37 protein-coding genes, 1 tRNA gene, 1 other RNA gene, 1 riboswitch and 1 other annotated feature are annotated in these 43,786 nt (G+C 40.0%); of the genes, 7 read left to right on the forward strand and 32 right to left on the reverse strand.

The features are described 5' to 3' along the window. Positions 1–281 precede the first annotated feature (281 nt). The 14 genes from CD33_RS01480 to ffs form a co-directional block, all read right to left on the reverse strand. Positions 282–551, reverse strand: coding sequence for a pro-sigmaK processing inhibitor BofA family protein (locus tag CD33_RS01480; protein ID WP_052129887.1), 270 nt, complete (start codon positions 549–551; stop codon positions 282–284). 65 nt (positions 552–616) lie between these two features. Then, on the reverse strand, positions 617–832 hold the full coding sequence (locus CD33_RS01485) for a YaaL family protein (protein ID WP_036197487.1): 216 nt from the start codon (positions 830–832) through the stop codon (positions 617–619). 169 nt (positions 833–1,001) lie between these two features. Further along, positions 1,002–1,598 carry a recombination mediator RecR gene (gene recR / locus CD33_RS01490; protein ID WP_036197489.1) on the reverse strand — a complete coding sequence of 199 codons (597 nt, stop codon included), beginning with the start codon at positions 1,596–1,598 and terminating at the stop codon, positions 1,002–1,004. An 11-nt stretch (positions 1,599–1,609) separates the two neighbouring features. Beyond that, a complete protein-coding gene (locus CD33_RS01495; RefSeq protein ID WP_036197490.1) occupies positions 1,610–1,924 on the reverse strand; it encodes a YbaB/EbfC family nucleoid-associated protein in 315 nt (104 codons plus the stop codon). A gap of 95 nt (positions 1,925–2,019) precedes the next feature. Then, complete coding sequence (dnaX, locus tag CD33_RS01500; RefSeq protein ID WP_036197491.1) at positions 2,020–3,789, reverse strand: DNA polymerase III subunit gamma/tau; 1,770 nt, start codon at positions 3,787–3,789, stop codon at positions 2,020–2,022. Positions 3,790–3,965: 176 nt separating this feature from the next. Next, positions 3,966–6,560 carry a VWA domain-containing protein gene (locus CD33_RS01505; protein ID WP_036197493.1) on the reverse strand — a complete coding sequence of 865 codons (2,595 nt, stop codon included), beginning with the start codon at positions 6,558–6,560 and terminating at the stop codon, positions 3,966–3,968. Continuing rightward, positions 6,544–8,295, reverse strand: a complete 1,752-nt coding sequence (locus CD33_RS01510; protein ID WP_036197494.1) for a vWA domain-containing protein — start codon at positions 8,293–8,295, stop codon at positions 6,544–6,546. The genes CD33_RS01505 and CD33_RS01510 overlap by 17 nt, the downstream gene beginning before the upstream one ends. Before the next feature lie 11 nt (positions 8,296–8,306). After that, on the reverse strand, positions 8,307–9,185 hold the full coding sequence (locus CD33_RS01515) for a DUF58 domain-containing protein (protein ID WP_036197496.1): 879 nt from the start codon (positions 9,183–9,185) through the stop codon (positions 8,307–8,309). Beyond that, positions 9,182–10,177, reverse strand: a complete 996-nt coding sequence (locus CD33_RS01520; protein ID WP_036197498.1) for an AAA family ATPase — start codon at positions 10,175–10,177, stop codon at positions 9,182–9,184. The genes CD33_RS01515 and CD33_RS01520 overlap by 4 nt, the downstream gene beginning before the upstream one ends. Before the next feature lie 13 nt (positions 10,178–10,190). Then, positions 10,191–11,633: a DUF8809 domain-containing protein gene (locus tag CD33_RS01525; protein WP_036197501.1), complete on the reverse strand. Its 1,443-nt coding sequence runs from the start codon at positions 11,631–11,633 to the stop codon at positions 10,191–10,193. A gap of 13 nt (positions 11,634–11,646) precedes the next feature. After that, the gene (locus CD33_RS01530) at positions 11,647–12,510 is read right to left on the reverse strand and encodes an ABC transporter permease (protein ID WP_036197503.1); all 864 of its coding nucleotides are present in this window, start codon (positions 12,508–12,510) and stop codon (positions 11,647–11,649) included. Further along, the gene (locus tag CD33_RS01535; RefSeq protein ID WP_036197543.1) at positions 12,507–13,442 is read right to left on the reverse strand and encodes an ABC transporter ATP-binding protein; all 936 of its coding nucleotides are present in this window, start codon (positions 13,440–13,442) and stop codon (positions 12,507–12,509) included. Before CD33_RS01535 ends, CD33_RS01530 begins: the two co-directional genes overlap by 4 nt. Positions 13,443–13,444: 2 nt before the next feature. Further along, positions 13,445–15,835, reverse strand: coding sequence for a DUF8725 domain-containing protein (locus tag CD33_RS01540; RefSeq protein ID WP_052129888.1), 2,391 nt, complete (start codon positions 15,833–15,835; stop codon positions 13,445–13,447). A 306-nt stretch (positions 15,836–16,141) separates the two neighbouring features. After that, positions 16,142–16,408: signal recognition particle sRNA large type (ffs, locus tag CD33_RS01545), an RNA gene on the reverse strand. Positions 16,409–16,668: 260 nt separating this feature from the next. Here ffs and CD33_RS01550 point away from each other — a divergent pair. Further along, positions 16,669–16,761: transfer RNA gene (locus CD33_RS01550), tRNA-Ser, on the forward strand. A 370-nt stretch (positions 16,762–17,131) separates the two neighbouring features. On the opposite strand, the gene CD33_RS01555 is transcribed toward CD33_RS01550, so the two are convergent. Together CD33_RS01555 and CD33_RS01560 are read right to left on the reverse strand one after the other, a co-directional pair. Further along, positions 17,132–18,388, reverse strand: a complete 1,257-nt coding sequence (locus tag CD33_RS01555; RefSeq protein WP_036197506.1) for a cation:dicarboxylate symporter family transporter — start codon at positions 18,386–18,388, stop codon at positions 17,132–17,134. 129 nt (positions 18,389–18,517) lie between these two features. Continuing rightward, positions 18,518–18,669: riboswitch (cyclic di-AMP (ydaO/yuaA leader) on the reverse strand. Between the two features lie 252 nt (positions 18,670–18,921). Beyond that, complete coding sequence (locus tag CD33_RS01560) at positions 18,922–19,548, reverse strand: RraA family protein (protein WP_052129890.1); 627 nt, start codon at positions 19,546–19,548, stop codon at positions 18,922–18,924. 203 nt (positions 19,549–19,751) lie between these two features. Here CD33_RS01560 and CD33_RS01565 point away from each other — a divergent pair, with 203 nt between their 5' ends. After that, positions 19,752–20,132, forward strand: a complete 381-nt coding sequence (locus CD33_RS01565) for a hypothetical protein (protein WP_052129891.1) — start codon at positions 19,752–19,754, stop codon at positions 20,130–20,132. A gap of 45 nt (positions 20,133–20,177) precedes the next feature. On the opposite strand, the gene CD33_RS01570 is transcribed toward CD33_RS01565, so the two are convergent. The 6 genes from CD33_RS01570 to CD33_RS01595 form a co-directional block, all read right to left on the reverse strand. After that, complete coding sequence (locus CD33_RS01570) at positions 20,178–21,059, reverse strand: cysteine ABC transporter substrate-binding protein (protein WP_036197507.1); 882 nt, start codon at positions 21,057–21,059, stop codon at positions 20,178–20,180. Between the two features lie 12 nt (positions 21,060–21,071). After that, positions 21,072–21,815, reverse strand: coding sequence for an amino acid ABC transporter ATP-binding protein (locus CD33_RS01575; RefSeq protein ID WP_036197509.1), 744 nt, complete (start codon positions 21,813–21,815; stop codon positions 21,072–21,074). Between the two features lie 14 nt (positions 21,816–21,829). Next, a complete protein-coding gene (locus tag CD33_RS01580) occupies positions 21,830–22,507 on the reverse strand; it encodes an amino acid ABC transporter permease (protein WP_036197511.1) in 678 nt (225 codons plus the stop codon). Then, positions 22,488–23,153, reverse strand: a complete 666-nt coding sequence (locus tag CD33_RS01585; RefSeq protein WP_088291784.1) for an amino acid ABC transporter permease — start codon at positions 23,151–23,153, stop codon at positions 22,488–22,490. The genes CD33_RS01580 and CD33_RS01585 overlap by 20 nt, the downstream gene beginning before the upstream one ends. A gap of 19 nt (positions 23,154–23,172) precedes the next feature. Continuing rightward, entirely contained in the window at positions 23,173–24,399 is a 1,227-nt protein-coding gene (locus tag CD33_RS01590; RefSeq protein WP_036197514.1) for a threonine synthase, read from the reverse strand. A 261-nt stretch (positions 24,400–24,660) separates the two neighbouring features. Next, complete coding sequence (locus CD33_RS01595) at positions 24,661–25,224, reverse strand: LOG family protein (protein ID WP_036197515.1); 564 nt, start codon at positions 25,222–25,224, stop codon at positions 24,661–24,663. An 83-nt stretch (positions 25,225–25,307) separates the two neighbouring features. Between CD33_RS01595 and CD33_RS01600 the strand changes: the two genes are divergently transcribed. Next, positions 25,308–26,069 (forward strand): MBL fold metallo-hydrolase, encoded by a 762-nt coding sequence (locus CD33_RS01600; protein ID WP_036197516.1) that lies wholly within the window; start codon positions 25,308–25,310, stop codon positions 26,067–26,069. Positions 26,070–26,352: 283 nt separating this feature from the next. On the opposite strand, the gene CD33_RS01605 is transcribed toward CD33_RS01600, so the two are convergent. The 3 genes from CD33_RS01605 to CD33_RS01615 form a co-directional block, all read right to left on the reverse strand. Beyond that, positions 26,353–27,141, reverse strand: coding sequence for an ABC transporter ATP-binding protein (locus CD33_RS01605; RefSeq protein ID WP_036197518.1), 789 nt, complete (start codon positions 27,139–27,141; stop codon positions 26,353–26,355). A gap of 306 nt (positions 27,142–27,447) precedes the next feature. Beyond that, positions 27,448–28,116: a deoxynucleoside kinase gene (locus CD33_RS01610; protein WP_036197521.1), complete on the reverse strand. Its 669-nt coding sequence runs from the start codon at positions 28,114–28,116 to the stop codon at positions 27,448–27,450. Beyond that, the gene (locus tag CD33_RS01615) at positions 28,113–28,754 is read right to left on the reverse strand and encodes a deoxynucleoside kinase (RefSeq protein ID WP_036197524.1); all 642 of its coding nucleotides are present in this window, start codon (positions 28,752–28,754) and stop codon (positions 28,113–28,115) included. The genes CD33_RS01610 and CD33_RS01615 overlap by 4 nt, the downstream gene beginning before the upstream one ends. Before the next feature lie 218 nt (positions 28,755–28,972). Between CD33_RS01615 and tadA the strand changes: the two genes are divergently transcribed. Further along, positions 28,973–29,497: a tRNA adenosine(34) deaminase TadA gene (gene tadA, locus CD33_RS01620; RefSeq protein ID WP_176400145.1), complete on the forward strand. Its 525-nt coding sequence runs from the start codon at positions 28,973–28,975 to the stop codon at positions 29,495–29,497. Beyond that, the gene (locus tag CD33_RS01625) at positions 29,487–30,035 is read left to right on the forward strand and encodes an SF0329 family protein (RefSeq protein WP_036197529.1); all 549 of its coding nucleotides are present in this window, start codon (positions 29,487–29,489) and stop codon (positions 30,033–30,035) included. Before tadA ends, CD33_RS01625 begins: the two co-directional genes overlap by 11 nt. A 304-nt stretch (positions 30,036–30,339) precedes the next feature. On the opposite strand, the gene CD33_RS01630 is transcribed toward CD33_RS01625, so the two are convergent. Then, a complete protein-coding gene (locus tag CD33_RS01630; RefSeq protein WP_036197532.1) occupies positions 30,340–31,497 on the reverse strand; it encodes an aminotransferase A in 1,158 nt (385 codons plus the stop codon). Between the two features lie 323 nt (positions 31,498–31,820). Between CD33_RS01630 and CD33_RS01635 the strand changes: the two genes are divergently transcribed. Next, positions 31,821–33,134, forward strand: coding sequence for a short-chain fatty acid transporter (locus tag CD33_RS01635; protein WP_036197533.1), 1,314 nt, complete (start codon positions 31,821–31,823; stop codon positions 33,132–33,134). 41 nt (positions 33,135–33,175) lie between these two features. On the opposite strand, the gene serS is transcribed toward CD33_RS01635, so the two are convergent. From serS to pdxS, 3 genes are all read right to left on the reverse strand, one after another. After that, positions 33,176–34,456, reverse strand: coding sequence for a serine--tRNA ligase (gene serS / locus CD33_RS01640; RefSeq protein WP_036197535.1), 1,281 nt, complete (start codon positions 34,454–34,456; stop codon positions 33,176–33,178). Positions 34,457–34,553: 97 nt separating this feature from the next. Then, positions 34,554–34,767, reverse strand: a binding site (T-box leader). A 44-nt stretch (positions 34,768–34,811) separates the two neighbouring features. Beyond that, the gene (gene pdxT / locus CD33_RS01645) at positions 34,812–35,414 is read right to left on the reverse strand and encodes a pyridoxal 5'-phosphate synthase glutaminase subunit PdxT (protein WP_036197537.1); all 603 of its coding nucleotides are present in this window, start codon (positions 35,412–35,414) and stop codon (positions 34,812–34,814) included. Position 35,415: 1 nt separating this feature from the next. Next, complete coding sequence (gene pdxS, locus CD33_RS01650; protein ID WP_036197538.1) at positions 35,416–36,300, reverse strand: pyridoxal 5'-phosphate synthase lyase subunit PdxS; 885 nt, start codon at positions 36,298–36,300, stop codon at positions 35,416–35,418. A 109-nt stretch (positions 36,301–36,409) separates the two neighbouring features. On the opposite strand from pdxS, the gene pdxR reads away from it, so the two are divergent. Beyond that, positions 36,410–37,810: a MocR-like pyridoxine biosynthesis transcription factor PdxR gene (gene pdxR, locus CD33_RS01655; protein WP_176400146.1), complete on the forward strand. Its 1,401-nt coding sequence runs from the start codon at positions 36,410–36,412 to the stop codon at positions 37,808–37,810. Positions 37,811–37,858: 48 nt separating this feature from the next. Here pdxR and asnB read toward each other — a convergent pair whose 3' ends face one another. The 3 genes from asnB to guaB all read right to left on the reverse strand — a co-directional run bounded on the left by asnB (position 37,859) and on the right by guaB (position 42,942). Then, the gene (gene asnB, locus CD33_RS01660; RefSeq protein ID WP_036197555.1) at positions 37,859–39,694 is read right to left on the reverse strand and encodes an asparagine synthase (glutamine-hydrolyzing); all 1,836 of its coding nucleotides are present in this window, start codon (positions 39,692–39,694) and stop codon (positions 37,859–37,861) included. A gap of 185 nt (positions 39,695–39,879) precedes the next feature. Further along, positions 39,880–41,178, reverse strand: coding sequence for a D-alanyl-D-alanine carboxypeptidase family protein (locus CD33_RS01665; protein ID WP_235863419.1), 1,299 nt, complete (start codon positions 41,176–41,178; stop codon positions 39,880–39,882). 300 nt (positions 41,179–41,478) lie between these two features. After that, entirely contained in the window at positions 41,479–42,942 is a 1,464-nt protein-coding gene (guaB, locus tag CD33_RS01670; RefSeq protein ID WP_036197541.1) for an IMP dehydrogenase, read from the reverse strand. Between the last annotated feature and the right edge of the window lie 844 nt (positions 42,943–43,786).

Genomic DNA, 43,786 nt, shown 5'->3' on the forward strand with positions numbered 1-43,786 from the left:
AAACGATTTCATTAACGTTTTGTTGTTCAGTTTTCAAGGTTCATTTCAATCGTTATGTCTATTTCTCGACAACTTTTATATTGTATCACTTCATTAAAAAAATATCAACAACCTTATTAAATTTATGCTAGAGATATTATTTAACTGACAGTTACCGAATTTATCAAATAAACAAAAAGAATTAACTTCTTTATGTGTATGATATTTTTTTGATACGTCTTAGTGACTTTTAACAATATATCACCATATCATTCCAATTGCAAGCGATTTGAGCAAAAAAATTATTGGAGTACTGTCAATACCCCAATGCAAAGGATGCCTGGTATCCCCAAAATTGTTATCGTTAGTGCGGAAAACAAATTGACAGGAACAACAATATCATATCCGTCTACAATAATGTGAGCTATGTACAATAACGCAAAGGAACAAGCAAGCTTAAACCAAAGAATAGCCAACTTTTCAAAAATCACTCCAAACCCTACTTTTTTACCTATTACTAAAATTAAAAAAAGTAGCGCACATACAACACCTATTGTTATGTATGTTGTCAATCATATCTCCCCTTTAGAAAACCTATTCATAGGAGGATATGCTCTAGTGGCTACCCTTAGTATGATTATTTAATTAATATTTTTCGAATTCTTGCTTCTTTAAATAAATAGAAATGAATACTTTCCGCGATTTTCCGATGGGCGATTACCTCTAAATCATAATCGTCCACAAGTTCTTCAATCACTTTGGCATTGTTCCAGTCATCTTTTGTCTCTTTAATAAGATTGACCAGCTTTTCATCAAATTCCCTCTTCAGTTTCCCTCTACGACTAAATATCACACTACTCCACTCACCTTATACTAATATCACGGGACAACAACACCTAGATCAATTATTTGTCCAGAACAAACTATGTGCGAAAACATGTTATTAAAACTAATACAAAAGAGTGGATAAACACATACAACAAACTCATTGTTGAAAGCTTTATAAAAGTGAAGAAGAATTATTATAATTCACGGCGTCCTTCTAATGCTTTTGATAAGGTAACTTCATCCGCATACTCTAAATCGCCGCCCACCGGCAAACCATGGGCAATCCGTGTTGTGCGAATTCCGGACGGTTTTACAAGACGTGATATATACATGGCTGTTGCCTCACCTTCAATTGTCGGGTTTGTCGCCAGTATTAACTCTTGTATCCGTTCATCTTGCAGACGCGTAATTAGCGATGCTACATTAATATCTTCCGGTCCTACTCCATCCATCGGCGAGATGGCACCATGCAAGACATGGTAGAGTCCTTGATAGTCGCGCATTTTCTCCATTGCAATCACATCTTTAGGGTCCTGAACAACACAAATCGTTGATATGTCACGCTGTTTATCAGAACAAATTTGACAAGGGTCTACATCTGTAATATGCCCACACACAGAGCAATACATTAAATTTCTTTTTGCATCAATCAATGCCTTAGCGAAGGTTGATACCGTATCTTCTTTCATGGTTAAAACGAAAAATGCCAGTCGAGCCGCAGTTTTCGGGCCGATACCTGGCAATTTCATAAAGCTATCGATTAGCTTTGATATTGGTTCAGGGTAATACATTTATGTTCCTCCTAAAATGGAAGGTTTAATCCTTGAGTGAATTTACCCATTGTTGATGAAGTCGTTTCTTCTACTTTCTTTAACGCCTCATTTGTAGCCACAACAATTAAGTCTTCTAACATTTCCACATCTTCTGGATCCACTACAGATGGATCTAATTTTACACCAAGCACTTCACGTTGACCGTTTAGCGTGATTGTTACCATACCGCCTCCAGCAGCACCTTCAAACTCTTTTGCATTCAGCTCTTCTTGAGCTTGCATCATTTCCTTTTGCATTTTTTGCATTTTCTTCATCATGCCTTGCATATTTCCCATACCGCGCATTTTATTATTCCTCCTAATAGTGTTATAAGTTTTTTAGATTACACAGTAAAGTGCACAAATTGCCCACTTTTCTTGCATACAATAAGGTCTTAAAATTAATCATCAACTACCTCAACAAAATCTTTACCAAACATTTTCTCCGCTTCTACAATCAATGGATCTTCCGAAGCAATTTCTTGTGCATCATCAATGAATGGCTCCTCAAATTCATCACTGCCTATATCCGCTCCATCATCCGAAGTTTCCTTCTTCTGGTTGAGACCGTTCTCTTTAATAAAGTTTTGACGCAGTGCCATCCAGTCATTTTCAGGAATACACAGTACTTCATACATGGTTCCTGTCGATTGAGATAAACTTTGAGCGAAAAGGCTTGTAAACTCCCTATTTTCGGCAACCATTCGACAATGTATATCATACTTGAATTTTATCACAAATGCACTACTTGAAGCAGCAACAGGTTCTGCTTCCGCCAATAGGGCAGCTTGCGATTTTTGGAGCTGGGCCAAAGACTGTGCCCAGGCATTTTTTATGTTATGAATATCTTGTTTTGTGGCACCTTTCAGTACTTCACGAATACGTCCTATAGGTGCGTTGAAATTATTTGACTTAGCCCGGGGACGTGCTGCTTCTTTCTGCTGGGTACCGCTATTTCCTTGTACCTTGACGCCATTTTGGAGCTGCACTGTTAGCTGTTGCACTATTCTTTCAAGATTCGCTACCTTTTCACTCATGGCAGGATCGACTGCCGTACTCGCTGCTTGGGCACTTATAGCACTATTATTCGGAACATGCACCATTTTCAGAAGCGCCGTTTCCAAGTAGATTTTTGTATGATGTGAGAAGCGCATTTCTTGCTGTGTTTTAGATAGTATATCGATATAGCCATAAAGTGTATCGGCACTAAATTCATGCGCCAATTGAATAAACTTGTCCTCGGGAGTTACAAGCTCCAACAATTCCGTTAAATCACTGCTTGTTTGCAACAATAATAGGTCTCGGAAGAATGTAATTAAATCCTCCGCCAAGCGCAGCGGATCCTTCCCATCGGCAATCAGTTCCTCAATGGAAGTTAAGACTTTGGCTATTTCTTTCGCTTTTAGTGATTCTATTACCTCATAGAAGATATCTTGACTGATGGAACCACTTACGAGTAAAGCATTTTCCAATGTCACCATTTCGCCGCTGAATGATACAACTTGATCTAATAAACTTAAAGCATCACGCATCCCGCCAGCCGCTGCTTGCGCAATCACCTTCAAAGCCTGCTCCTCATATGGCAAATCAATATCTTCCAATACGACTTTCATTCGTTCCAATATATCGTTTGAGGATAACCGTTTGAAATCAAACCGTTGACAGCGTGAAATAATTGTTGCGGGTAACTTATGAGGCTCTGTTGTTGCCAAAATAAATACCGCATGTGGAGGGGGTTCTTCCAATGTTTTTAGTAGGGCATTAAAAGCGCTTGTTGAAAGCATATGCACCTCGTCGATAATGTACACTTTAAAACGTGCATTTGCAGGTGCGAACCTTACCTTTTCAATGATGTCACGCATTTCCTCCACACGTGAATTGGAGGCAGCATCAAATTCAATTACATCCGGATGGGAACCTTCCGTAATGCTCAAGCAAGTTGGACATTCATTACAAGGCTCACCGGACGGGGCTTTTTCACAGTTTAATGCTTTCGCGAAAATTTTGGCCGTACTTGTTTTCCCAGTTCCCCGCGGACCTGAAAAAAGGTAAGCATGTGTTGTTTTATTTGCTAACAAAGCATTTTGAAGGGTTCTTTTTACGTGTGTTTGCCCAGACATTTCACGAAAACTTTGCGGCCTGTACACACGGTAAAATGCTTGATAAGTCAACTTTTGTCACCCCTTCTACTTCCCTTTAGTCTATTAGCTATATTATATCATAGCGTTCTTCCCTTTTCCCATCCAACGGTTAAATTGCCATTCAATTGTTTAAAATCGAGCTAAATTTAAGGAGCTGCCTCCATATGAAAGCAGCCCCTAATTTTGTATTTACTCACATAAATTATTTACTTTTTCTTCATTTCCTTAAGCAACTGCGAAACATTTGTCTCACCAGGAGTTTTTTGTTCATTCGATATCTTTTTCGTCCGCCCGACAGTTTGCAGGAAGCCCCATCCAAATCTCCGTACTGTAATATCAATGAAAAATAGCAGCATACTTGCGAAGGCAAGCCACAGAGTAATGCTTTGTCTTTCTGCACCCTTCATTGCAAATTCGCGAAATGCTTGCTCAGGCTCCTCAAGAATGGCGCCCCCAGTTTGCTCCGTCAATTGTGTTAATAAGGTTGCATTAGGGGGATGAAGTTCATATTCTTTGCTATAAGGTATTGTTTGGCCAGCTTGATAGATCGTGCCATCCCCACTTGTAATTCGGAAGAATACCAGACCTGGATCCGCCTCAACCAAAGCACGTACTTTACTTGCCGAGATTGGCTCCAAATGTGTTTCCAGCTCTTCTCCAAATTCATTTACTATCGCTATATCCAAAAAGGCAGCCTGATTGGTTGGGTCTGTAATGACAAAAGACCCTTGCGCGTCCAATTGAATATCATAGGCTATCTCATTGTAGTTTGGCAGCATTCTTGAAATAGCGGTTTGCCAGAAGTTGGGCCACTCTCCCCAGCGCGCCCAGTCGCCCGTCCACGCCCCTGTAGAATCCGAGGTAAAGGCAATTGTTCGACCCAATCCGTACTGCCATTCAGCCAATACGGGATCCTCCTTCTCACTTTCTGCAACTACCATGGCTGTTTGCTTTGCTGTTGTCCCGATATAAGCATTCATTTGTGGAACTCCCGCTTCAAAGAGCGCATTCCATCCTTCCGCGTTATAAATAATCGGATAGAAAGGATTATCTTCAATATAAGTCCTCGATATCATGGCTGTTTCCCTTGAAAGTATTGAGGGAATGGTTGTTTCATCGAGCACGCTATAGAACCGTCCACTTCCCCATTCGCTCAAATCCTCCAATAAAGAAGCATCCGCATCGGCCCCAATGGCTACAGTGGATAAAGTAATATTACTTTCATTTCCGGCCTCTATCAAATCCTCATAACTGTTTGCAGTATAAGATTGACCATCCGTAAGTAAAATTATATGTTTACGTTGCAACTGTAGATCCGCCAAGTTCTCATATGCCATCTCCAGCGAAGAATAAATTTCCGTCCCGCCGCCTGGTGGAATGGATAGCACCGTATTTACCGCCTTTTCTTTATCTGTTAAAGGAGCAGTTTCGATAATTTCCCACGGTCGGTCATCAAAAGCAATAAAGTTGAGAGTATCCCCTTCACGCAATAATTCTATAGAACGTGCAGCGGCTTCTTTCGCCAATTCGATTTTGGGACCCATCATACTGCCTGACCGATCAAGTACAATAGCCAATCCAAGGGAAGGTAATTGTTGTTTTCCCTTCACTTCCATCTCAACAGGTAAAAGTGCTTCGATCGGTGTTTTAAAGTATCCTCCGAGTCCGAAGCTGTTTTCACCGCCGACCATCATAAAACCGACACCAAAATTTTTTACAGCTTGCTCGATTACCGCCATTTTGTCCTCGCCAACGAGATGTCCTGGAATATTATCAAAAATTATAGCATTGTAATGCAAAAAGCTTGATAATGAGCTCGGCAATTCACCGGAGGACTTCACATCATAATGCACCGAATTCTCTCCAATTGCTGCCGCAATGGACGACCCCTCTTCCCGGTCACTGACAATCAAAATCCTTGGCGTACTTTGCACCATCGTGACACTTGTTAGTTTATTATTTTCTAGTATGGCATCCTCCCCAACTTGAATGAGGGCCTCATATTTCACCAATCCTTCTGCTGCCCCGCTATGTCGATGGGTAAATACATTTGTCCCTTCTTCAAGTTGGACCTCTTCCTGATAGATGAGTTGATCATTTTCATATAATAATAGTTCTGCTGGTGTGGCAGTTGTTGATTCAATTTCCGTTACTAGTTGTTGTTGCTCTCCTGCATAGGCTACTTGTGGCGTTGTAAAACTTTGAACCGATACATCCCCCGCTATATTTCGACCCAGCGACACAACATCGATTGAAACATTCGAGTCAGTCAGCTTTGTTAGTTGCTCCGCTGCTTCACCTTTTGTTTCCAGACCATCTGTCAACAGGACAATACGGGTAGCTTTCTTTAAGTCTACAATGCCTGTAGCCAATTGGATTGCCTGGGCAATATTGGTTTCACCTCTATTTGCCATTTCACCTAGCTCGGGAAGATGCTCTAATGTATCAGTTAACATCGACTCTGTTTGGAGGTTGGATGCAAAGGAGTATACCCCCACAAGATGTGTATCTTTCTTCGATTGCAAACTTTCTTCTATAAAGGATACTGCTCGTTCTTCTACTCCTTCCAACGAAGCAGAACGATCAATCAAGAACACGACCTGTTCCTCTTTTACCGGCATCAAAAGGTAAGGAGAACAAATCGCAAATACTAAGAGGACAACTGCAACAATTCTTATACCGAAAACAATTTGCTGATTCCTCTTTAAATGTTTTCGAGGTTGCCACCAGGTCCAAAGAAAATACCCCATTAAAGGGATGAGCATCAATAGTGCAAGTGGGTGATCAATTCGCAAATCCACGTCTTCTTTGCACCTCCCACTCTAGTACAAGTAATAAAAGAATCGGTATGAGTAACCATTGTATAAATGGTTTCTTGGATGTTTCTTGTTCCGCAACATTTTGAATAGTCCCTATTTCGAAGCTGGTTCCTTCTTGAATAGTGCGTTCCCCACTAGAGAGCTGAACGATCAATTGTTTCTCCTCTTCCTGCGTTCTTGCGGTATATACGCCCGGAACAGTGGGAGCCCTAAACTCACTACCCCCTTCTACAGTGGAAATATATTCGTCCTCACTGGAATAGATTGACCATTCCCCCGGGGCTAGTGAAACAGCTCGGCTTTCATTTGGAGAGAAAGAACCCAGGTTTTGTGTTCCTTCCATTAATTCGTTTTGAATCCCCCACAGCAGCAGAGGAAAAGAAGGATGGAGCGGCCAATCCGTCGATTGAATGTCGGCCAAAATCACGATATCGCCTCTTTGTGATCGTTGCACAAATGGTTTTCCTGCAATTGTTGCAATTGTTGTGAAATGATCAAAAGCAGGGTAAATGGAACTGACGTAGATATCTTCCAATGAGCTAAATGCAAATAATGAATCTTGAGAAACATCTACAAGAGCGTTAACTTCCACCGCTTCTACATCATCCCGTCCAATTAATACTATCGGTGATGCAGATTTTTCGAGAAGCACCTTTTGATTTGTCACGACTATTGCCTCCTCCATAGTTATCAACTGTTCAGAAGGGACAATTTTCACATCTGCATTTAAAGCTTGGAACCCTTTTTGCACGAGCTGGTGCATTTTCTGATCAATGACGATTTCCGATGTTCCGCTTCCTATCAAAGTTACCATTGTATTATCAATTTCATAGTCATCATCAACTTGAATCGTTGCAGTTAGTACTTTCCCCACAGGCAAATCCTCGAAGATTTTTGACCAATCTTCGCCACCTTGCAGCGTAATCTCTTCTTGAACAATTTGTTTATTTTCACCATCCAATAAAGAAAGCTGAACCGCTAGCGCACTTTCTGATTCATTTTTCAACTGAAGAAGAGCCAATGTTTTACCTTCCAATGCGGTTGCTGCCAAACGGGTAATTGCCACATTATCAAGTTCTTTACTCGCACCCTTTACGACCCAAGTGATATTTTCACTTTCGATTGGTAGTTCTTCGCGTTCAACAGAATCAGTAAATAAGTAAATGGAGGTTGCCTTTTCTCCTATAAATGCTTGCGCCATATCAAATGCTTTCGACAGTTGTTCCGATTCATAGGCTATTTCCAGCTCTTCAATCGCATTATGTATGGAGGATTCTCGTGTTTCTTGTCGAACGATGGTTTTCGGCTCAGCTCCTGTAGTGATAATTGTCACCGGCCGCCCATTTAAATCCGATGCCAAAGACTTCATTTCTTCTTTATGTTGATCAAAAGTTGTACTATCCTCATTTTTAGCGAGCATACTAGCCGATGTATCCACAATCCAAATTGACTGCTCTCCCGCAACTTCTGTTGTCTTCATAAATGGATTCATGAGAGCAAGTACAAATAAAATAAGGGCTAATAGCTGCAGATAAAGCAGTGCATTTTTTTGCAAGTGCTTTAAATAAGGAGAGGCTTTTGTTTCTTGCATAACCTCATTCCAAAAGAGGGTCGACGAGACAGGCTGGTCCTTATATTTTTTTCGAAAGAAATAATATAGAAGGACGATGACCGGTATGAATGCTGTCCATAAAAAGATTAAGTTAGTAAATCCCAAATAGCATCACCTCACTGTACCCAATGCATCTTAAGTAGTTTATGAAAAATGGCGTTCTGTAAGCCATCCTCCACAATAAGCTGGATCTTACGAATCCCAAAACGATTTGCCAAAGCATCGAACTCTGTTTCGTGTAAACTTCTTGATTTTGCATAGCTATCCAGCACACGTTTTGAAACAGATACATTTACATCCCTTACGGTTTCGGCATCAATCAAGCGGATATCTCCTGTATAAGTTGGTTTTAATTCCTCTTCCGTCAGGATCTGAATACAGCGAATATCCCCTGCAAAACGTGGTAATCTTTTAAAAAGTTGTTCCCATTCTGAAATCGGTTCAAGTCCATCTGTAATGATAAATAAAACGGTACTATCCTTTGGCAATACCTTGATACCTTCTTGCGCAAAATGACCTACCCCGTTTGCTTCCTCCAAATTCGTCAAGATCTGCAATAGATGTTTTTTGTAGGTTGCTCCCTTTCTTCTGAACGGAAGCACACTCTGTTCTCCAACGTAAGAAAAGGACAGCCGATCATCTCGGTTAAGAACCATGAGTCCAATTGCCGAGGCAATTTGTCTTGCAAACTCCCACTTTTTTTCTTCACCCATTGATCGAGTGGCGTCCAATAAAATATGAACACGCATCTCTTGTTCATCCAAAAAACGTTTAATATAGTATTTCTCCGTCCGTGCATACACATTCCAATCAACTTGTCTCACATCATCTCCCAGAGAGTATTCTCGAAAATCCGAAAAATCGAGGGATGCACCGAATCTCTGGGAACGATTGCCCCCCTTATGTTGGCCACGTACCTTTGAGGAAGTCGCTATGGATAAACGGCTTATTTTTTTTACCCATTCATCCGGCAACACCAATTTTTGATTACTCATAGACCCACGCCTTGCTGTATCGAAGTTAATATACCTTCAATCAAATCATCCGCCGTCTTGCCCTCTGCTTCTCCTTCATAATTCATCATCATTCGATGGCGGAGAGCTGGTTTGGCGACCGACTTAATATCTCCGATGGATACATGAAAACGCCCCTGCATGACAGCACGGGATTTTGCTAACTTAACAATACTTTGCAACCCCCGTGGACCACTCCCGTACATTGCAAATTGCCGAACATCCGGCAAGGCCAACTCTCCTTGTGGGTGGGTGGCGACAACTAAATTCACCGCATACTCCATCATCTCATCCGCTACCAAAACTTCCTTTACCATTTGCTGCGCCAAAATAAGCCTGTCACTATTCATAACTTTTTCTAATTCAACTTCCTCCGCACCCGTTGTACGCTTCATAATTTCCATCAGCTCTTTTTTGGATGGGTAGGGCACCAAAATTTTGCATAAAAATCGGTCCATCTGCGCTTCCGGTAATGGATAGGTCCCTTCCATTTCAATTGGGTTTTGTGTAGCTAAAACAAAGAAAGGCTTTGCCATTTTCTTTGTATCACCTAAAATCGTAACAGTTTTTTCACCCATTGCTTCAAGTAAGGCACTTTGCGTTTTAGGTGTTGCACGGTTTATTTCATCCGCCAATACCATCTGGCTAAAAAGTGGACCCGGTTGGAAGACGAATTGCTGTTTGCCGTTTTCTGTGCGTTCGATTATATTCGTCCCTGTAATGTCAGTAGGCATTAAATCCGGCGTGAATTGAATACGGGAAAAGGATAAATCCAGCACTTCCGAAATTGTCCGGATTAGCATTGTCTTCCCAAGCCCTGGCAAACCTTCTAACAAGGCATGCCCATCGGCTAATATGGAGTACAATGTAAATTCGATTGCTTCTTCTTGCCCAACGATAAATTTCCCTATTTCCGCTTTTACATTTTGTAGTTCCTGGCTAATTTCGCTATATTGCTGTTCGCTAAAGGCCATTCTCTCATCTCCTTTATTCCGACTCTATGGAAGAAAAATACGATTGTACAATATCTTGCAAATCCTTTGGCAGCTGCATTCTATCCGAGCTTTCTAAGTAGCTGTCTTTATAGTCACCTATGACTTCTTCATAGGGTTGAATCGTTCCTTTTGTAACCGGAACAGATCCTTTCTGCTCCCCAACAGCTGTTCCTTCACTTAGTGAACCACCATCAACCGTTGTTTCACTGCTACCTCCCGCTCGGTTTGGAATGGACAGTAAATCGCGTCCGCCCTGACCTAAGCCAGCTCCGTTTGATCCGCTTCCTGATCCATTTCCGCCATTTCCACTTCCACTTCCACCACTTCCCTTGCCAGTACCAGTGCCGGAACCGTTACCCGAGCTATTTCCTTGACCTTGGCCTTGACCATTTTGGCTTGAGGCATTGTTTCCTTGGCTTTGTTGGCCAGAGCCCTCGTTACTCCCTTGCGACTCACCTTGTTCACCGCTTTGTTGGCCATCCCCTTCACTGGACGATTCGCTTTGTTCATCATTTGAGTTATTATTTTCTGTTGATTCCGTGCCGAGTTCGCTGGCGATTGCATTTTGCAAATCGAAGCTAATTGGTTTCCCGAGCTTGCTTAAAGCCGTTTGAGTATTATTCGCGGTATTAGCCAGCTCTTTTTGCAGTTCCATTAGTTGTTCCAATTGCTTTTGCTCTTCGGCCGTTAAGCCATCCAAACCTTCGCCGCTCTCCTGCTTCGCTAACTCTTGCTTTTCTTTTAACTTTTGTTCTTGAAGTTTTAGTTCCTTTTGTTTTTTTACTACTTCCCGCAATGCTTCCTCAGAGGTATCTAATTCGGTTAGTTTATTTTGCAATTCCTGTAATTGTTTTTTCGTTTCTTTAATTCCGGATTTCTTCTCAAGCTCCGCTACTTTTTTTTCGAGGTCCTTTATAACTTCCTTCTCTTCTTCAATAATGAGGGCTTGTTGTTGTGTTGCAGAAGGAAAAATAGATAGCGCCCCCATAGCGATTAAAACCACGACAATTCCAACCAAAACTTTAGGTTTCCAAAGAGTTTTATCCCGCTTCTTAAATTGTTCGAAAGCCACCGGTGTTTCTTTCATTGCTTTTTGCAAGATGGAACCTACTAACGGATTGGATTCATCCCCCAAAGAAAGAGCCGTGACAAGCTCATTATGAGGGTAGAAGCTATCTAGCCGATGCAACGCTTCCTTTTTACGAACCCTGTTCCAAAAAATATATAAAACGGTCGCCATGAGAGCAGCGCTTCCGACAAAGATTGCGGCATCCCGGTAAAATGGAAAAACAAATAATCGGGATACTAGAAGAATCGCCGAACTTAGAAAGAACGCCAAAAGTAATCCATATTGCAACCTAGGAAGCGAATGCTCTACATTTAAACTTCTCTTCGCCCGGCGGATAAATTGTTCCAATGATTGACGACGATTCATCTCCTATTCCTCCTTATCTGTTCGTTTTCATATTCGCACGTAATTTTCGGATGGCAATAAATAAACAAAATGCAGTTATTAGCACGTAGAAGATTAAATAGCTCACCCAAACCGGGATAGAAACTCCGACTACCGACTCTAGACTTGATGCCATTTCAGGATAAAGAATGGTGATCATCAATGCCCCCGGGTTAATGCTTGCCCAAAAGTATGAAATGGGTGAGAAAGGTGTTGCATTTGGCTGAGGTGTTCCTGAGTACATGAACATTTGCTCCATGGAAAGCCCGACGAAAAATAGGAATGCGGTAATGCCTCCTAAAAAAATCATCGCTCCATAAGTGGCAATCATCGAGACAATCGTTTTTTTTGTAATTGTCGAGAACATAATCCCGATACTCCCGATGGCAATTAATGTAACCAAATAAAATAAGAAGATTGTAATCAACTGTGAAGGCGAGACACCTCCAAACAAAAAGACAAGACTATATAAAGGCAAACCTGCCAATAGCATCAACACTAGAAATGCCACCGACGATAAAAGCTTCCCTATAATAATTTGAGAGGAACTTTGAGTTGTCGTCAGTAAAATATTCAATGTCTGTTTTTCCCGTTCTGTACTAATTGCTCCTGCAGTTAACCCAGGGGTAATGAACATCACAAGCCCCATTTGGATTACACTTAAACCTGCAAACATCGTAAAGCTATCGCTTGGTTTAAAAAAGCCAGTACCTGAAAATTGCGTGTAAATTAGTAAAAAACCCGTAACAAAAAGACACAGAACCGCTAAATAAAACATTAATCCTGAAAAGCTTTTAAAAGAGCGGAATCGTAATTTTAACTCTTTTAGCAAAACTGGGTTTGAAAAGCGTTCCATCATTTATCATCCGCTCCCTTCGTTATCGCCATAAAGACATCTTCTAAATCCTTTTCCTCTTCCGTTAATGAAAAGATAGGGATATCCGCTAGTAGTGCCTTCCGTAAAAGATTTACTTGATCCATTGTTTTTCCGCGGTAATTAAAAGCAATTTCACTTTTCCCATGTGTTACTTCAATCGAGCTAACAAACGGATCTTCTTCAAAGAAGGCACGTGCTAGTTCGAGATCATCCATCACTTTCACAATGATGCGTTTTTCACTCTGCAGTTGATCTTGGATTTGAGCCACATTGCCATGGGCGATCAATTTCCCATTATCGATTACACCAATTTCATCGCACATTTCTGCAAGCTCCGGTAAAATATGCGATGAAATTAAAATTGTTTTCCCCATCGATTTCAAATGCTTTAAAATATCTCTCATCTCTACTCTCGCACGGGGATCCAATCCTGATGCCGGCTCATCCAGTATCAATACTTTGGGATCATGGATAAGCGAACGAGCTAAGCAAAGTCGTTGCTTCATTCCACGCGATAAAAGATCCACATATTCATAGCGCTTTTCCGAGAGATTCACGAGCTCCAGTAATTGCGGGATTAGTACCCGTCGTTCTGCTGCAGGCAGCCCATAGCTAGCCCCGTAAAAGTCCAAGTATTCATCTGCCTTTAACTGATCATAGACCCCGAAAAAATCCGGCATATAGCCAATTTGCTTGCGTACTTCCTTCGGTTCGCGTACAACACTTTTCCCATTGATTAGTGCGTCCCCGGCCGTTGGTGAAAGGAGTGTGGAAAGTATAGAAAAAGTAGTAGATTTTCCGGCACCGTTCGCTCCTACAAATCCAAATACAACACCTTCATCAAGTGATAAAGTTAGATTATCCAGTGCGGTAAAGGAACCATATTTTTTCGTTAATCCTTGTATATCTACCATCATTACTGCGCCACCCCTTTTATTTCAACATCCGGCATTTTAACAGGTGACCCCACATCATCCGTTATCCGCACAAGGATTTTCAATTGACCTTCCGATGATATATATTGGTCCAATTTCGTTGTGTAACTTGCATCCTTCTCCTCTATATCTTCATATTGAGATGTAGTTCCATTCCAAATAGCAAGCGACATACGATCTGATGAATTATTGGAAATCGAGACCCCGGTCCAAGATGTGTCTTCCAAAAGCTCATCAGGTACCCACACATTGAATTCATACTCCCCTTTATCCAAATACCACTCATTGGTTGCATCATTTATTAATTCCATATAGCCCGAACCACTCGATTGATCTAGAGAAACTTCTAAGGATTCCTTATCCAAAGTGAATTCACCTGATAATTCAATTGACGGCTCGAAGCTTTGACCAATATAGGCTACCGGCGACATTTTTGCATTCCCATCCAATTCAATCCCAACCAGTGCCTCGTTTGTCCATGCTGTAATAATAGGCAATCGTTCATTTTCTGTGAGTGCCCCAACCCCATACTTTAGTTTCTCTAAGCGCACCGGCATTAGATCATCCTTGGATTGTGCTTGTGAATAATTATAATTTGAAAAAGATGGTGCAAGTAAAATGGAATTTTTAACCTCTTCCGAAACTTCCAGTGTACCGTCAGCTTCGATGTCTCCTAATTCAATCTCGCGAGTTCCGGACCATATTGCCACATCATTTAATTTGAATGGGAAATTGTTCGTAATGCTTCCCTCCACTTTTCCATCTTTAACTGATAATTGGATATCCATATTCCCTGCATTGTTTATTTTCGATTCGCCAACAATTGATTGGACAGACCAGTAATTCAAGTTTCTTAGATTAATCGTGGAACCATTTGCATGCTCTTTCACATACGATTTTTCATGGAGCACACTTTCTGATGGACTTCCATAAAAATTTGAATTTCTAGAAGCGACGGCTGTCGTATTTTCGTCCGTCGTGAACATAAAGTCTCCTCCACGGTTTGTTAGGATGGACTCCACGTAACTACCAACCAGGTTTTCACCTTCTACTTTATAAAAAGCGGACTGTTGGATTTGGGATTGCAGCAAGCGGTCTTTCGCCCCAAATATGAACATGCAAAGTGAAAGTCCAATCGATAAGACCGGAATCACCCACCATGCATGTTCCCGTCTATCCATTCTTTTAAGAACAAAATAAAGTAATGGCCCCACCAATAAGATATAAACAATAATTGTTATCACGAGCAATGTTGTTGATACTTCAAACGAAGGGAAGAGCTCATTGACACTTCCAACTTCCGTGGGAAGATAATCATTGATACCGCCGTAGTACATTCCAAATGAATTGTTTTGTCTTGGATTTTGCAAGTTTAATATGGGAGCAATTAATTTTACATAGCCATCCATTCCTGCCAGTGGTTGATCACCTAAAGAGAAGGTCGTTTGTATGATTTGCCCACTTCCTAAGGCCATACTCGATGCCAGGATGGAATCCCCATCAGCAAGCAAGCGCGTACTTCCCTCTTTTTCCTGGGCTTTATAAATCTCAATATTTTGTGTGAATATTCCCTCATTCGACAATGACTCCAGGCTTTCTTTTGAGATAGCGACCCTTTCGTTAGTAAGGGTTAATGGTAAATGATCTTCAAAAGGTCCTGCAGATACTTCCACCTGATCGGAAGCACCCATTAGAAGTGTTCCGCCATTTTCTACCCATTTATATATCGCTTGTTGCTGCTTTTCAGAAAAATCGGCAAGACTGATTTCATCTACCGCTATAACATCCGCCATCGCCAATCCTTTTGTTTCAGATGGAAATTCAAATCCTTTCAACTGATTTACATGGAAAACTTCAACATTAAAAGTTGAAAATTGCCTTAAACGTTGAAAGGCGGATAATCGGTCACTATTTTCTGTCAACGTATAGATAAAAGTTGCTTCCTGTTCATGAAATTGTGGACGCACCACTTTTGTTCCTGTGAATTCAATAGGCTTTCCTTCCTCAATACCGCCTTCATAAAAAGTAAATAGGTTTGCCTGTTGAGTGCCACTATACAAATAGTCATCCGATAGTCCGTTCAAATACAATTGAATCGTTTTTGTTTCTCCTTCTGCAATATCTACCGGATACACCAATCCAGAACCTACAGAGTGAGATTCAGCTGCATCTATGACTAAATCCCCGGAAAAGTGCGAGCCATTATTAGTAACAGTCACTTTCATCGGTAGTGGCGAGTAGTATTTAACTTTATTGGATATCCCCGCTTCTGCATTGACTTCTAATTTAGGCGCTGCGCTTGCACTGTTTATATGTAGAAAACTAAAAATAAATAATAATAACAGTATTACTGGCATTATTCTTTTTCTCAAAACTTAACCCCCTTTTTCCTCTTTAATTGGTACGTTCATTTTACATTTAAGTTCCAGTATTACCAAAATATTAATAAATTTTCAGATTTCGTTCGTACTGTTCGCATTCGTTTAAAATCATTATCCTTAACTATTCAGATAAACCCACTATGAGGAATGCGGGGGGTTTTGCAAAGAATTCCTTTCTGAAAGATAAAAATTATCTGTTGCAAACAAAAATACCTGCACAAAAAAAAAGACAAAACCAACTGTTAAAGTTGATTTTGTCTTTATAAGTGCCTACATGGCTTAATATGTATAATCAAGCCGTGCACCTTTCTTCGACAGCCGTACATAAGCGTTACTCTTGTCGCCAGCTCAGGTTAGGCTACCCCGCGGCACATGGATGAAGCCACTTAATGCTGCTTCCTTCCGGACCTGACATGGTTCGTGGGTATCCATTGCGCAGGACCCAACCTTCAACGCTACGTGCAAGAGGCAGACCAAACATAAGGACAGCCTCAGAAAAGGACTTCAGTCTCGCTAGAGCGGATTGCGAGTTACAGGGCACCGCTACCTCCCCACCTAGCACGGCATAAATTAGTATACTTTATACCAAGGGGTGATTGCAATGTTTTGTTCTGGTTATTTTGGAAAACTGTGTTTTTCTATTGAAATGCGTCTAACTCATATATTCTAAATTGTCGATTTGCTAGTTTAAAGAAGATTTAGGATGCCATATTAAGAAAAATAAATACTATTTATTCTCTCTAAAAAATTGAATAAAACTATTGACCAAGGTTATAATACATGATATATTATTTCTTGTCGATACAGTTCGACATATTTAATACGGAGGCATACCCAAGTCTGGCTGAAGGGATCGGTCTTGAAAACCGACAGGCGGGTTAAACCGCGCGTGGGTTCAAATCCTACTGCCTCCGCCATTTTTTAATTTCATATTACTACTACGTAACCGTTTCTTGTGAAATCGGTTTTTTTTTATTTGACTTATGAAGTTTATTTCCTTCATAAGTCTTTTTTGATTATATATGGCTAATACCAAAGCATTTTAGCATGTACCCCGGTTTGACCGAATCAAAATAATTTCATTTCCAGTCACTTCATAAATTAGTTGTTGGTATAGCCGACGACTCTTACAGATGTTTGCACGCCCTCAGAGAAATTCTGCCTAAACGTAAAATTAACTTACATTTATTTTGAAAGAAAAAAACTTTCAACATGAATCGTTGAAAGTCTTCTCCCCTTTTTCATATATAGTTGTTCTCTCTTCATTTCTGAAGGAAATCCATTATGTTAGGCTTTTTGAGTGTTGTCCACTTCTTCATTCGGGTTAAATTGGCCTTCCCATTTAGCAACTACAAGTGCTGCCAATGAATTCCCTACTACATTTACCGCAGTACGGCCCATATCCAGGATACGGTCAATACCTACAATAAACATTAGGCCTTCTGCAGGTAATCCCATTGTTCCGAATGTAGCTAATAATACAACGAATGATACGCCTGGTACACCGGCCATACCTTTTGATGTAATCATCAAGACAAGCATTAACATGATTTGTTGACCAATACTCAAGTGTATACCATACATTTGTGCAACAAATAATGAAGCAATTGCTTGATATAATACCGAGCCATCCAAGTTAAATGAATAACCTGTCGGAATTACAAAAGTTGAAATATGCTTCGGTGCACCCACTTGTTGCATTTTGTCCATAATTCTAGGAAGAACTGTTTCCGAGCTTGACGTAGAGAATGCCAAAATTAACTCTTCTTTAATAACTTTAATTAATTTAAAGATACTGTACCCAATTATTTTGGCCATAATTCCCAATATGACAAGAACAAAGAAAATCATTGTTCCATAAACTGTCAGCGCTAGTTTAGCAAGAGGAATTAATGATGCAAACCCGTATTTGGAGATTGTTACACCAATTAGAGCGAAAACACCAATTGGAGCATACTTCATAAATAAGTTTGTTACATAGAACATAGCATGTGATATACCTTCAAAGAAGTTTAATGCTGTTTTTCCTCTTTCGCCAATCGCTGCAATTCCTAGACCCAACACGACTGCAAAGAAAATAATCGCCAGCATATCGCCTTCAACCAATGCCTGAATAGGATTTGTTGGCACAATATGTAGAACTGTATCGACAATTGACTTTCCTTCTTGTTCATGTGAAGTATCAATATAACCAGAAATGTCCGTTTGGTTTAAATTGTTCATATTTAGACCAGAACCTGGTTGGAATATATTGGCTGATATTAGTCCTATTGCAATTGCAATTAATGTCATACCAATGAAATAGATTAATGACTTACCACCCAGTTTACCAACAGATTTCAAGTCGCCGACACCTGCTATTGCAACAATGATACTGGAAAGTACAATTGGTACAACAATCAGTTTAATTAATCGAAGGAAAAGATCCCCGAATGGCTGTAAAACACTTTGTGCCGTTTCGCTTCCGTAGAAGATTCCACCGACAATAATCCCTAAAATAAGACCAATAAAGATTTGTGTTGCTAAACTTAACTTAAACTTCATTAATTACCCCACCTTCTTGATGACTTTCAATTTTATTACTTTGGTAAGGGAAACATGTATATGAATGAATCCTATCAATCTAATTAACTCAAAGACAGCTCGTCCTATTGAATAACTAAATCCCTTCATATCGCTTCCTTTAAACGCTTACGAGGTTAGCTTTCGGGTTGGGACTTCGGAAACATTAAGCCCCTTCTGTTTCAGAATTCACCCATAACGGAAATATCCGTATAATAAATTTGGGTCCCCCGCTCCTAAAACGGATTAAGCGGAAAATTACTAAGTAAATTTTATCATTATTATACTCGAAAAGTAAATAAATGATTATTTCCAGCGTTTTTATGCAAATAAGATAAAAGAGATAACTATTAAATTACTTTAAAGTAGTTGGATGGTTGACTAACACTTTCATCCTGCTTTGGTTTTTTCGTTCCTCTCATATACGTTATGTTCTATTCGGGTCTTCACCCGACTACCAAGCATTTTCAAGACAGTCCGTAGTTCTATAGATTAAGGAAATAACCTTAATACTTTTATTTTGCCAAAACCTTATCCAGGTAAGCCCGGATAGATGATGCACCTCCGGATAGCGCTTCCGATTCTCTCAGCTCATCATTTTGCATTTTGGCTTCTGCGGCATTAATTACTTGTTCGACATCTTTGTTGGGCACAACCACAACACCATCCATATCTCCAATTATATAGTCGCCGGGCTGGATTGCTACACCCCCAATGGCAATCGGCACACCTACAGTACCTCCCCCATTCTTGAAACCTGCTGCTACAGTAGTACCTAAGGAGAAAACAGGGAAATTTAAGGCCCGAACTGCTTCAATATCACGAATTACACCATTTACAACCAATCCTTGTACCCCTAGACCTTTTGCAAGAGAAATAACAAAGTCCCCCGCTACTGCCCGATTCATATTTCCTTTTGCATCAATCACGATAACATCGCCTTCTTGTGCTTTACTGATCGCTTCGAGTACAGCTCCATTCTCCCCATCCGGCAACCTTACTGTAAGTGCTCGTCCAGCGATTTTAAAATGATTACTAAGTGGTTTGATGCTTCCATCAATATTTGTATGACCACCTGTTGCATCCGAAATTGCCGTGGTAGGTATACCGAGCAACCTTTGTTGGATTGTTCTTGTTTCCATTTCAATATCCTCCGTTCTTAATAGTTATTCAAATATTATATCAATTCCGATAATATAAGAATAATAGTCCAAACTAAATAGTAAATTTTTATTAATTAAATTTAAGCTGACCCATTAATATGTGGACATTTGGGTAAGATGTGAAAGAACGATCTTCTAAAAAAATATTTATATATACATAATGACAATTAGGAGTGATCTGTATGCAATTGAATCGCTTAGTCATGCAATATCAGGGGAAGAATGGGAAGCCCGGATACAGGATGGCTACATTTGATATTGATGTTATTGCCAAGTCAACCGGAGGACTTGCCCCAACAATTTTATATTTCCATGACAATCAAGATGTCACGGATGACATCCGTTCCCTCAGATTTGGTGTAGATTCACCTTATACCTATATCGATGATTACGAACAGTTTCAAAACATGCTCTATAAAAAAGAGCAGCAAGCACTTACTACTTTATACGATACAATTAGTATTCGTCCCAAAAATATGTCCACTTCCAAACAGGTATTATGGAGCTTCGGTGTTTTGCTATTAATGACCATTCCATTGCTCGTAGCAATCATTCTGCGGTAATTCCCCAAAAAACCCCTGTAGGATAATTTTACAGGGGAGTCCGCTTTATTCTTCTCTTTTTCCTTCTACTACTACATCATCCGCACTGATATTTTCGCCAAAAGCGGGCTTTAATGTTTCATCATATGCTTTATGGAAGAACTGTTCTCCTCCTAAAGCTTCCAATTCCGTGTTCAGCCATTCTAGCAGTTCGGTATTCCCTTTTTGAACGGCTGGGGCAATATAATCTAAATCCCCTAATGAGGATAGTGCCACGGTAAAGTCAGGATTTTCATTTGCCCAGCCAAATAATAATGCATTATCTTGGGCCATTGCATCTCCACGCCCATCTTTTAATGCCTCAAAAGCTTCTGTGTTTTGATCATATTTTACAAGTTCGATTTCAGGGTGATTCTTCATGAAATACGTTTCCGCCGTAGTTCCTTTCGTTACGATCACTTTCTTGCCTTCCAATTGCCCTACAGATTCGATTGGAGCTGTATTTGGCGAAACTACACCAATGGCTACCTTCATATATGGATTAGCAAAATCCACTTGTTCCTGACGTTCCGGTGTTACTGTAAAATTAGCTAAAACTACATCTACTTTGTCGGACTTCAGTAAATCGACACGGGCTTGCGCTTCTGTCAGCACATATTCCACTTTTGATTCATCACCAAGTAAATCCTTTGCAAGACGTTTAGCAAGTACCACATCATAGCCTTGATTTTCACCATTTGAATCCACGTACCCGAATGGTGGTTTATCACTAAACACGGCAACACGCAATGTTCCGCGTTCTTTAATTTCATCAATAGCCGATGCGGTTTCTTCAGAATTACCTGATGCATTATCAGCTGTTCCCGAATCTGTATCACTGTTTCCACATGCAGCTAAAACAATCGCTGTAAGTGCAGCCAAGAATGATAATATTATTCTTTTTTTCATACCGTTATCCCCCTAAAATTGTAATATATTTAGAAATTGCTGAGCCCGCTCGGTTTGAGGATCTGAGAAAAATCGTTCCGCTGGGGCATGCTCATGAATATTTCCTTTATCCATAAAAATCACTTCATCCGCAACGAGTCTTGCAAAGTTCATCTCGTGGGTGACGATCAGCATGGTCATCCCTTGATCTGCCAACTGCGCGATTACATCCAATACTTCACGGACCATCTCTGGATCAAGCGATGCGGTTACTTCATCAAATAGCATGATATCCGGATTGATACATAAGGCTCTGACAATTGCAATCCGTTGTTTTTGACCACCGGATAACTGTCTTGGATAATCATTTGCCCTATCAGCCAAGCCAACACGTTCCAAAAGTTCCCTTGCTTGAGCCTCCACTTCTTGACGTGGACGTTTTTGTACTTTCAAAGGAGATAAGAGGATATTTTCCATAACAGTCAAATTCGGAAACAAATCATAACTTTGGAATACCATGCCGATACGTTGGCGTACATTTCGCCAATCCGTGGATTTACTAATCAGGCTCTCACTTTCCAGCAATATATCTCCGCCTTGTACTTCTTCCAACCCATTAAGGCATCGCAAGAATGTACTCTTTCCGCAACCCGATGGCCCTAAAATGGCAATTACTTTTCCTTTTTCAACTACCAAGTCAATCCCATTTAGTACAGGTTTATCGCCATAAGTTTTTACAAGCTTTTTCACTTGCAGAATTGGAACTTGTTCACTCACTATTTAACAACTCCTTAAGTTGCCCATTTTCGTTCGAGCTTTCTAGAAAAGCGTGATAATGGGAAACAAATACAAAAGTACATAAGGAATATAATTCCGTATATCCAGAATGAAGCCGATGGATATTCCAGGTTATTTACCTCTATAATTTGCTGTCCTACTTTAATTACTTCGATTACGCCAATCATTGTTAACAAAGCAGTTGTTTTAATCATCCGCGTTATTAAATTGATCATCGGTGGAATTGATCGTTTCGTTGCTTGGGGGATAAGCACATAACGATACATCTGTACTGGACTTAGCCCCAGAGCTTTACTCGATTCTACTTGATGTTTTGGCAGTGAGATGATTGCTCCACGCACAATATCGCTCATTTCGGCTGTCCCCCATAAACTAAAGACAATAAGCGCAACTACCTCTGAACTTAGATTGATGTCGAAATTGGCGGGAACAATATAATAGATGACAAATAACCAAACTAAAATCGGTATGATCCGAAACAACTCCAAATAAATTCTGAATGGAAGCTGAACCAGTTTATTTTTCGATGTTCTAATAACGCCTATAATGATTCCAACTACAATAGAAATAACCACAGCTATTGAAGCGACACGCAAAGTAACGAGAAGACCCAATAACAATCGTTGCAAATTTATACCTTCGAAAAGGATACTAATTCCCGAATTCAGCATGTCGAACTCTCCTTTCCAGCCAGGTTAAAAATATTGTTAAAGGAAGCAAAATAATTAAATATCCAACAACCAACATGAATAAAGCTTCGTTTGTTTTGTAAAAAATGCCCATTAGGTTTTTTGTAGTGTTTGTCAGCTCTAAAATGGCAATGCCACTAAATACGGATGTTTCCTTTAAAAGGAAAATACAATTTGCACTAAAGCCGGGAACACTATAGGAAAATGCTTGAGGGATAATTACGTAACGCATTAACTGTAAATTACTAAGTCCAATGGCTTTACCCGTCTCAACTTGGGATTTCGCAACAGCTTCCATCCCCGATCGGAATACCTCAGCCATATAACTCCCTCCCAAAAACGTCAATCCGATAATTCCGCAAACTTCCCCACTTAAAGTGATTCCTACCTTTGGCAGTCCATAGTATAAAAAGAATAATTGAATTAATAGCGGCGTATTTCGTGCTATTTCTAAATAGACCTGGACAATGTTGCTTAATGCTTTTATCTTGAAATACTGAATTATACTGCAAATCAACCCTACCAAAATCGCAAACACTATCCCGATAAATGCAAGTTTCAGCGTTAACCATAGTGCCGTTTTATAGTGAGGGAGTACATCAATCATATATTGCCAATCAAATGTCAAATTCACCACCAACTAACAATTAATTATTTACTAGAATCTGTTGACCAGGCTGTAGTGTGTCGACACCTTCAATTTCAACAGTTTCTGGATATTTCAGTCCCAATCCGGTATTTAAACAGACAACATGTTCGTCTTCTTGAATCCAACCTTGCTCTCGCAATGTTTTGGCTGCCGCAAATGTTGCCGCACCTTCTGGACAAATGAAGTTTCCTTCCAATGAAGCCACCTGTTTTTGGGCTTCTAATAATGCTTCTTCAGAAATTGCGATGGCACACCCATCTGTTGCATAAATTCCTTCCAATACCAAGAAATCACCCAATGCTTTCGGTACGTTGATACCAAATGCACATGTAGTTGAATTCTCAAAGAAGACAGATTCTTTTTCTCCTTTTTTCCATGCATCAACAATTGGTGCACAACCTTCCGCTTGGACAGCTACCAAACGTGGGAATTTCCCTTTTTCGATCCAGCCCAATTCCTGCATCTCCAAGATTGCTTTGTAGATTCCGATGATGCCTACACCACCGCCAGTCGGGTATAAAATTACATCCGGCACTTTCCAGCCGAATTGTTCCACTATTTCATATCCCATAGTCTTTTTACCTTCAATACGATAAGGCTCTTTTAATGTGGAAGCATCATAGACTCCTTGATTTTGGACCAAGCTTGCCACAACTTTCCCAGCATCACTGATTAGACCGTTAATTAAATGCAAGTCGCCACCAGAAATGTAAACTTCTTTTCTCGTAATTTCAGGTGCATCCAGTGGCATAACAATTGTCGCTTTGATATTTGCTTTCGCTGCATATAATGCCCAGGCAGCTCCAGCATTTCCGTTCGTCGGCATGGCCAGTTGTTTAACGCCTAGTTCCTTCGCTTTGGAGATACCGACACTGGCACCTCTTGTTTTAAAAGATCCTGTCGGGATGACGCCTTCATCCTTGATATATAAATTATTTAGTCCATAAACCGCACCAAGTGTCGGGAGCTTTTCAAACGGGGTCATCCCTTCCCCTAACGATATAACGTCGGCTTCGTTGTGTACCGGCAGTACCTCATGATATTTCCATAAAGTATTTGGACGAGCCGTTATTTCTTCAGGGGAAACATTGGCTTTGACTTTTTCCAAATCATAACGCACTAATAAAGGCGAACCACATTGGCACAATTGTTGAATTTTATTTTCCTCATATGTTTCGCCGCATTTTGGGCATTCTAAATGAGATACATAACTAAATTTTTTCATCACATTTCCTCCAATACGAAAAAAGGCAGCAATTCGCCCTACATGGTAATAGAACGATTGCAGCCTTTGGTTTTCCAATCAGCTTTTATATGAAACTAAGATAATCTTAATATCAGTTTTCCGATAAGTCAACTATGTTTTAGTACTTTTCTAACTTTTCACACTATAACTGTCAATGACAATCAATAAGCGATAAACAGAAAAGCCAGCGATAATTAAATTACCGCCGGCTCTAAAACATTTATTATATATCAGGCAGCATTAGCTCCCTTTTTTTAGTAAAGTATTTTGTTGATGCCTTAAAAGAGTTAGAATTTCGTCCGCTGTACTAGCGATTTTCAATATACCGCGTTGCTCTTCCTTAATAAAGCCCTCTTCCATCATTTTATCAAAATGCATAATAAGGGCATCATAGAAACCATCAATATTATATAAAATAACCGGGTTATGGTGTAAGCCGATTTGAGCCCAAGTAAAGGCCTCAAAATATTCATCTAGTGTGCCGCAACCACCCGGTAAAGCAATGTATGCATCCGAAAGATCGATCATTTTCTTTTTTCGGACATGCATCGATTCAACAAAATGAATTTCCGTTAAGTGCAAATGGGCAATTTCACGCTGTTGTAAATGCTCGGGCATAATACCGATGACGCTTCCACCGTGAGCCAATGCAGCATCGGCAACTGCACCCATCAAACCTATATTCGAACCGCCATAGACAATACCCATGTTGGATTTTGCCAATGTTACACCAAGTTCTTTTGCCTTTTCTATATAGATAGTCTTTTTCCCTGTCTGAGAACCACAGTAAATCGCAACATTCATTTTAATTCCCCCAATAATCCATTTTGATATACTACAAGTATACTTCGTAATTATTAATACTTTGTTAAAAAGGAGAACCTCTTATGAAAATTTTCCCACTAGGTGTTGGTGGTGCTTTCACAAAAAGCAACTATCATAATAACTATATCATTGAACTCGACAATAAATTCCTGTTGATTGATGCAGGAACAACTCTAAGAAATAGTCTACCAGCGGCTAGCTTTAATTATTTGGCGATTGATTACGTCTTTATTTCGCACCTTCATTATGACCATGTCGGCGGTTTGGAAGAGTTAGTCATGTCCCGGTTCTGGCAATTTGAAAATGGCCGGCATTCCCCTTTAAAAACAACCATCATCGTTCATGAAAAGCTTGTTGCCCTTTTAAAGAATTACCTTGGAAATAGCTTAGATAATCAAGGACGCACTGTGGATGACTTTTGTGACTTTATTTTACTGAAGGATGGTATGCCCTTCACCATTGGAAAATACTCCTTTTCCGTGATTGATACAACCAATTTCCATGCGGATGGCTTAATCAGTGCCGGTTTTAAATTATCATCTGAAAGTGCGAATATTGTTTTTTCAGGAGATATAAAAAATTTAGTGGCTGCAAACCTGGTACAGCACGTTGATGAAAATACCGTTGCAATCTTTCAAGATGTAAGTTTCACATTTAATGGTGTCCACGCGACACTCGAAGAAGTGCTTGATTATTATCCGGTATCGTTCCACGAGATAATTTATGCTATGCACTATAACGATAATGCTGAAGATTATAAAGAAGAGATACAAGCGGCCAAGATACGGCTTGTGAAGATGCAGGAAGTGCTCGAAATAATTTAGGATAAAATAGCACTATGCTAACAAACAGTGCTTTAGTCTGTTTACAAACGCTTTCATCCTGCGTTGGTTGTCTCGTTCGTCCCCTCATGAACGTTTTGTTCTATTCGGGTCTTCACTCGACTGCCCGCCTTGTCTGCCAAGCGTTTTCAAGACAGTCTGGGTAATTTTTATTGAAGGAAATAGACTAAAAAAACGTGTAGACAAAGTCGAAGATCGACTTTGTCTACACTCTGAAGCACTGTGCTAACAACCAGCGCTTTTCCCCTTTTTAAGTTTAACAAAACTAGTTTTCTTTGATTAAATTATACGTAATGCATAATGGTTTATTTGAACGGGGATCGTTGCCAATGACTGCATCGATATTAAAAACCTTTTTTAACACTTCGGGTGTCATCACTTCCTCTGGTTTGCCTGCCTTCACCAATTTCCCTCTTTCAAGGGCAATCATGTAATTCGAGAACCTTGCTGCATGATTTAAATCATGCAATACCATTACGATGGTCCGCTTTTCTTTTTCATTCAAGCTTTGAAGCAACTCCAGCACCTCTAGCTGGTGTGCCATGTCGAGATAGGTGGTCGGTTCATCCAAAAAGATGATATCCGTATTTTGGGCAAGAGCCATTGCAATCCAAACGCGCTGCTTTTGTCCCCCTGAAAGCTCGTCCACATAATGATTTCTTAATTCATTGGTATTCGTTGATTTCAGTGCCCAATCAATAATTTCCTTATCTTTCTTAGTTAAATTTCCAAAGCCTGATTGATATGGGAAACGGCCATATGAAACCAATTCTTCAACCAATAACCCCGAAGCACTATCCTGCGTTTGCGGCAGAATAGCTAATTCTTTAGCTAGTTCTTTTGTATTCCTCTTCTGAATCTCGGAACCATCCAGCAAAATCCGCCCTTTTTGATGTGGGATAATTCTTGTCATTGCCTTTAGCAATGTTGATTTGCCACAACCATTAGAACCGATAATTGTCGTGATTTGGCTATCGGGAATGCCAATTGTTAAGCCGTTGACAATCACTTTCTTGTCATAGCCAACTTCAACATTACTGACGTTCATTCGCATCTATTAATCAACTCCTGTATTCCTGCAGTAAATAACAATCGTCTCATTCAAACTGTTGTACCAAATTATCTTTTCCAATTCGGATATCAATAATAAGAGTAAACGTTCTAATTAGGTTTTCGAACTAGATTATGCTAGAATTTCTGTTATTTATCAGGACACCTCATGGAAGGATAATGGCGACCCGGATACTAATCGTCCTTCATTTCCTTGCAGGAATTCCATGATTCTAACGGAACGTTCAACTTAGAGCCTGGCAACTAAAAAAGGTGTCCCCTTGTAATAGGAGACACCTTTATACATATCTTATTTACGTAAATGACTTGTCTGTTCCAGCATGTACGCAATGCGTTCAACAATGCTTTCAATTTGTTGAGGGTTTTTCATTAAATCGTAATCGTTGATGTCTAAGCGCAATACCGGACATGAATTGAAGTTGTTGATCCAGTTGTCATAGCGTTCATGCATTTCAATCCAGTAATCATTAGGCGTTTGTTGTTCCATCTCGCGCCCACGCTCCTGGATACGGCCAATAATATTATCGATGGGTCCTTCTAAATAGACAAGTAAATTTGGATGTGGGAAGTATGGTGTCATGACCATTGCATCAAATAGATTTGTATAAGTTTCGTAATCTATTGGGTTCATTGTCCCTTTGTCGTAATGCATTTTTGCGAAAATACCGGTATCCTCGTAAATTGAGCGGTCTTGAATAAAACCACCCCCGTATTCAAAAATACGTTTCTGTTCCTTGAAACGTTCAGCAAGGAAGTAAATTTGCAAATGGAAGCTCCATTTTTCGAAATCATCATAGAACTTGTCCAAATATGGATTTGTATCTACTTTTTCATATGAAGTACGGAAGTTTAAAGCTTCTGCAAGTGCTTTTGTCATTGTTGACTTTCCGACCCCAACCGTCCCAGCGATGGTAATCACTGTATTGGATGGAATGTTATATTTTTCTCGTAAATTCATTCTATGTGTGAACTCCTTTGTTGTAGCTTATCTTCTACTAATTTTAATACCTTCTTGAGATCTTCCGGATTTTTTACAAAGTCTATTTGGTCACCATTTAACTGAATAACCGGAATATCAGGATGCATCACTTCAAAACGCTGGATAAATTCATGGTAATCAGCCGCTAGTTGCTCTATGTAATCACGCGTAATCATCTTTTCAAATTCTCTTCCACGCATCGCAATTCGATCCATTAATGTATCTAAACTGGCATGTAAATATACCACCATATTTGGCCGTGGCATATCTGCTGTTAAAATGTTATAAATCGCCTCGTACTTTTCATATTCGGATGGCTTCAACGTCCGCTTTGCGAAAATCAGGTTTTTGAATACATGGTAATCTGCAACGACAGGTGACCCTGTTTCTATAATATGTTTCTTTATATCGCTAAGTTGTTTGTATCGATTGCAAAGGAAGAACATCTCCGTTTGAAAGCTCCACTCTTCAATATCTTCATAGAACTTTCCTAGAAACGGGTTTTCATCCACGATTTCTTTTAATAGATGGTATTCAAAGGCGTTAGATATCGCGTTGGATAGCGAAGTTTTCCCTACACCTATTGGACCTTCTACTGTAATAAATGGGACAGCCACGAGAAGTCCCTCCTTCAAGTCTAAATTCGTCAATGCTATTCATTTTATCATATGAGCTTGTCGAAAAACAGAGACAGCAATTGAATAAAATAAGGAATTATTATAAAGCCTCTGCCATAAAAGGGTGGATATTAATTATTATCTCCAACATTCAACCCTCGTCATAAGTTCTTTTTTCCATACTGCCATGTTAAACTATCAAGCAAGGAGAGATGAATGTGGAACTTTTTGAACGAGATCGAAAATATATGCTAGAAGCATTGAAAGAAGCAAAAAAGGCACAAGCCCTGGGAGAGGTGCCCATTGGTGCCGTAGTTGTTTATCAAGATGAGATTATCGGACGAGCGCATAATTTACGGGAAACCTCGCAGAATGCTGTCACACATGCAGAATTAATGGCGATACAACAGGCTTGCCGAGAAATTGGAAGTTGGCGGTTAGAGGAAACGACTATGTATGTCACATTGGAACCGTGTCCAATGTGTGCCGGGGCCATTTTGCAATCTCGCATCCCCCGCGTAGTGTATGGAGCTAGAGATATAAAGGCAGGCTGTGTTGACTCTTTGTACCGCTTACTAAATGATTCACGTTTTAACCATGAATGCGAAGTGACGGAAGGCGTTTTAGCAGAAGAATGCGGGGAAATGCTGACAAGTTTTTTCCGTGCGATTCGAGACAGAAAAAAGGTCGAAAAACAGGAACGAAAGCGTTTGGCACAAGAGGAGGGGGATCATGCGATTTAGCAAACTGAAGAAGAGTCTAGAAGGGTTTCTATGTGAATCCTTAAAAAAACGGGTAGAATTGCATGCTGCAGTATATCGCCAAGCACATGACTCTCCATCACGCGTTTGGTTAACTTTTGACAAAGTGCAAATTTTCAGTGCTGCGGATCTCTCATTTTCAGTACAGCACTTTAACCGAGAACAAGAATTAGTAGAACAGTTCGAGTTAAAGCCCATTCCATATAATTCTGATTGGGAAGTGATGTTTCTTTCACCCGAACGGAAAGCTTTAATCGCGGCATCAGACCAAGCGGAAGAAGAATTGCACCGAGATAGAGTTTGGGCTAGCTGGCATTTATATGCCTCCCTCCTAAAATACTTAAACTTATCGATAGAGGAAGCATTGACTTCAGAATATCCGTTGGTTCGAGCATTCGCTTTATTTGATCGCCGGGTTGGGAAGCGCCGACTTTTAAATATGGAGCACTTCACTCATTCAATAGAGGAGAAGTTTTTCCATATCCGATGTAAGGTTGAAGGGTTGAATAAAACGAACTAGTTCATAGATGCATAAATGTTCGACAATTCCAGTGTATGGTGCGAGGAATATAAAAAGCCGATACGATTACAAATAAGCCACAATAACAACCGAACCAGTCTATTAAAGCTTTCTATCGGTCAAATCAATGTTGATTTTTTCGATTTGCCGCATAACTATTCTATGTAAGTCACATACTTGCTACTTCCCTTCCCTTCAATGTAATAAAGAATCTAATTGTAATGCTCCCCGTAATGCCACAGCTAGGGATAATCAAACAAACGAAAAAGGGACCAATCCTAAGATTAGTCCCCTCCAGTCATTTCTAGTTAAACTTCTTCATAAATTTCTCTAACCGGTCCATTCCCTTTTGCAGCACTTCCAGAGGCTGTGCAAAGGACAATCGAATGTAGCCTTCACCATATTGGGAGAATGCACTTCCCGGAACAGTTGCCAGCTCTTGCTCTTTTAGCAGATCTAGACAGAAATCAAATGAAGCCATGTTCGTTTTTTTTATGGACGGGAAAATATAAAACGCACCTGCTGGTTTTACAACATCTAAGCCCATCGTTATGAGTCTTTCATATACATAATCTCTACGCACTTTGTATTCTTCCTTCATGGCTAGTGGATCATTGACACCATCCGTTAAGGCTGCAAGTGCTGCATACTGACTAATGCTTGATGCACAGCTAATATAGTAGCCGTTCAACTTCGTCATTTCCTTTGTTAAATAACTTGGAGCCAACGTATAACCAATACGCCAGCCTGTCATGGAATGGGACTTTGATACACCGTTGATAACGATTGTTTTATGACGCATACCTTCAAAAGAGGTAATCGATTTATGGGCGTTTTCATAAGTCAACTCACTATAAATTTCATCCGAGATAATAAAAATCTCTTTCTCTTTTAATAACAAGGCAATTTTTTGTAGTTCAGCCTCTTCAATAATCGTCCCCACCGGGTTGCATGGTGATGGAAGAATAATGCATCTTGTTTTCTCTGTAATATGTTTTTCGATTAATGCGGCAGTCAAGACAAAACCAGTCTCCTCTGTATCCACACAAACGGGGATCGCCCCGCAAAGCTCAATGAGCGGTATATAACCAGGATAAGCAGGCGCCGACAATATCACTTCGCATCCTTCTTCCAAGATCGTTCTCAAGGCAATTGTGAGGGCACCTGAAGCACCATGGGTCACAATGATTTCATCTTGCGGATTATAGGAGAGTCCGTATTGGGAATCGTAAAATGCCCCGATAGCTTTTCGCAATTCTACTATTCCTGCATTCGGCGTATAAGATGTAAAATTTTGATCAATCGCTAGTTTTGCCTTTTCTTTTATATGGGTTGGTGTTGGAAAATCTGGTTGGCCGATTGTTAAGTTAATTGCATTTGGATAGTCTACCAGCATATTTGTAAACTTTCGAATCCCAGAAAGCTCTATTTTCTTTAAGTTCTTATAAATTAAATGTTCCATTCTTTATCCCCTTCTGTTGAACTTTTTATCTCTTATATTACCTGGCACTTATTGAAAAGCCTTATGGAGAAGCTTTATTAGCACTTTTGAAGGTAATAAAGTCATCCACTTTCCAAACCTCTCAACTTTCCTTACTTTCATCTTACAATATTTAAAGAAATATTTTCACACTTTACTACAATAAAATCCTACTATCTTTATTTCCTTTCTATTTAGTTTTCACTAACTATTTATTATCGAAATAATAGTCTTCCTAACGACATATTATGCATCGTAATTACTTTTCACTTATTTTTCAAACTAATATGAAAGGGGAACGTTCAATGAAAATGTTAACAAAAATATCAAATACGATTATGGAAAGGTACTTGCCGGATCCGTATATATTCGTTGCCATTTTGACGGTACTTGTTTTCCTACTGGGAGTCATACTGACACCAAGCTCACCCATGGAAATGGTTGTATTTTGGGGGGATGGGTTCTGGGGATTACTCTCTTTTACAATGCAAATGGTCATCGTGTTGGCCGCTGGACATGTATTGGCTAACAGCCCGGTCTTTAAAAAATTTCTATTTTCCATTGCAAGTAGGATCAATAGGCCTTCAAGTGCAATTATTATTGTATCATTCGTTTCGCTTGCAGCCTGTTGGATTAACTGGGGCTTTGGGTTAGTCATTGGTGCATTATTTGCCAAAGAGATTGCTCGCCACGTGAAAAAAGTTGATTATCGATTATTAATTGCCAGCAGCTATTCCGGTTTTATTATTTGGCATGGTGGTTTAGCCGGTTCCATTCCTCTTTCCGTTGCAACAGAGGGGCATCCATTTGCCGGCATTATGGGAGTCGTACCAACTACTGATACGATTTTTACGCCTTATAATTTGTTTATTGTCATTGCCATAGGGTTTACATTACCTTTCTTTAACCGTTGGATGATGCCCAAAGAGGAGGATGTAGTCGAGGTCGACCCAGCTTTGTTGGTTGAAGAGGAGCAAAAATTCCTTCCTGCCGAGAAGACTTTTGCTTCATGGACTGAAAAAAGTTCCTTGTTAACGATTTTAATCGGACTTATTGGCCTTTCATATTTAATTCATCACTTTGCAACAAAGGGATTTGTACTTGATTTGAATATCGTCAATACAATTTTCATCATTTTGGGGATAATTTTGCATGGCACGCCTGAGCGTTTCCTGGCCGCTGCTCAAGCCGCCATAAAAACAACAGCTGGAATCGTGTTCCAGTTCCCGTTCTATGCCGGGATTATGGGGATGATGACAGTATCCGGGTTAGCCGGTGTTTTATCGGAATGGTTTATAAATATTTCCAATGATTTCACATTCTATTTATTTACATTTTTTTCCGCCGGGCTAGTTAACTTTTTTGTTCCTTCCGGTGGTGGTCAATGGGCCGTGCAAGCACCAATTATGTTGGATGCAGCCCAATCGCTTGGAGCAGATTATGCAAAAACAGCGATGGCAATTGCATGGGGAGATGCTTGGACAAATATGATTCAACCATTTTGGGCATTGCCAGCACTAGCGATTGCTGGACTCAAAGCAAAAGATATTATGGGCTTCTGTTTATTCGTACTGCTATTTACCGGCGTGATAATCAGCATCGGCTTTTTATTCTTTTAATAACTAAAGGGACGGCACATTTAAAATGCCGTCCACCTTCATTATTTAGGTGCAATAACTTCTTTCCCACCCATATATGGTCTTAACACTTCCGGAATGACTACACTTCCATCCGCTTGTTGGTAATTTTCTAAAAGTGCCGCCACCGTACGGCCAATTGCAAGACCAGAACCGTTCAATGTGTGTACAAATTCCGGCTTAGCCCCTTGTTCACGGCGGAAACGAATATTTGCACGGCGCGCTTGGAAATCTTCAAAGTTTGAACAAGATGAAATTTCGCGGTACATTTCCTGTGTTGGCATCCATACTTCTAAGTCGTATTTTTTTGCAGCTGTGAAACCAAGGTCCGAAGTATTCATTAATAGTTTACGGTAAGGCAGACCCAATAATTGCAAAACTTTTTCGGCATGGCCTGTTAATTTCTCCAATTCATCATAAGAGTCTTCAGGTTTTACAAAGCGCACCAACTCCACTTTGTTAAATTGATGTTGGCGGATTAAACCACGTGTATCTCGACCTGCAGATCCTGCTTCAGAACGGAAACAAGAGCTATAGGCAGCAAACCCTTTAGGCAGAATTTCACCGTCGATAATTTCATCGCGATAGAAATTTGTTACAGGCACTTCAGCTGTTGGTATCATAAAGTAATCTGTATCTGCCAATTTGAAGACATCCTCTTCGAACTTCGGCAATTGCCCTGTACCTGTTAAACTTTCACGGTTTACAATTACTGGAGGCAACATTTCTTCATAGCCATGTTCCTCAGCATGCAAATCCATCATAAAGCTCATTAACGCACGTTCCAAGCGGGCGCCTAAACCACGGTAGAATACAAAACGGCTACCTGTTACTTTACCAGCACGTTCAAAGTCGACAATTTGCAGGTCTGTTGCTAGATCCCAATGTGGTTTTGCTTCGAAATTGAAGTTTGGAAGTTCACCCCATTTAAGCACTTCCACATTATCATCTTCTGTCTCTCCGACTGGAACAGATTCATGTGGAATATTCGGCAAACGCATCATCATATAATCAAATTTCTCTTCCACTTCACGAAGCTCGTTATCCAATTGTTTAATTTCTTCTCCCACTTCACGCATACGGGCAATGACTTCATCTGCATTCTCTTTATTTCGCTTCATAATTGAAATTTGTTCTGATACTTTATTTCGCTCCGCTTTCAGCACTTCCGTTTTTGCGATTAATTCACGGCGTTTTGCATCCAACGCTTCAAACTCATCAATATTCCCTAAATCTTCATTACGTGTTAGAAGAACTCTTTTTACTTCTTCATAATTATCACGTACACGTTTAATATCCAGCATCTTGATTCCTCCATTTATTTATTTGTATTGATACCATTGTTACCCCGAACACTTCACCGTATTAGAGAAATAAAACACAAAAAAGCCCTCATCCCCATAAAGGGACGAGAGCTACCCGCGTTGCCACCCTAATTGATTAGAAAAATGTCTAATCCACTTATCTCATAACGGCATTTCAACCGGCAAAAGCCTACTGCGAATTCAGCTTAAGCAACTCAAGGACGGATTCACAAGTGTTTCTATCAGCTTCCACCACCCGCTGACTCTCTAAAAAAAATGTGCTTGCTACTACTTCCTATCATCGATGTTATCAATATCCTATTCGCCATATGCGAACTAAATTACCCATAATGTACTATATGCGGTTTGTTTTTGCAAGTGTAGACGGATGAATTTCTTTCGCCATTTCAATAAAGTATTCCATGAGACGTGTATCTCCCGTCAGTTCTGGATGGAACGAACATCCTAAATATTGCCCTTGTTTTGCTAAAACTATACGTCCATCATATTCTGCCAAAATTTCAACACCTGGTCCAACTGAAACGATATGTGGCGCCCGGATAAATACCGCTGGAATGTCTTTGCCAACCTTTTCTATCGATATTTCCACTTCAAAACTGTCCACCTGTCTGCCAAAGGAATTGCGTTCCACGACAACATCCATCAGCTTTAAATGTGCTTCTTCACAACCGACAATTTCTTTTGCCAACAAAATTAGCCCCGCACACGTCCCAAACATCGGAACCCCTTTTTTAGCTAGTGAACGAACGGGTTCCAATAACCCATAACGGTCCAATAGTTTTCGCATCACTGTACTTTCCCCGCCAGGCAACACCAATCCTTTTAAACCCGGTAAATCATTCATGGACTTCACTTCTATCGCTTCGCATCCCAGCGTCTGTATTTGACGGACATGTTCCCGGACTGCTCCCTGTAATGCTAGAACGCCAATTTTCATATTACCAACCTCGTTCCTGCATACGTTCACTTTCAGGCAAGGTTGAAATCTCAATTCCTTTCATCGGGCTGCCAAGTTCTTTTGAAATCTCGGCAATCAACTGATAGTCCTTATAGTTTGTTGTCGCTTCAACAATAGCGCGGGCAAATTTTTCAGGGTTTTCGGATTTGAATATACCCGAACCAACAAACACTCCATCTGCCCCTAATTCCATCATCAATGCTGCATCAGCGGGAGTTGCTATTCCTCCGGCTGCAAAATTGACCACTGGCAGTCGTCCCAATCGTTTAATTTCAACCAGCAGTTCATAAGGTGCACCTAAAACCTTTGCCTCAGTCATTAGTTCATCTTCACTTATCCCTGTTACACTCCGGACTTGTGCATTCACTTTTCGTATATGCCTCACAGCTTCAACGATATTTCCGGTGCCCGGCTCTCCTTTAGTACGGAGCATTGAGGCCCCTTCCCCGATACGCCGTGCAGCTTCACCAAGATCTCGGCACCCACAAACAAAAGGTACCGTATAGTCCCTTTTTAATAAATGAAATTCTTCATCAGCTGGTGTTAATACTTCACTTTCATCAATATAATCAACACCCATAGCTTCTAAGACACGCGCTTCTACAATATGACCGATGCGTGCCTTGGCCATTACCGGAATCGATACAGCATTCATCACCTCTTCAACAATAAGTGGATCGGCCATTCGTGCCACGCCTCCCGCTTTTCGTATATCGGATGGTACACGTTCCAAAGCCATGACCGCAACCGCCCCTGCTGCTTCTGCAATTTTTGCTTGCTCCGCATTAATAACATCCATAATGACTCCGCCTTTTTGCATTTCTGCCATTCCACGTTTTACTCTGTCTGTACCGACTTGTCTCATGTAAAATTTCCCCTCCACTACTTTGATGTATTCAAGTATAATGAAAGTTGACCATATAAAAAGAGTCAATATAAGTTAAATTCACCAGGTCACTTAGGAGGCAAGCTTTATGGAAATGCTAATCTTTGAGCTAGAGAAAAATAGCAAAAAGCCTTTATATGAACAACTCTATATGGGAATGAAAGAAGCCATTATTACAAAGCAAATCGAAGTCGGCACAAAATTGCCATCCAAGCGGAAACTTGCCGAATTTTTGAATATTAGCCAAACAACAGTCGAAATCGCTTATGGGCAATTACTCGCAGAAGGCTATATTGCTTCAAAACCGCGAATAGGGTTCTTCGTTGAAGAAATTGATGAACTTCCCTTTATTGAAAATAAACAAGCGAAAATACCTGCTGAAAACCATTTGAAAGTTGTCGAGCCTTATAAGTATATTTTTCATCCCGGTAGGATCGATACAGAATCCTTTCCTTTTGCCATTTGGAGGAAGTATGCAAAGGATCTATTTGATTACCCTTCCAAGGAGTATCTCCAAGTGGGCGAACCTCAAGGGGAGTATGAACTTCGGTTAGAAATTGCTAATTACTTGTATCAATCAAGGGGGATTATTTGTAATCCGGAGCAAATTGTTATTGGGTCAGGGACTGAACAATTACTGCCCATGATTTTGCGTTTAATCGGGACTGATTCAAGAATCGCCCTTGAGAATCCGGGATATTCCGCCATTCCCAGAATCCACCTTACAAGTAAGGCTGTCCCGATTGCGGTAGATGAAGACGGACTGATTGTGGATGAACTTGAAAAAACCGATGCGGATATTGTTTATATTACCCCATCGCATCAATTCCCGACAGGAGCTGTATTATCCGCTGCTAGAAGAACGCAATTATTGAATTGGGCATCCAAAACTGTTGATCGGTATATCATTGAAGATGATTATGATAGTGAATTTCGTTATATTGGAAAGCCAATCCCTGCACTACAAGGAATGGATCAAAATGAAAAGGTTATCTATTTAAGTACTTTTACGAAATCATTAATGCCTTCATTGCGTGTAGCTTATTTTGTTTTACCCCCTTCCCTTTTACCATCCTATCGGGAAATTTTCAGCTATTATTCTGCAACAGTTCCAAGGTTTGACCAACATATCCTGGCGAACTTTATGAAGGACGGCCACTTCTCAAAGCATTTAAATCGCATGCGGAAAATCTACAGAAAAAAGCACGATAGACTAACCAATGTCATAACAAGTTTTTATCCTACTGTTGGAATTACCGGTGACCATGCCGGTATGCATATTTTGATTTCGGTGCCACTAGATCAATCGGAATATGATTTAAAGCAGCTTGCAAATGATCACGGAATTGCGGTTTATCCCGTATCTGATTACTTAATAAAAGCAATTGAATATGAGCAACCGACATTTTTACTGGGATTCGGCGGTATGGCAATGGACGATATTGAACCGTCTATTCATAAGTTAATGAGCTGTTGGGGAATTAAATGAAATCAAAGAAAAGGGAAATCTCATCATCCATGAGATTTCCCTCGATATTTATCGGTCAAGTAATTGAATATTATAATTTTCAAACCATCGATCGATTTGAACTAAGTATGCAAGCAACTGCGGACCTGCCATTAACTGACCGAACCATGGCACTTTAAAAGAAGAGCCACCTGTCGTAACAAGTTGTTCCACTTGGTCTTTATCAAAAAGCTCATGTAAAATGGACTCCTTTTTATCAAGCGTAATCCTCAATAATTCCTTCACACCATTCGTGTATGCCGGGTGATATGTTTTTGGATAAGGATTCTTTTTGCGATAAAGTACTTCTTCCGGTAAAAGACCTTCCACAGCTTTACGTAACAGTCCCTTTTCCATATTTCCCACGTTCTTCATTTCCCACGGAATATTCCAAACGTATTCTACGATTCGATGATCCGCAAATGGTACTCGAACTTCCAAACTTGCTCCCATACTCATGCGATCCTTTCGTTCCAATAAAGTTTGCATGAAATAGCGCATATTTAAGTAAAATAATTGACGTTGTTTCGCAGCTTTCGGTTCTTCCCCTTCAAGCTTTGGAGAATCCTTTATAGCCTCCTCAAAGGCGTGCTTCATAAATTCCTTTAATTGCAACTTGGATTGCCATTCTTTTCTCAAGAAACTTTCACGCTCATCAGCTGATCGAATCCATGGGAAAGACTCATAATCTCGATGGAACCATGGATATCCACCAAATACTTCATCAGCACATTCGCCCGATAAAGCTACAGTATACCCCTTTTTTATTACACGGCAAGCTACCAGTAATGAACTATCAATATCCACCATACCGGGTAAATCGCGTACTATCATTGCTTCTTCTAATAAATCCACAATATCTTTTTGAGATAGAATAATATCAGTGTGGTTTGTTTTGAATTCTTGTGTCATTTTGTTTATCCAATAGCTGTCCTGTGATGTCTGGAAGTCATTTTTTTCAAAAAACTCTTCATTCCCCTCATAATCAATGGAGTAGGTTTGCAATGTACGCCCTTCTTGATTGTACGTATTAGCAGCGATAGCCGTAATAATACTTGAATCCAGGCCACCAGATAAAAACGTACATAATGGCACATCCGATACAAGTTGCCGTTTAATCGAATCTGTGACTAAATAGCGAACCTGCTCTACAGTTTCTTCAAATGTATGTTGATGCTTTTCACTTTTCACGTTCCAATATCGCCATTTTTTCAAACCCTCTTTAGAAAATTTCATCGCATACCCCGGCTCTAGCTCTTCTACTCCTTTATAGACACCGTTTCCTGGCATTCTGGATGGTCCAATACTTAAAAGTGCTGCAAGTCCTGTACGATCGATTTGAGCGGTCATATGGGGATTTGCCAGAATGGCTTTAATTTCAGAACCGAATAATAGCGCCCCCTCTTTTAATGCGTAAAAGAATGGCTTAACCCCCAGACGGTCCCGAAAGGCATAAAGCGTTTCCTCTTGTTCATCCCATACTGCAAATGCATATATCCCATTCAAATACTCGACACATTGCTCTCTCCACTCAATGAATGAAGCTAGCAGCACTTCCGTATCCGATGTTGTAGAGAAGCTGTATCCACGTTTTAAAAGCTCTTGACGAACTTCTTCCGTATTATAAAGTTCGCCATTATATACCATAGAGCAGGAGTTATTTTGATGAGATTTGATCATAGGTTGCTTTCCACCGATCAAATCGATTACAGCTAGACGACGATGCCCCAATAGCGCATGTGTGCTGGACCAAACATTGCCATCATCCGGACCTCTCTTACTTAACGTTTCTGTCATACTCTGAATAATCGCTACTTGGTTTTGTAGGGATTGTGTATAATCAATCCAACCTGTAATGCCGCACACTACTATCACGCTCCTTCAACTCCTAGCTTATGAAAAAATTGGGCGAGGTTGTTTTGTCCAGGAAAAAAAGAATTGTGACAAATTGATAATCGCTGGCACAAACTCCCCTCTAAAGCAGTTGATTGCGCTTACTTGCACAACTAAAAAAACTGTTCTATGAATTAACATCATAGAACAGTTTAAATTTAGAATAATCCGCCAACGAAACCTGTAATTCCATCCCAAACGTTCCCGAAGAAGCTACCTACTCCCTGGAAAAATAGTGAGATAAAACCGGCACGTTCAACACTACTAGTTGTCACTACATCCGTTGAAAAACTTTTGCTATCGATAAAACCATAATCTTCACCTTCTGTTTTTTCGATTACGACTTTACCAACGACTGTCCCTTTTTTAACTCCTGCTTCAAGGGATTTTTTATCAAGTTCCAATTTTGGAACGTATAAGTCCTTTTCACTTGTTTTAATCACTAGAGAAATCGGCTCTTTTACTGCGATGTCAACATCATCTTCTTTTCCTTTTGTAACAGCAAGTGTTTCATTGCCTTTAAAGACATAGTTACTTGGAACAATTTCCTGTTTCGTAAATTGTCCAAAACCATAATCAAATAACTTTGCAGCTGCATCAAAACGGGCAGTACGGACACTATCACCTTTTGAGTCTTTTGCATTCATCACTACAGCAATTAATCGCGTCCCGTTACGTTCTGCAGTTCCAGTAAAACATTGACCGGCTAAAAGTGTAGAACCTGTTTTTAAACCATCCACGCCTTGATATTCGCTTACAAGACCTGGCAACATCCAGTTCCAGTTAGCCATTTCAATTTGATCTTCTGTGCCTTCCCGGAAAGTTTTCTTTGGAATGCTGGAAGTCTCCAGAACTTCAGGATGATCTTTTAAAAGATTGTATGCAAGTTTTGCCACAGATCGTGCTGGCATTACGTTTTCATCTTCAGCTCCGGTACCTTCCGGGTGCATGCCAAAAAGATCTGCGTTGTTTAAACCAGTCGAGTTTACAAAGCTGAACCCTTCCAAACCGATTTCTTCTGCCTTTTCATTCATAAGTTTTACAAATTCTTTTTCCGAACCAGCAATTGTCTCAGCAATCCCTACTGTTGCGGCATTTGCTGAATAGATTGCCATCGCTTCATATAACTCTTGAATTGTGTATGTACCATCTGCTCGTAAAGGCACATTACTCAAAGCACGGTCTTGTGACATTTTATATGTATATTCAGTAACATGGTATTGTTGATCCCACGTGATCGTACCTTCTTTAATTGCATCCAACAAGATGTATTCAGACATCATTTTTGACATACTGGCAATGCCTAAAGAAGTGTCTGCGTTTTGTTCATATAAGATTTTCCCTGTATCTGCGTCAATTAAAATCGCTGCATCCACGTTTATCCCTAAATCTGTTTCTGCACTTGCACTTGGTGTAGCTGTCACAAATGTGCTGATTAACAGAATCGGAATCATCATAAGGCTAAACCAAGATGCTTTCTTAGCTGTTCTCACAAAAAATACCTCCAATATTTTATTTACTTTCGTCATTTTATCATAGAACGTGCAAGAAAAATATTACGTTTAGAATAGAAAATCATGGTTAATCGTACGATTTTGTTAAATTTAAGGAAATATTATAAACTACTATCCTTATAATTACTATTTTTCCTAATATATTCTCCCAATTTAGAAGAAGGCCTACTTCTTGGAAGGAGAAAAAAGCACACTTCTAACATCAAAAGCTGACGTTAAAAGTATGCTTCAGGTTCCTATTTACTAAAGTGAATAGTTAGGTGCCTCTTTTGTAATTTGTACATCATGCGGATGTGATTCCCGTAGGCCTGCGCCCGTCATACGAATAAATTGTGAATTCTCGCGCAAATTTTCTAAGTTTGCTGCTCCGCAATAACCCATTCCAGCCCGTATGCCACCAAGTAATTGATGGATTGTATCAGTTAGAGGTCCCTTATATGGAAGACGACCTTCGATTCCTTCTGGAACAAGTTTTTTTGCATCTTCTTGGAAGTAACGATCTTTTGAACCCTTTTCCATGGCTGCTAATGACCCCATTCCTCGATAAACCTTAAAACGTCGCCCTTGGAAGATTTCAGTTTCCCCAGGAGATTCTGAAGTTCCTGCTAGTAAGGAACCTAACATTACCACATGTCCTCCGGCAGCAAGAGCTTTTACGATATCACCGGAATATTTAATACCACCATCTGCTATAATTGTTTTACCCATTTCTCTAGCAACAGTTGCACAATCGTATACTGCTGTGATTTGCGGGACACCCACACCTGCTACTACACGAGTTGTGCAAATCGAACCTGGCCCAATCCCAACTTTTACGACATCTGCACCTGCTTCGTATAATGCACGAGTAGCTTCTCCAGTCGCCACATTTCCTGCGATTATCTCCAACTCAGGGAAGGCTTCACGAATCTGCTTTACCGTTTCGATAACTCCTTGTGAATGGCCATGAGCTGTATCAATAACTATAATATCAACTTGTGCTTCTACAAGCTTCGATACACGCTGCATCGTATCAGTTGAAACGCCGACTGCCGCACCTACTAACAAACGACCAAGTCCATCTTTTGCAGCATTTGGAAACTCAATTACTTTCTCAATATCCTTGATTGTAATTAACCCCGTTAACTTGCCGTTTTCATCAACAATCGGAAGTTTTTCAATTTTATATTGTTGAAGGATTTTTTCTGCTTCTTCTAATGTTGTTCCTACAGGAGCTGTAATTAGCGCCTCTTTTGTCATGACATCTTCAATTTTCAATGAATAATCTGAAATGAAACGCAAATCGCGATTCGTAATTATTCCCACCAGTGTTAAATCTTCTTCATTGTTTACAATCGGGACACCAGAAATGCGATATTTACCCATTAAATGCTCAGCGTCAAACACTTGATGCGTTGGTGTTAAGAAAAATGGGTCAGTAATTACACCATTCTCAGATCGCTTAACTTTTTCAACTTCTTCAGCTTGTTCTTCAATACTCATATTTTTATGGATAACCCCAATACCGCCCTGACGAGCCATGGCAATAGCCATTCTAGATTCAGTAACAGTGTCCATACCTGCACTGATAATCGGGATGTTCAATTTGATTTTAGGAGTTAATTGCGAAGATAAGTCCACCGTTTTTGGTAATACTTCTGAATGTGCTGGTACTAATAATACATCATCAAATGTTAAGCCTTCTTTGGCAAATTTCGTTTCCCACATTTCGTAAATGCCTCCATTTTCTTAAAGAATATTAATTGTAAGATTAACAACATGGAAACTAAGTGTCAAGGACACTTTAAAAGAAAGATTATTCCGATAATTCCGTTTAATCCATATCATTTTTACAATTAATGACTTGTAAAAATTCTATAATAAGCAACTCTATATAGTATCTGCTTCTAATAGTGATTTATTTGGACTTCATAGAAAATATGCGTTGTTAAATTTGTAAATATACTCCGCTAAATTTAACATAATTTTCCTTCATTAATTACATTATCTTACCAAAGAGCAGGAACAATTATAGAAAGTTTTCCTAGGTGTGGTTGGAATTTATATCAGAGGAATGAAGCCTTTAATTGATTGCCCTCAACAGATGGTTTCGCAGCGAAGTGAATAGCCATTAGAGACAGACTACTGGCTCAATACGCTCTCCCCGCCATTTCATACAAAATCAACCTGTCGATTAAGCAAATCCGATATATAAAGAAGTTCTTTTAAGAGAGTTAGAATGAATTAACTTTTATACTGAATGGAGATTTTAATCCATTGCAGTATTTTATTATTATTTCCATTCCCAAATTAATGATTCATCCATGCATTTTAATTTAAGTATTAACTTTTCTTCCCTAAAATTAAAAAACCCCGAAAAAATTCAGTGGTTTCTGTATGCCTAGCGATGTCCTACTCTCACAGGGGTACCCTCATCTACCTATCTGCGCTACTTTTGCGAAGTGCGATGACACGTCGGTTTTTTCGTAGTTGGCGGCCTCTTTACAATAAAAAAACCACTGATCACTCAGTGGTTTCTGTATGCCTAGCGACGTCCTACTCTCACAGGGGG

The organism is Ureibacillus sinduriensis BLB-1 = JCM 15800, assembly GCF_000772955.1.
Lineage (GTDB): Bacteria > Bacillota > Bacilli > Bacillales_A > Planococcaceae > Ureibacillus > Ureibacillus sinduriensis.

Coding starts and splice junctions, on each gene's coding strand:
- recR (WP_036197489.1), bottom strand. CDS start 1,598: ATGTATTACCCTGAACCAATATCAAAGCTAATCGATAGCTTTATGAAA.
- CD33_RS01495 (WP_036197490.1), bottom strand. CDS start 1,924: ATGCGCGGTATGGGAAATATGCAAGGCATGATGAAGAAAATGCAAAAA.
- CD33_RS01515 (WP_036197496.1), bottom strand. CDS start 9,185: ATGAGTAATCAAAAATTGGTGTTGCCGGATGAATGGGTAAAAAAAATA.
- CD33_RS01520 (WP_036197498.1), bottom strand. CDS start 10,177: ATGGCCTTTAGCGAACAGCAATATAGCGAAATTAGCCAGGAACTACAA.
- CD33_RS01525 (WP_036197501.1), bottom strand. CDS start 11,633: ATGAATCGTCGTCAATCATTGGAACAATTTATCCGCCGGGCGAAGAGA.
- CD33_RS01530 (WP_036197503.1), bottom strand. CDS start 12,510: ATGATGGAACGCTTTTCAAACCCAGTTTTGCTAAAAGAGTTAAAATTA.
- CD33_RS01535 (WP_036197543.1), bottom strand. CDS start 13,442: ATGGTAGATATACAAGGATTAACGAAAAAATATGGTTCCTTTACCGCA.
- CD33_RS01555 (WP_036197506.1), bottom strand. CDS start 18,388: ATGAAGTTTAAGTTAAGTTTAGCAACACAAATCTTTATTGGTCTTATT.
- CD33_RS01560 (WP_052129890.1), bottom strand. CDS start 19,548: ATGGAAACAAGAACAATCCAACAAAGGTTGCTCGGTATACCTACCACG.
- CD33_RS01565 (WP_052129891.1), top strand. CDS start 19,752: ATGCAATTGAATCGCTTAGTCATGCAATATCAGGGGAAGAATGGGAAG.
- CD33_RS01570 (WP_036197507.1), bottom strand. CDS start 21,059: ATGAAAAAAAGAATAATATTATCATTCTTGGCTGCACTTACAGCGATT.
- CD33_RS01580 (WP_036197511.1), bottom strand. CDS start 22,507: ATGCTGAATTCGGGAATTAGTATCCTTTTCGAAGGTATAAATTTGCAA.
- CD33_RS01590 (WP_036197514.1), bottom strand. CDS start 24,399: ATGAAAAAATTTAGTTATGTATCTCATTTAGAATGCCCAAAATGCGGC.
- CD33_RS01595 (WP_036197515.1), bottom strand. CDS start 25,224: ATGAATGTTGCGATTTACTGTGGTTCTCAGACAGGGAAAAAGACTATC.
- CD33_RS01600 (WP_036197516.1), top strand. CDS start 25,308: ATGAAAATTTTCCCACTAGGTGTTGGTGGTGCTTTCACAAAAAGCAAC.
- CD33_RS01605 (WP_036197518.1), bottom strand. CDS start 27,141: ATGCGAATGAACGTCAGTAATGTTGAAGTTGGCTATGACAAGAAAGTG.
- CD33_RS01610 (WP_036197521.1), bottom strand. CDS start 28,116: ATGAATTTACGAGAAAAATATAACATTCCATCCAATACAGTGATTACC.
- CD33_RS01625 (WP_036197529.1), top strand. CDS start 29,487: ATGCGATTTAGCAAACTGAAGAAGAGTCTAGAAGGGTTTCTATGTGAA.
- CD33_RS01630 (WP_036197532.1), bottom strand. CDS start 31,497: ATGGAACATTTAATTTATAAGAACTTAAAGAAAATAGAGCTTTCTGGG.
- CD33_RS01635 (WP_036197533.1), top strand. CDS start 31,821: ATGAAAATGTTAACAAAAATATCAAATACGATTATGGAAAGGTACTTG.
- serS (WP_036197535.1), bottom strand. CDS start 34,456: ATGCTGGATATTAAACGTGTACGTGATAATTATGAAGAAGTAAAAAGA.
- pdxT (WP_036197537.1), bottom strand. CDS start 35,414: ATGAAAATTGGCGTTCTAGCATTACAGGGAGCAGTCCGGGAACATGTC.
- pdxS (WP_036197538.1), bottom strand. CDS start 36,300: ATGAGACAAGTCGGTACAGACAGAGTAAAACGTGGAATGGCAGAAATG.
- pdxR (WP_176400146.1), top strand. CDS start 36,410: ATGGAAATGCTAATCTTTGAGCTAGAGAAAAATAGCAAAAAGCCTTTA.
- CD33_RS01665 (WP_235863419.1), bottom strand. CDS start 41,178: ATGATGATTCCGATTCTGTTAATCAGCACATTTGTGACAGCTACACCA.
- guaB (WP_036197541.1), bottom strand. CDS start 42,942: ATGTGGGAAACGAAATTTGCCAAAGAAGGCTTAACATTTGATGATGTA.